This window comes from Exiguobacterium sp. s128, assembly GCF_018618815.1.
Taxonomy (GTDB): domain Bacteria; phylum Bacillota; class Bacilli; order Exiguobacteriales; family Exiguobacteriaceae; genus Exiguobacterium_A; species Exiguobacterium_A antarcticum.
Map to the genome: position 1 here is coordinate 1 of NZ_JACSMT010000019.1, position 52,108 is coordinate 52,108.

The window sequence follows — 52,108 nt, forward strand, 5'->3', positions numbered from 1 at the left end:
GGGAATCCTTGTTTTCAACATCACTTTTTACGACTACATAAGACAAACCCTCATTTCAACGTTGAAATGAGGGTTTGTCTACGATCTGAGAAGCAGTGGACACCGCGTCCACTGCTTCTTTTGATTCACTCGCTGTCGATTGGATTTGTTAATCCTTTTGTCCGTTTTTTTCCTTCCCGACACATGTCGAGTAACGGGCATTCGAGACAGTTGGGACGTTGAGCTTTACAGTGATACCGTCCAAAAAAGATGAACTGGTGGTGTAATTTCGACCACCGTTCCCGTTTAAACCGTCTCATTAACGTCACTTCTACTTGCGTGACATTATCTTTCCAGCGACAAATTCCAAGACGTTTCGATACCCGCTCGACGTGTGTATCAACGGCAAATGCGGGTACGTCAAACGCAACAGACAGAACGACATTCGCTGTTTTTCGTCCGACGCCCGGTAAGGCTTCTAACCCCGCACGATCAGTCGGCACTTCCCCATCATGTAACGTTACGAGTCGTTCCGCTAGCGCCTTGATGTTTTTTGCTTTATTGCGGTACAAACCAAGGCGTTTGATTTTCTCCTCGATTTGTTCGACGGGTGCCGCCGCCAATCGTTCCGGTGTTGGATATGCGGCAAATAAATCGGGCGTCACCTTATTGACTAACACGTCGGTTGCTTGAGCACTCAGTGCGACGGCAACCACCAGTTCGAACGGATTTTGATGAATCAATTCACAAAAAGCGTCCGGAAACATCTCTTCGAGCGTTCGCTCGATCCGGTCCATTTCAGCATTTCGTAACATTGACGTCAGCCTCCTCTCGTCGCCAGATCTTCAAGCGTCTTGATCCCTTCTCGTTCCCACGTCCGTAATATTTGGTTGATGTACGTCATCTTCCGGACGTTATGATAGACGGCTTCACGCAAGGCCGCTAAGACGAGTTCTTCCGCAATGTTCTCAATCGTCAGCCACTGGATGATCTGTTCCATCTGGAAGGGTGACATCATGCCAAGTTCCCGCTCAAAATGTTGGAAGACGGACGGATTGATTGTCTCGAAATTCGGCGCTTCTTGTTCGGGTGGAGCCATTAGTTTTTCATAGAGTGGAACTAACGAATACCGTTCCGCCCCACTAACGTTCTCCATCGCCAGTAGCCCTTTTTGTAGTAGACCTAGTGTCGTCTCGATTGTCTCTGTTTCCGATAATCCCAGTCGATTACTCAGTTCTTCCGGTGAAGGCATCTCCATCCCTTCTGCGCGACAAGCAAACAGTTGTCCAATCAACGTAAACTCGACAAAACTGATGCCAAGACGTTTTGCTTCCGTAAACAATCGTTTGGGGAGCACAACCGTTCCTTCCTCAAAAAGTTGAATTAAATTATGATCCATGACACTTCCTCGATTCTGTAAGATAAGCAAGAAATCGACCCGTCCGAGGGATGGGTCGATTTCGGTCGATATTACGGATACAATCGGTTCAACAAACGTGGGAACGGAATCGTCTCACGGACGTGTTCAACACCTGTGATCCAGGCGACTGTTCGCTCGAGTCCAAGACCAAAACCACTGTGCGGGACTGATCCATATTGACGGGTTTCCAGATACCACTTGTAGGCACCAGTTTCATCTAGATCATGTTCTTTCATGCCGGCACGTAACTTTTCATAATCTTCTTCCCGCTGTGAACCACCAACGATCTCCCCGTACCCTTCCGGAGCAATCAAATCATCGCATAGAACAAAACCAGGATTTTCTGGATCTTCCTTCATGTAGAATGGTTTGATGTCTTTTGGCCAATGTGTGATGAAGACGGGACGCGCAAACGTATTGGCAATCGCCGTCTCGTGTGGCGCTCCAAAATCGTCTCCGAATTCGATATCATCGAATCCCTGTTCCTTCAACATCTCGATTGCTTCTGTATATGTGACGCGTGGGAATGGTGCTTGAATGCTCTCGAGCACCGTCAAATCGCGACCTAATAAATCGAGTTCGGCACGGCAGTTGTTCAGTGCCGATTGTACAAGATGCGTCACGTAGTTTTCTTGCACTTCTAAGTTCATCTCGTGATCATAAAACGCCATCTCCGGCTCCATCATCCAAAACTCGATCAAGTGACGGCGTGTTTTCGATTTTTCAGCCCGGAATGTCGGACCAAACGAAAAGACTTTTCCAAGTGCCATCGCTGCCGCTTCCATATAAAGTTGTCCGGATTGCGACAAGTAAGCATCTTCATCAAAATATTTCGTATGGAACAATTCTGTCGTCCCTTCTGGGGCACTGCCCGTCAGGATTGGCGGATCGACCTTGATGAACCCTTCTTGGTTAAAGAATTCGTAAGTGGCGCGAATTAATTCGTTTCGAACGACCATAACGGCATGTTGACGTTTTGAGCGTAACCACAGATGGCGGTTATCCATCAGGAAGTCGGTTCCATGGGCTTTTGGAGTGATTGGATAATCCACGGCTTCATGAATCACATCAATCGCTGTGATTTCCATTTCGTGACCAATCGCGGTCCGTCCCCCATCCGATTTGATGACGCCCGTCACCCACATCGATGATTCTTGTGTTAAGCCTTTTGCCGTCTTAAATAATTCTTCACCAACAGTTTCTTTGACGACGACACCTTGCATGAAGCCTGAACCATCACGTAATTGAAGAAACGCAATTTTTCCACTTGATCGTTTATTGGCCAACCAACATCCGATCGTGATTTCTTCGCCTACGTGTTTTTCTACATCACGAATCATTGCTTTCAAAAGTCAACATCCTCTCTCTATTAAACGGCTGTATGCGCCGTGATAAATCCTTCGATTCGGTCCAGTGCCTCAAGGACACGTTTTGGATCCGTTGCGTACGATAAACGGACGTACTCCGGTGCGCCAAAGCCAGATCCTGGAATCAAGGCGACTTTTGCTTCTGATAAGACGGCCGTACACCAGTCATCGACGTTTGAGAACCCACACATCTCTGCTGCCCGTAACGCATGAGGGAACAGATAAAAGGCGCCTTCCGGTTTCAGGCACGTGAAGCCTGGAATCTGAATCAACCGGTCATAAATTTGTTCCAAACGTTCTTCAAATACGACCCGCATCGCTTCAACCGGTGCATCGCCTTCTGCATAAGCGGCGACAGATGCTGCTTGCGCAATCGATGTCGGGTTAGACGTCGAATGGCTCGCAAGGTTCGTCATCGCAGCGATGATTTCTTTTGGCCCGATTGCATAACCAATCCGCCATCCTGTCATCGCGTGGGATTTTGAGACGCCATTGATGATGACAGTCCGTTCTCGCATATCTGGTAACGTCGCGATCGATAAATGCGTGACACCATTGTATAACAACTTTTCATAAATCTCGTCACTGATGACCAAAAGATTATGACGAATCGCTACATCCGCTACCATCTCGAGCTCTTCCTTCGTATAGACCATTCCCGTCGGATTCGACGGCGAGTTCAAGACAAGCGCCTTCGTTTTCGGAGTGATATGTTGTTCGAGTAAGTCACGTGTCACCTTGAATCGTGATTGTTCCGTCGTTTCTAAGATGACGGGAACGCCGTCACTTAACTTGATTTGTTCCGGATAGCTGACCCAATATGGAGCAGGAACGATGACTTCATCGCCCGGATCTAAAATCGCTTGAAACAATGTCGACAAGGCATGTTTTGCACCTGAAGCGACCATGACTTCCGACCGTTCATACGAAAGCCATAAATCGCGACGCGTTTTTTCGATGATGGCATCTTTTAAGGCCACTGTCCCACCGGATGGCGTGTATTTCGTATCGCCTGCTTCTGCCGCCGCAAATGCAGCCTGGATAATAAATTCTGGAGTGTTGAAGTCCGGCTCGCCCGCACCGAGTCCGATGATATCTTGTCCTTCTTCACGTAATGCTTTTGCTTTTGCGGTAATCGCTAATGTCGTTGACGGTGCCAACTGTTGTACACGTTTAGATAACATCTTGCACACTCCTTTTTTTAATTGATCCGTAGACGTTTGATGAACGTTCCTTCTTGATAGGTGTAATACGAATAATCATAGCCGGTTTTGGTTTTGGAGACGATCTCAATCAACGCCCGATCCTCAAAACCATATTTGGCGGAAACGATTTCAGCAGGACTACCGGCTTGTCGAATGACTTCGGCAATCTCCATCCCGTCGGAGACCCGTCTCGTCTCGATGCGACCCGTCTTTGGCACAAACGTCCGGACCGCTTCTCCATCTTGTTGAATCGTAAACACACTATACTGGGTTTTGCCATTAAAGACATGATCAAACCGAATCTGTTCCGGTGCCAATTCTTTTTTCAGGCGTGCTTCTGCCTGAAGCACTACTTTTTCTTCGCGCCCTTTAGCTTCCGCCACGGTGAATTGATAAATTCCCGTACCGATGAGCGTAATCAGAAGGATGAAGCAGACAAGACCGATGACGACCTTCCACTTCATGTGCGGTAGATGGTAAAGACCATCTTCTCCTTATCTTTTTCGTCTAATGCCAGACCAAACATCAAATCCTCTGTTTTCAACGTGCGATTCAATAAGTCTACAATCTTGTACGTATCGTCATGCCGATTGACCTTGACGGTTGCGAGCGTCTCGATTTTCGAATCCATCTTATATCCTCCCTCATTTTTCTACATCTATTATAATGCGATAATGCTTATTTTAACAGACTCAATCGATATCATTTAAGAACAATTCCAGTTCTGCCGTCAGTTCGTCAAGTGGCTTTGCCAGAACCGGCACTTGCGGTAGACTCGAAACAAACCGTTTTCCGTAACGTGTCGTCTCAATTCGCCGGTCAAAGACAAAGACGACGCCACGGTCATTTGTCGTCCGGATCAATCGACCAAATCCTTGTTTAAAACGAATGATCGCTTGCGGTAAACTGTATTCGAAGAACGAGGATTTCCCTTGCTGTTCAATCTGTTCCGAGCGGGCTTGGACAATCGGTTGATCCGGTGGCGCAAAAGGCAAGCGGACGATCACAAGACAACTTAAATCGTCCCCTGGTACATCGACCCCTTCCCAAAAGCTTGCCGTCCCGAACAGGATACAGGCGTCAAGTTGTTTAAACTGTTTCATCAGACGTTGACGTGAACCTTGGGTAATCCCTTGAGAAAGTAACGTAAAGCGTTCAGGTAATGCCACCTTCGTTGCATCATGCGTTTGTCGCAACATCTCGTTTGAGGTGAACAAGACAAGCATCCGTCCTTCTGTCACTTCCGCAATCCGAATGATCGCATCCGCGATGACTTCGGAATAGGTCGCTTGTGGTACATCTTGTAATAACGGCAAATCCGTCGGGACCATCAATCGGACTTTTTCCGCATATCCAAACGGCGAGGGGACGATGAACCGTCGTGTCTCAAGTTCTGATAATCCCAGGCGCTGTTCGATGAATTGAAATTTGTTCGACACGGTTAAGGTTGCAGAAGTCAACACACACGTCCGTTTCGAAAAGACATCCCGATGCAGGCGTCCAGAAATATCAATGGGTTGCGTATAAATCCGTGTCAGCTTCCGATTTTTAGCAGTCGTTTCAATCCAGGATACGGTCTCATCGTGTGGAGCAAGCATCGTTTCGAAAATGGCTTGTTCGGCCTCTTCGAGTTGACCGATGACCGTCTTCAAATCTGCGACGACCGACCGTTCCCGATAACTCATATGTTCACGTTGATCATGGAACAATTTATGAATCGCCCGAATCGCCTGACGTAACCGTCTTAAGACCAGTTCGACCCGTTTTGCACTTTCTTGGACGGCACGCATCGAGTGATCGAGTCGTTTAAAGCGGACCGTGACCCGTCCTTCCCGTCGTTCTTTACGTGAGGCAAGCTCTAGTCCGTAGGCCTGGATGATCGTCAACAGACCATCTGCCTCTTCGAGTAGTTCCGTTAATGTCTCATCAATCGTTTCACTATGTGCCTCAACCAATTCCGTCAAATCAAATTGATCGGACAGACTAATCAATTTTGTTAATAATTTTTTATCCGATGAAAAACCAAGCTGTCTGAAAATCCGATCAAACGAATGCCCATCAAATACTAAACCAAAATGATGACTGGCTACTTCTTCGATTTGATGCGCCTCATCTAAAATCAACGGACAGCCTTTCGGCAAGACACCTGCTTCATATTGAATGTCACTAAACAACAGCGCATGGTTCGTGACGATGATTGTTGCCTGTTTTGCTCGACGAACCGCATGATGAAAGAAATCACGGCTATACCAAGGGTCAAATCGTCCTAGTTGTGATTGGCTATCGGACTGAATCAATTGTTTGATCGCAATATTGCCTTGGGCTGCCCCGCCCGGTAAGCTGACTTCCTCTAAATCCCCCGTATCTGTCTGCGTCAACCAGACAAGCAAAATCGCTTTTGCGAGCGTAAAATTATACGGCTCTTCCGTCTCACTGAGGAAAAATTCGAATTTTCGTAAATCCATGTAATTATTCCGACCCTTCAGCAGGGTGATGTCGACGGGTTCGTTGAACAGCTGGCGCAAGAGTGGTAAATCACGTGCAAACAGTTGTTCCTGCAATTGAATCGTATGCGTGCTGACGATGATCGGGGTCTCATGTTCAATCGCATAATGCGCGGCAGGTACAAGATATCCGAGCGACTTCCCTGTCCCTGTCCCCGCCTCGACCAACAAAGGTGTTTCTTGATCAAGCGATTGATAGACATGACGCATCATCTCGAGTTGGCCCATTCGTGGTTCGTATCCTGGGAACAATTGAGGAAAGACCGTTTCATTCAGGCGATCAACAAACGGACTAAACGGTTCAAGGTCCGTCCGTATCGTCAGTTCTTCCGAGTCGACCCGCTTTTTCAGGGCAATCTTTCGGAAACTGTCGAACCGTTCATCCGGCTCGAGACCCACCAGTCGAATCGCCTGATCGATCTCTTCCTCAATCGCACTAAACAATTTCCCGGCTAAGCGACGTAAATGGCGTAATGTATCAAGCGGTAAATTCCGCAACTCACTAAGTAGATAGAGTAACAGCTCTGCCGTCGCTTCCGCGTCACTGCCTGCTCGATGTGCTTCGTGATGCGTCAAGTGTAAGGCGTCGGTCAGATGTGATAACGAATGACTTTCTGCTGTCGGCAATAAAATCCGCGCCAATTCGACGGTATCAATGACAGGCCCTGTATACGGTAAATAACCTTCTTCTTCTAACGCTTCATTTAAGAACGTCAGATCAAACTGGACGTTGTGTGCTACGAATACACCACCGTCTAACAATTGCAAAACACGTGGTGCAATCTGATCAAACGTTTCCGCATCGGCAACATCCTTGTCCGTAATTCCCGTCAGCTGCGAAATAAACGGCGGAATCGGTTTTTGCGGACGGACAAATGCCGATAGACGTTCCGTCATCTGACCGTCTTCGATCACTGCCATACCGATTTCAATCATTTCATCGCCGGATTTAATCGAATGTCCGGTCGTTTCTAGGTCCACTACAACAAACTTTTTTTCCACGGCTTCTCTCCACCTTTAACCATCCACATGTTCACCACATGGCATCTCAAGTTCCATCTTAACAAAAAAAGACCCGGCATGTATCCCGGGTCTCTCAAATTCATAAGATCGTATGTGCGATTTCTTGTGACAACATTTGTTTAATGCTGTTCTCTTGATCGAGTACCGCTACTTTAGGAACATGCTCAGCGATTTCTTCGTTCGTGAGTTGTGCATACGCCATGATGATGACCTCATCACCAATTTGGAAATGACGTGCCGCTGCTCCGTTTAAACAGATGACCCCTGAACCACGTGCCCCTTTGATGGCATACGTCTCAATCCGGGCACCGTTCTGATTATTCGTCACTTGAACTTTCTCGTTTTCAAGAATTCCGACAGCATCCAGTAAGTCCTCATCAATCGTAATCGACCCGACATAATGGAGGTTGGCCTCCGTGACGCGGGCTTTGTGTAATTTTGCGTGCATGAATGTTCGTAACATGGTCATGCTCCTCTCGTATATAATAAGTTATCGATCAAGCGGGCTGATTCGAATTGAACCGCAACCGCTAATAAAATCGTTTCTGTCGTTGCATCGATCGGTCCAAGTGTCGGATAAGCGACGGCTTCGACATAATCGATCGTCGTTCCTTCAAATTGCAAAAGTGTACGTGTTTTTTCGAGAACCGTGTCAAGCGGCTGCCCTTGATCGAGCGCCTGTTTTGCTTCGACTAATGCTTGTTGAATCCCCGGTGCCTGTTCCCGTTCTCGATCAGACAGATAGACATTCCGCGACGATTTCGCCAGCCCATCTGCTTCTCGAATGATTGGACACCGTTTGATTTCGACCGGGACAAAATAATCCGCGACATATCCTTCAATCAAAGCGAGTTGTTGCGCATCTTTTAATCCGAAATAGGCACGCGTCGGCTGGACGATATTAAACAATTTACTGACGACGGTCAGGACACCATCAAAATGTCCCGGACGTGAAGCGCCACATAAGACGTCATCCCCAGAACGAACGGTCACTCGGGCCATATCGAGCGGATACATCACCTCGTTTGTCGGATAAAACAGATAGTCCACTCCGGCAGATTGCGCCAGTTGCTGATCACGTATTTCGTCACGCGGGTACCGGTCCAAATCTTCATTCGGTCCGAATTGTGTCGGATTCACAAAAATACTTAAGACTACGATGTCATTTTCTGCACGGGCCTGCTCGAGTAACGAGGCATGCCCTTCATGCAGGAATCCCATCGTCGGAACAAATCCGATTGATTGTTGTCCGCTTAATTCTTCCCGCAATTGTTCGACGCTCCGCATGATCTTCATTCTGTTGTTCCTCCGTATAAGGCACCAATCAATTCTTCATCCATCATGAACGAGTGCGCGAGTTCTGGAAACGTACCATTTTTTACTTCTTTGACATAATTAGCGATTGCTTCTGTCCCCGACGTATTCCAGTCGGCATACGCCTTGACGAATTTCGGAAGACGTCCAACTCCGTAAGTCAGAATATCATGATAGACCAGCACTTGTCCGGCAACATCCGAACCAGCCCCAATCCCGATCACCGGAATCGTCAACAACTCTTGGACCCGTTTGGCTAACGGATGAGGGACACATTCTAACACAAGCATCTTCGCTCCGGCTTGCTCGGCCGCTAAGCTGTCGGCAATCAACTGTTCAGCTGCCTCAAGTGATTTCCCCTGGACCTTAAATCCTTCTAAAACCCCAACAGATTGTGGCGTCAGTCCTAAATGGGCGACACAAGGCATACCGGCATCTGTCAAACGACGAATCGTCGTTAAGATGTCGCCTGCTCCTTCAAGCTTCAAAGCGTCCGCGTTACTTTCCTGGAAGATACGCGCCGCTGCGTCAAGCGTCCGGTCGAACGAACCGTGGTAACTGGCAAACGGCATATCAACGACCATAAACGTGTTGGGAGCTCCTCGACGTACAGCACGGGCATGATGGACCATGTCATCAACAGTCACGGCAATCGTTGAATCATATCCAAGAATCACATTCCCCAATGAATCGCCGACTAACAATAAATCAACTTGCCCGGCTTCTGCTAGTTTCGCCGAAGGATAATCATAAGCTGTCAGCATGACGAGCTTCTCTCCGGTTTGTTGTTTTTTTAATAAAGGTGTCATCGTATGCATGTGTGTTCTCTCCTTCGTAGTTTAGAGAGGACAAAAGGAAACGCCTTTCCTTCCTAAATAAATCATTAGGAAAGAAGGCGTGGATAAGTGCAATATCGTCCTTCTGTCCCTGTCCGAGTAGGATCAAGGCAGTAAAATAAAACCTATCAATCAAAGCCTTTAACCGGTATGACTCCAAATGGCTATCATCCTTGCACTTAGTATACATGATTCAAAAAGCAGACTGCAAACGTCCGAACTTACATTTCTGTCCAGTAAATCAATTCAGCGGAATGAAACGTTTTGATTCCTTCTTCCGTTTCGATTTGAAGTGTCCCATCAGACTGGATGCCGCGCAGATAACCTGTTACCGTCATTTGCCGCGTACGTAGTGTCACCAATTCGTTTAGTCGATCAGCATACGTTTCCCATTCTGACACAAATGACGCAAAGCCATCGACTAACCAGCGCTGATACATCTGTTCAAATTCATTTAAAAACAACGCGACGATTTTTGCGCGGGAAAATGATTTTCCCGTCGCGAGTTTTAATGACGTCGCCCGGTTCGTCAACACGTCCGGAAAGTTTTCGTGCCGGACGTTTATCCCAATCCCAATGATCACGGAATTGATCCGATCGGCTTCTGTCTGCATTTCCGTTAGGATTCCAGCCACTTTTCGATCGGCAATCAATAAATCGTTTGGCCATTTGATCGTGACCGGTACCTCAAGCGTCCGTAATACTTTTGACAAGGCGATTCCCGCAAGCAACGTCAACTGACCCGCTTGATGCAGCGGTGCCTCCGGACGCAAAATCAGACTCATCGCAATACCGGCTCCTCGCGTCTCATGCCAGACCCGCCCGAGTTGACCACGGCCACTCGTTTGAAAATCACAGACGATGAGCGTTCCTTCGGTTGCTTCTTGTTGCGCTTGTTCATGAGCGATCCGCTGTGTCGTTTCCGTCTCTTCTAAATGAACAATCTGTTGTCCTAACTGTTTTGTTTGGAGATGCTGTTCAATGGCGAGTGCTGTCAGCCGGTCTCCTTGATCAATGAGATGATAGCCTGTTTTTTTGTTTGATTCGATTTGATAGCCCGCTTCTTTTAATGATACAATTTGTTTCCAAATAGCGGTACGTGAAATATTCAGCTGATCAGCCAACTCCTGACCGGATATCCAGTCGGTCTGCATCAAGGTTTGGAGGATCCGGTCCCGTGTTGTTTTTTCCAAGTCATCACTTCCCTTAATAAACTGTCACGTTGATTCTCAAGATGACGGTAGACCACTTGTTTTTCCAAGTGATGAAGCGCCTCTTTAATCTCTTTTTTGTGTAAGCCGAGTGCGATCATGTCACGTCCATTGACGGTCAAGTCTTTTAACTGGCGAATCGGTAACGTGGTCCGTTCGTCATGATGACGACCCGTCATTTCATTTAAGTGCAACAATTCTTCATCTGATAAACGATAACGTTGCCAGTCCGATAACGTTTCCTCGTTAACGAGCACCGCTAATGTCTTCGCACGCGTTTCTTGTTTCTTCGAGCGTTTCCAGGCCCGCAACGCTTCCGGACGTAGACCTGCCACCAATACGAGTGTCCAGACGTCCTCTGTCGACACACCGTTGAAGGGAAGTCTGATCAACTGTTCGATGATCGACCGGTCGAGGTGAGGGAGATACGCATAGACTCCTGTCCGAAGCATCGCTTCTAACGCTGCCGTCCGACCTGGTCCTAACAATAATTTTTCAACCTCATTTGCAATCCGCTCAACCGCAACCGCCTGAAGATGTTCTTGTTTGTCTTTGATCGCTTGTTCCGTCTGAGGATCAAGTGAAAACTCCAACTGACTCATGAATCGAAATGCTCGAATCATGCGGAGCGCATCTTCATCGAACCGGTCTTCTGCTCGTCCGACCGTACGAACGATTTTTGCTGCCAAGTCATCTTGACCCCCGAACAAGTCCACAAGCCCTGTCGGCTTGAGTGCCATCGCATTGATTGTAAAATCGCGTCGAGTCAAATCTTCCTCTAAGCTGACCCCGAGTGTCACTTCGTCCGGTCGACGACGGTCACTGTACGTACTTTCTGAACGAAATGTCGTCACTTCGAACGGGTCATGGTCTAGGACAACCGTGACGGTCCCATGATCGAGACCTGTCGGAATGACGACAGGAAACAAGGGGATCACTTCGTGAGGGAACAAGGATGTCGCCAAATCATAGTCACCCGGCTGCCGTTTCAGTAACATATCACGGACGGCTCCACCGACGATATACGCTTCCCCGCCCGCCTGTTCAATCGTCTGAATGATTTGATTCGCCCGCTCAAGCATTTTCATATCGTGCACACACCCGTTCATAAAGAAGTTCATATGCCCGAACGACTTGATTGGAGTCAAACCGTCGCCGCGTATCCCGAATCCCTTCCTCTGCCAACTCTTCTCGTAGTGACGGGTCGTCTGCCAAACGACCAATCCGGTCGGCTGCCGCTTTGACATCATAGGTCGGAACGATAAATCCGGTTTTCCCGTCTTGAATCACTTCCGGTAATCCACCGGCACTCGAGACGACGCTTGGAACCCCCACCGCCATCGCCTCCAGAACAACAAGACCAAATGCTTCCTTTTCCGATAATAATAAATGGATGTCACTGATCGCTAATAATTGAGCGACATGTTCTTGTTTCCCAGCAAAAATAATCTTGTCGTAGATCCCCAGTTCTTTCGCTCGTCGTCTTGTCTGCCCCATCTCTGGACCGTCACCAACAAGCAGCAGGCGCATCGCCCGACCATTTGACGCAATCGCAAAAGCGGCTAACGTGTCATCAATCCGCTTGACCGGACGGAAGTTCGAAATATGAATGACGACGGTCTCATCCGGCTCAATCCCGTAATGACGTTTCAAACGATCATCTCGCATCGGATAATAAACACTTTCATCAATCGAGTTCGGAATCACATCGATCGAATACTGCCCGTTTAACGTCATATTCGTCTCCAGGGCAAGACTTTCCGAGACGGCTGTGACGGCATCCGAACTTTCAATCCCGTAACGGATGGCAGGCTGCATCTCTAAGTCTTGACCGATGACCGTGATGTCCGTACCGTGTAAGGTCGTTACGACACCCACCCCTTTTTTCTTCGCCATGTTTCGGCCCAGTTCGGCACACACCGCATGGGGGACTGCGTAATGGGCATGGATGATGTCGAGATCAAACAGGTCGATCACTTCCGCCACTTTCGAAGCCAATGTAATATCGTACGGTGGATACTTAAAGACCGAATATTGATTCACTTCGACGAGATGGACAGTGATGTTCGGTCGATACTCCGTCAGGCGGAAGGGAATGCTTGATGTAATGAAATGAACATCATGTCCCCGATCCGCTAATTTCATACCGAGTTCCGTCGCAACGACGCCACTGCCGCCGACTGATGGGTAACAAAGAATCCCAATCGCTTTTTTCATATTCACTCACTCACTCTCCACTGATAATGTCCTCTATCCTGCTCATTGTAATCAAATTAGCGACTAAAAACTACATCGACCACTTTTCGAACGATTTTCGTGAGAAAGACTAGTCTTTTTTGAATTCTGCCGTTACCCTAGAGAAAGAGTCATGTCAGAGAGGAGCAAACAGATGGCACCCCCATTCCAGTTTCCGATTCGAATTCAAAATATCATTTGGATTTTAATCGGATCATTTATTTTTGCCTTTGGTATTTATCATTTTAACGTTCAAAACGAGTTAGCTGAAGGAGGCTTTACCGGAATCACCTTGATTTTAAAAGGGTTGTTCGGATTTTCTCCTTCCATCACCAATCTGGTCTTGAACATTCCGCTTTTCTTCGTCAGCTATAAGCTGCTTGGTCGGACGACGTTCATCTACACGTTGATCGGCACGTTCAGCTTTTCGATTTGGTATGGCTTGATCGCGAAGTATTCACCGCTTGAGATTTTATTGAAGGATGACATGGTACTTGCTGCCTTATTTGCCGGCGTTTTCATCGGTGTTGGTCTCGGTATCATCTTCAACAACGGTGGCACGACCGGTGGCGTCGATATCATCGCCCGCCTGACGAAACGCTATTTTGGTTGGTCGATCGGAAGAACGTTTATGGTCTTCGACTTTTTTGTCATCATTGCCTCTTTAACGTATCTCGACTACAAACAGGCGATGTACACGTTACTCGCCGTTTACGTTGGGGCGCGTGTCATCGATTGGATGCAAGAAGGTACGTATGCCGGAAAAGCGGCGATGATCATCAGCGATCAACGAACGGAGATTGCGGACGGGATTCACGCAACGATGAACCGGGGAACGACCCGCCTGGTCGCAAAAGGTGGTTACTCGGGACGAGACTTGGAAGTGCTCTACGTCGTCGTTGCCCGTAATGAAATCACGCGACTGAAAACACTCGTCAAGTCCGTCGATCAACACGCCTTCATCACCTTACATGACGTTTATGAGGTCACGGGAGAAGGATTTACGTTTGACGAAAACCGAATCCCAATCAAAGAAACGTGACACGTTGTTGTGTCCACAACAAAAAAACGAGGAATCCAAAAGGACTCCTCGTTTTTTTCTATTTAGTCATCACTAGACGGTGCAAAGACGAGCAATGCGAGTCGGACGAATTCAGCTACGGCAACGAGTGTCGCTGCAACATAAGTCCAAGCAGCTGCGTTCAATACGCGACGTGAACCCCGTTCTTCTTCCGCATCAATGATCCCGTGTTCCGTCAACTGGGCCATCGCCCGGTTCGAGGCATCAAACTCGACGGGTAACGTCACGAGTTGGAAGATGACCGCTCCAAGCATCAAGATGACACCAAGAATCGCAAAACCGGTGATACCGGCAAACAAACCAATCAGCAATAACGGAAACGATAGGTTCGACGTGATCGAAGCGACTGGTGCAATCCGGTGACGGACACGCATCATCCCATAATCCGTTGCATCTTGAATGACGTGACCGATTTCGTGTGCGGCAATCGAAACAGCTGATACCGTTGAACCGTAATAGACATCTTCCGAAAGACGAACGACTTTATTCGTCGGATCGTAGTGATCGGACATCGTTCCGCCAATCGGCTCAAGGCGGACATTTGTAATTCCATTTTGTTTCATGATGAAATCAGCGACTTGCGCCCCTGTCACCCCACTATGAATCGGCACTTGTTGATATTTTTTATACGTTTTTCTGACACGCATCTGAGCCCAGATCGGCACGATGATGATGATGGCCAAATAAATCAGATAGTTCGCCATGTGGCATCTGCTCCTTCATAAAAAGATTATATCCTTATTTTATGTTCAAGCGAACTTATTGTCAATCGAATCGCGTACGACAAACCAATATCCCATCAAAAGACATAATCCAGTCAGCCAAAACGATCCGTACCCAATCCACTGGATGTGCTCAGCAAGTGCCGGATAACGTGGCCATTGTCCTAGTACATAATCGACGACATCGTTATGAAGGACCCAAATGGCGACTAACACAAGTTCTCTTGTCCGAAACGTCATCACGGGGGCATATAAAATAGCTTGGAACGCCATCGCCCCATGTGAAACCATCAACATCAAGGCCATCGCCGTTAAGTAGGAATCACCCGTTCCCAGTTCGCGTAACATCAAGGCGTTCATGATGACCGCCCAGACACCATATTTGATGAGCGTCACAAAAGCGAGGGCTTCAAATAACCGCGAACGTCGATTGAAAATCCAAAGGAAAACGATGATTGTAAAAAAGAATGATGCTGTCGGGCTGTCGGGAATAAACGGATAGTAATACCATTTCGACTGCGCCAGTTGCGGTTGATACCAATAATAACCATACAGGGTACCCGCGAGATTGATTAACGCGAGTGGCCACAAAACAGCTTTATGCGTCAAAATGTGTAAAAAGGGCATCTGACTTCACCTCATGATAGACAAAAACCGGAGGAAAATTCCCCCGGTTGTCATCTTATTTATTGTTTTCTCCGCCTTCACCGTATGAAGCGATGAATTTGGCGAGTTCTTTACGGTCTGCATCTGAACCTTTGTACTGTCCAGCAGGCATCGATCCGACCCCTTTGTCTGCAATCTCATAAATTTCTTCTTCTGTCTTTTTCGTACCGACGAGGGCCGGAGCTGCTGCTCCACCTTCAAGGTTTTTCCCGTGACAGTTGACACATGATTGGTTCGAGTAAATCTCAAACCCTTTTGCTGCTGTATCGATTTCAGGCCCTTCGTTCATCGTCAACTCACCTTGTTTATGGATTGTATCCCAGTGCGTTGTTTGAACAGATTCCCAAGTCAAGAAAATGATTGAGACAATTCCGAGTAACATCATGCTGACTGCAACCGGACGTTTCGCTGGGCGACGCTCAATGCCTTGATCTAACCATGGTGCTACGAGTAATGCCGTAAAGGCAAGACCCGGAAGGATGACAGTCCCCATCAAGATGTATGGACCGGCAGCAAATTGATATTTCAAGAGCTGATAGAGGAATAGGAAGTACCAGTCCGGAAGTGGAATGTACGACGTATTCGTCGGGTCAGCAATGTTTTGAAGTGGTGCCGCTTCAACGATTGTCAATGTCATGAAGCCAATCAAGAAGACCGCTCCAACCATCCATTCGCGAAGTAAGAAGTTTGGCCAGAACGCTTCCGTCCGACCTGGATACTCTGAATAATCTTTTGACTTATTCGGCATCCGGTTGTTGATCGACACCCGTGAATCGGTGACGAATTTCATTCCTTTACCACGATGCATCGTGTTCTCCCCCTTTTAGTTGTCTAAAGTAATTGTCGGTTTAAAGTGGTCCAGAGATCCCTTGTTTGCGGATCATCATGAAGTGGGCCCCGAGCAAGACGAACAATGCTGCAGGAAGGAAGAAGACGTGAATCGCAAAGAATCGAGCAATTGTACTCGCTCCGACGATTTCTCCACCCGCAAGGAGTGTTTTCGCGATACCACCGATGACTGGAATACTCTCAGCAATCTGAATGGTAACTTTCGTCGCGAATAAGGCTTTCATGTCCCATGGCAACAGATATCCTGTCAGACCAAGCGCTAAGACAACGAAGAACAACAGAACGCCGACGACCCAGTTCAATTCACGTGGTTTTTTGTAAGAACCTGTGAAGAAGACGCGTAATGTATGTAAGAACAACATTACGATAACAACGGATGCGCCCCAGTGGTGCATACCACGAACGATTTGACCGTGGGCGACTTCATTTTGAAGATAATAAACAGACGCGTGTGCGTTGATGATATCTGGTACATAATACATCGTCAAAAACATTCCCGAAAGAATCTGAATGACAATCGTAAAGAATGTCAGCCCGCCAAAACAATAAACGAATGCTGAAAAGTTATGCGCCGGGTTAACGTGTTCTGGTACTTCATGATCGGCGATATCTCGCCACAGCGGAGTAATATCTACCCGCTCATCGATCCAATCATAGATTTTTTGCATCATCGCTTACGCACCTCTTTCGACTGGTTTACCTAGATAGAGGAAACCATCTTTCTCTTGCATTTCATATCCGTCAAGCGGTTTCGTCGGAGGCGTTCCTGGAACGTTAACGCCATCTTTCGTATACCGACCGAAGTGACATGGGCAATAGAATTGTTCTGGGTGCGTTGGATCAGATCCAAAACTTACTTGACAACCCAAGTGTTTACAAATCGGTGATAATGCTAAAATCTCACCTTTATCGTTTTTAAACACCCAAGCAGACAACGTTTCTTCAAACTCATACCACGCATCCTGTGTTTGTTTCTTAAAGTCGACCCGTTTTGGTTCTGTCGTGATGTCCGACAACTTCATTACTTTTACTTTATCGCCTGCTCCTGATTTTTTCAGGACTGGATCAACTGCGAAGTTGACCATCGGCATGACCATCGTCGCCGCCATAAAGCCGCCGACTCCCGTCAATGTATACGTCAAGAACTGACGACGTGTTACGTTAGACCCGTTTTGAGCCATCTCGATCCCCCCTCGTGATGTACACTGTGCCCCAAGACCACGGTACTTCACACAAATTTCTCACATGGTAATAGTATCTTAATAAAATCATTGCGTCAACCGCTTCATAGCGCGGTCCAACGGTTTCCTAGCTGCTCGAGGACTTGCCTGACAAAATTCCCGACCATCTGACCTTGTTGATCGCGACTCATCGTCTCAAGCGATAAACGCGGGACATAAATCATGTCCTCGACCGATGTCTCTTTCCACCGTAAATCGGCGGTAATGAACGTCACAAATCGAAATTGTTCAGAAGACGCTGCTTGCTCCCAACTGCTGAGCTGTTCAATGGATGGATCACCGATATAGGTCATCGGTGGTACGAGCATCGCCCGACCGGACAATTGTCGTTCAACTTCCGTCGCCACCGTCATCGTCATATCTGCACATTCTGCAAAAGCATGCATCGCTTCGTCAAATCCGACAGGTATCAATGGGACAATCAACGTATCGATATACGCTTGTTCGTTTCTCGTCCTTTGAACATCGGATGGTTTGAAACGCAAGTCATTTCCCCCTTTCCTGTTCACTTACAATTCGTCACATTTAATGTATCATATCCGCTTTTGTTACTGCTTCCTTAATGTGAACGTTTTATGAAATTACCTACGATTTTTCTTCATATTTTGCCCTTACTTTCACTTTCCGAAAAAAAGCCCCCTCCTGTTGAACAGGAGGGGCACTGCCATCATGGTTCCACTTTTAGACTTACAACTGGCTACGAATCACTCGCAACTCGTCCGAAAGAGATTGGAAACGATTTTTATCCCGCGCATCCAGTGCTTCATCAATCAGTCGGACAAGACGTTCTTCCTCTTGGCGATTGACGGTCGCAGCAATAAAATTCATCGCCGCGTCTGCCAATTTGGGTTCAACGGCCACTTCTGGTCGAAATGGATTTTCTTCTAACAACGAAAGATACTCATCATCCATCATCATGCCTTGAAAGTTCAATTCGATATAAAGCGGTTCATTCGTTAACCGGATATCATGATACGCTTTTTCGGGGTCCGTTGTTTTGACTTCCCCTTTTTTAAACAGAAAAGGGTCCGCGTCAAATCCATATGTCGTAATGATCATCGCCTTCGGGGCAAACATGGCATTTTGAACAAAATGAACTTGATCAAGCTTCTCTTCATTACGAAGCCAATAATCAATGATCCATTTTGATTCCCGACGTTTCAACGTATAATAGGTCAAGATGCGGCGCAAGAAACGCTGCTTTCTCTCTGTCATCTTAATCCTACTCCCTTCTCCAGTGAAGTCATCCATCCATTCGTTCGACATAGTCGACTAAGTCTGCGTCTTCCGGCGTTAGACTTGCCGCACGTCGTAATAAGGAGTTCCCCTCTTCACGACGGCCTTCCTCGACTAATGCATAACCATACTCCTTTAAGAATAAAGCATCATCCGCAAAAGCAGACTCGACTTGTGCATATTTTTCCATCGCTCGTGTATACTCTTCTAACGCATACAAGGAACGGGCACGGTACCATGTCAGGATCGGGGCTGTGACATGTTCTTCGATCGCCGAGATCGTCTCGAGCGTCGCCTCGTGATCTTCATCTTCAGCAAGCAGGGCAAGTAGCCGTTCTGCTGCCACAAGCGACTCTGGATTGAGGGCAAGTGCTTCACGTAAGGCTTTGACACTCCCTTCCCGGTCACCGAGTTTCAGTAGGAATAGTGCTTCCATCGTCCGTAATTCATCATTGTAGTCATCCCGTTCGATGCCTTGTTTGATGACATTCAAGGCTTCTTTCGTCAAACCAAGTTCCGACTGGCTTTCTGCATAAGGGACATACGCAGATGTATAATCCGGATCTTGGGCAATCAGCTGTTGGAACGTTTCGACTGCTTTTTGATGTTGACCGACTCGGTGGGCCGTCATCGCAAGACCAAATAACGTATGCAAGTCCGAGCGCTCCGCGACGGCCCGTTCATATAACGGGATCGCTTCTTCAAATTCACCAATCATCGCCAGTGACTCCGCATATAATGCATCTAATGGTAATTCTTCACGTAGGACGGGATCTGCCGCAATCTCAGCAAATAAGGGCACGGCCTGATCAAACGCACCGAGTGTCATATACAATTCGGCTAAACCATAGGCAAGCAATGGTTCGTCCGGCGCAAGCGTCCGGGCTTCCTTAAGTTTAGCAAGTGCCACTTCGTCTAACCCTTGCGACTGGTACAAATCAGCTAACAAGACCAATGTCCGTGGTCCGTTTTCGATGTCGCTCGTATCCACTTGCTCAAGGACCGTGATGGCCTCTTCCTCACGGTCGAGATCGATGTAACATTCAGCGAGCAGTAACGCAACCCCTGCATTTCCCGAATAATCGACATAGAGTGGTGCTAATAAATCAACTGCACGATCTGATAGACCAAGCTCGATATAGAGATCGGCTACTGCCAAACGGTCTTCATCCGTACCCGTTTTTTCAAGTTGTTCGAGCGCCGCTAACGCTTCTGACGTGTGACCATGTTCAAGGCTTTCGACTATCTGTTTTAATAGGTCTTCGTTCAAGGCAAACACCTCACTTTCTTCTATTTCACTGTTCCTGTCGAACTTATCGGTTCGCCTGCTGTAGTGTCTTTAAATCATCATAGAACGTTGGGTAACTGACTTCAACTACTTCATTTCCGAGCACTTGAATTTCCGGTTGTAACGTCGAGGCAATCGTCAACATCATCGCCAACCGGTGGTCACCGGCGCTGTCGACCGTCGCACCGATCAGAGGCGTCGGTCCATCAATGATCATCCCGTCTGCCGTCGCTTCGATTCGGGCCCCGATTTTTTTTAAGGCCGACACGACCGTCTCGATCCGATCCGTTTCCTTGACTCGTAATTCCGCCGCATCCCGGATGATCGTTTTTCCATCCGCTTGTGTCGCGAGTAAGGCGAGCAACGGAATTTCGTCGATCAATGACGGAATCTGTTCCCCTTCAATTGAAATGGCTTGTAGCGATGTTGTCGTCAGTGTCACGTCTGCCGTCTCTTCTCCCGTCGACTCTTGACGATTCGTGATTTCAACACTTGCCCCCATTTGACGTAAGACTTGTAAAAAACCGATTCGGGTCGGATTCATTAACACGTGTTCAGTCGTGATGGCACTGTCTTGTCCAAGGACTGCCGCTGTCCACCAGAACGCTGCCGATGATGGGTCGCCTGGAATGTCAATCGTCGTTGCCTGCAGACGAATCGGTCCCTGCAAGCGAATCCGTCGTCCTCGTTCCTGCTCTTGAATCGTCACCTCAGCACCAAACTTCGGCAACATCCGCTCCGTATGATCACGCGAGAGAACCGGTTCAATGACCGTCGTCTCGCCCGTCGCAAACAAACCGGCGAGCAGCACCGCACTTTTCACTTGTGCACTAGCGACCGGTAAAGTGTACGTCGTCCCAACAAGGCGACGTCCCTCTATCGTTAACGGGGCGTACGTTCCGTCAATCTTTGCTCCAAGTGTCGTGAGCGGGACGGTGACGCGGTCCATCGGTCGTTTTTGCAGGGAGTCATCCCCCGTCAAGATATAACTTTCCTGTCCACCAGCTAAGATGCCGCTTAATAACCGTATCGTCGTTCCTGAATTTCCGCAATCAATCGCCGCGGCATGTAAATGGTCCGTTCCAGTGATGTGAATTCCATCACTCGTCCGCTCGACCTGAGCACCTAGCGCCTCGACCGCAGCAAGTGATGCTAGGCAATCGGCGCCAAGCAGTGCATTGGAAATCACTGTCGTGCCGTCCGCAATTCCTCCCATCAAAAAAGCGCGATGGGTCATCGATTTATCTCCGGGTACTCGTACTGTTCCTCTTAATCCCACTGTAAACACCTCACCGTTTGATCATATGCCTTACGTAGACGGTCTTCATCAACCTCTTCTAATTTGAATTCACCTTGTCGTTGTACTACAAAACGGATCGACGCATTGTTTTTTTTATCCCGTCTCATCAAATCCAAGTAGACCTGAAAGGCCTGGCGTTCTGGCAATGTCACGCCTAATCGTTTAATCAAGCTAACAACCCGCTTCGCTTGGTCCAGATTTCCTTCTACAAAAGAAACGAACACCAAACCGATCCCGACGGCTTCCCCATGTGATAAACCAGGACTCACGTACTCGACGGCGTGACCAAACGTATGTCCATAATTCAAAAAAGCCCGGACACCACTTTCCCATTCGTCCTGTTCGACGATCCGTTGTTTAACCGCAATCCCCGCTGCAATCGAGTCAGCTAACGGCAATTGTTTTACACCTGCCAAATCAAGTTCCAATAAATCGTGAGCAAACGTCGGCCGTGCGAGTAGACCGTGTTTTAGCAATTCAAAAAAACCGCTTCTCCATTCGCGGTCAGATAAGGTACGTAAAAAAGTTATATCATATAAGACGGCAGATGGTTGATAAAACGCTCCTACTAGGTTCTTACCCCAACGTAAGTTTAATCCAACCTTTCCGCCGACACTTGAATCGTGGGCAAGCAACGTCGTCGGGATTTGGATGAACGGTACCCCTCGCAAAAACGTCGCGGCGACAAAACCGGCTAAATCACCAATCATCCCTCCTCCGACAGCAAGCACCACCGTTTTCCGCGTCGCGCCTTTCTCAATGCCGTCTTCTAATACCCTTTGATAGACGGCGAGTGACTTACTCGCTTCTCCTGGTTCTACTCGACTGATCAGCTGCTTCTTGTTGAAACAGTGATCGAGTTGTGCACATACCGTCGCTAAATGGAGCGCAGCGACCGTCTGATCAGTAATGATCCAAAACTGGTCCGCTTGTTGTGCTTCCGGTACTTCTACAAGCCGTTTCACTGCGTCCGGTTCAATGTAGACGGTATAGGGACGACTCGCCTGAATCTGGAGTTGCGTCAAAAGAGACGCACCTCCTCCTTGTACGCAGCAACACTATCTTTCAGACGATCGAGCGTCGAACTCCCGAACATCTCTAGAATCGACGCCGCCACTTCAAAGGCGACGACCGCCTCGATGACGACGGAAGCGGCTGGAACCGCACAGGCATCGCTTCGTTCAATCTGTGCGACGAACGGTTCTTTTGTTTCAATGTCGACGGACTGTAACGGACGATACAAGGTCGGAATCGGTTTCATCGCCACTTGAACGCGGATCGGCATTCCGGTCGACATGCCCCCTTCGATCCCACCGAGGTGATTCGTTTTACGGTAGTAACCGGTCTCATCATGTAAGATTTCGTCTTGTACCGTACTGCCTTTCCGGCGCGCAAGATCAAATCCATCTCCAAAGCCAACTGCCTTCATCGCGTTGACACTGATGACCGCACGCGCAATCCGGCTATCTAACTTCGTCTCATTTTGTGTAAAGGAACCAATCCCGGGAACAAGCCCCGTCACGACGGCTTCGATTTCCCCCCCCAGTGTATCCCCATCTTGTTTCGCTTGATCGATGGCCCGCATCATTTTTTCTGACGCCACTTCATCTGCACAACGCACAAGAGAGGTTTCGATCGTCTCGCGGTGTTCCATCGGATTCACACGAGCGGCATCTACACCACCGATTGAGCGGACATGTGAGAAGATATCCACACCGAGTTGCGCGAGCAATTGTTTCGCGATCGCACCCACGGCAACGCGGGCCGCCGTCTCTCGAGCAGACGACCGTTCCAGGACGTCACGCAAGTCCCGGTGACCATACTTCAACCCCCCAACTAAATCGGCATGCCCCGGTCGTGGACGGGTCAGTGTACGAGGGCGTTCTAGTTCTTCTTCCAACGGTTCAGCCTGCATGACTTGCGTCCAGTGCGTATGATCCTTGTTTTCGATGAACAGGCTGATCGGTGCGCCTGTCGTATAGCCATGACGAATTCCACCGCGGACATCGACCGCATCTTGTTCGATCTGCATCCGTCGTCCGCGCCCGTATCCACCTTGGCGCCGTTTCATCTCTTGTTGTATTTGTTCGAAATCGATTGTTAAACCAGAAGGGACACCTTCGATGATGACGGATAAGCCTTTACCATGTGATTCTCCTGCAGTCATATAACGCATATGTTCCATCCCTTCGTCCTGTTAAATTTTTTCGTAGAAAAAGCTTTGTTTCATTTTAAGACCAAATCGTTCCGGTTGAAAGATTTGTTCTGTTCCACCAACAAACAAAATCCCGCCCGGCTTCAACGCTTGGACAAAGGAGCGGTATACATGGGCTTTCGCTTCTTCCGTAAAATAAATCAAGACATTCCGGCAAATGATCAAATCAAAGCCACTATCATAACGATCACCTAACAAGTTATGTTTACTAAAACGCACGAGTCGTTTGATCTCAGGAACAACTTCGAATTGTTGTTCTTGTTCGATGAAGTAGCGTTTTTTTCTGGCTTCTTCGACTTCGTTTAAAGCAGATGCCCCGTACCGTCCTTGTTTCGCTTTTTCCAGTACAAGATCGTCCAAGTCCGTCGCCTGGATCGTAAACTGCGCCGGATCCATCTTTTCATTTAAAATCATCGCGAGCGAATACGGTTCTTCACCTGTCGAGCAGGCGGCACTCCACGTTCGAATCCGACCGTGTGCGCGTGCTTGCAGGACAGGTAAGATATCTTGCTCTAACTGTTGCCAACGAATCGGATTCCGGAAAAACTCACTGACGTTGATGGTCATCCGATCCAAAAACTCTTCGTACAAGTTCGTATCTTTCTCCATCGCTTGCATGTAAGAAGCAAATGTACTATGTCCTTTTTTATCGCGTAATGCTGTTAATCGTCGTTTCATCTGTGCTTCTTTATATTGTCCTAAATCAATTCCCGATTTTTTTAAGAAACGTTGGATAAAAAGCTCATAGTCCTGCATAATCCACCTCACAAATCCTCTCTCTGTTTAGGGCGACTTCACAGTAGACCCCAATCTTATTTTCTATTTTAGCATAAAGCCATTTCCTTTCCAAAAAACAAAAAAAACGATTGAGCAACTGCTCAATCGTCTTGCCGGTATCATACGTTTAAAGGTTGTCCTTGAAACCAGAGGCTCAGTTCGCGCTCCGCACTTTCGACGCTATCTGAACCATGAATGACGTTTTCACTCATCGTGTTTGCAAAATCACCCCGAATGGTTCCAGGTAACGCTTCCGTTGGTTTCGTTTTGCCAATCATCATCCGTGAAACCGTCACAACATCCGTTCCTTCGACACGAAGGGCGACGACTGGACCAGATGTCAAGAAAGTGACCAACTCTCCGAAAAATGGTTTTTCTGCATGTTCCGCATAATGCGCTTGTGCTAATTCTTCTGTCGCCTGCATCATTTTCATCTCACGAATCACAAATCCCTTTCGTTCGATCCGAGCGATGATTTCCCCGATTAATCCCCGTTCGACGCCATCTGGTTTTACCATTAAAAACGTTTGCTCCATTACTAGTTCCCCCTATGAAATACGAATAAAAAAGCGCTTACATAATGAGTTTACTGTGTAATTGAAGTGGCGGCAAGAAATTTTTTACAATTTTCAGCCTTTTCGTTTCCCGACATAACGGGCAACCTCTTCTAGCGACCGTTTGGCTGAAGATTTCGGAAGGTGATTCAACCGTTGAATCGCGCGTCGGATATACAAGTCAACGGTTTGTTGCGTCCGTTCCAGCGCATCTGAATGTTGCAGCCGCTCCAGTAATGGAGCAACTTCTTGATGGGTTGGCATCGAACGAATTTTTTGTAGTTCTTGAAAAAACGCCGGATCTTCTGATGCATAAAAAACAGGTAACGTTTTGTGACCGTGCCGTAAATCTTCTGCAACCGGCTTTCCTAGTTCGGTCCGCTTGGCTGTAAAATCCAGTAAGTCATCTGCAATTTGAAAAGCTAGACCGATGTCTCGCCCGAATTGCCGCAACGCCTTTGTATCTTCCGCAGAACAGTTGGCTACAATCGCCCCAAGATGACAGCTTGCTTCAATCAGAATCGCCGTTTTCCGCTCAATTCGTTTGATGTATCGTTTGATGGATTGTTCCCAATCATACTGATCATAAATCTGTTCGATTTCGCCTTCACAGATTTCACGCATCGCATGGACCATTACTTGAACGAGTTCCGGTTTCCCGACTTCTCCAATCAATTTGACAGCCTCACCAAACAAAAAGTTTCCAGAATAAAGGGCTACTTCTTCATCAAAGTGTTGCATGACGGTTGGTTTGCCGCGTCTAAGTTCTGCATCATCGATCACATCATCATGCACGAGCGATGCCATATGAATCAACTCTAGGCTTGCTGCGACTCGAACGAGTTCATCTCGATCCGCCTGCCCGAACTTCGAAGCCAATAAGACGAATGCTGGTCGAATCCGTTTCCCACCGGCTTGAAGTAATTGCTGGCCTGCCGCATCGATCGTCGGATCATCCGACGCAATATGACTGACTAAAAATTGATCGACTAGATTCACTTCTTTTGTTACATCTCGGTAAATTGAGTGCAGTGACATGTCACCACTTCTTTCCGAGGTGCATCGCAGCCGCCCCACCTGCAAATGCTTTGACTTCAACCTGCATAAAACCGGCCTGTTCAAACAGCTGTTTTAATTCGACACGGTCTAAGAAAACTTCCGTCGACTCTTGAAGCCAGTTGTATTGATCGTAAGACTTCGCAAACAGACGACCGACTTGCGGCATGATTTTACCGAAATAAAGCGAATAGGCTTCTTTGAACAACGGTGCCGTCGGCTGACTTGTCTCCAAGCAAACAACGGTTCCACCTGGTTTTAACACCCGGTGCATTTCTTGAATGACTTGAAGATAATCAGGCACGTTCCGTAAACCAAACCCGATTGTCACGTAATCAAAGGAATGATCTCCAAAAGGAAGCTCCATCGCATTCCCATGTAACAATTCGACGTTTTTCATGCCTAACGCTTCTACTTTTTCGACGCCTACCTTTAACATATTCTCGGAGAAATCAAGTCCTTTGATGACACCAGTCGGTCCTGCTGCTTTAGCGAGTTGGATTGTCCAATCGGCAGTTCCGCAACATAGATCAAGACACTTCGCACCTGGGAACACATTCATCCGGCGCATCGTCTCTTTTCTCCATACTTTATGCAGGCGAAAACTGATGATCGAGTTCATTTGATCATAATTCGTTGAAATCGACTGAAATACTTCGTATACTTTTTTCTCTTTTTCTTGTGTCTGCACGCAGTTCACCCTTTCAAAGATATTACGCTACTGCCATCTGTTCTAAATGTGATAATAGTAGTTGTTGAGCCCTTGGTTTTAATGCTAATGCCCGCTGGCGAATCAATCGTTGGCCGTGTTCCGTTAACCAGTCTCTCCCGCTGATCGTCGCCAAACCTTGAACAAGTCCAAATTCTGCCGTCAACCAAAGCAAGACATATTCTTCGGTCGAGGCATAGTTTTCCTCATGAAGGGCACATTTCGCTTCATTGACACGCTGGACCGTCCGTCCGAGTGAAACCAGTGCAGTTTGAGGAAGGGATGCTAACTCCTCAAAAAAGTAACTCGAGAACAGATCACCTGCTAGGACAAGCAATTGTCGTTCTTTGGAGCCTCTTTTCGTTTCCCCTACACGTTCATGTAACAACAAGGCGACTTGCGCATGGTGGACGCCTTTGACAAGCGCTTGCCAGGCCAACGTCTCATTCTGGGCTACATCGATCAACCAACTGATCTGTTCACGATTGATGGAAGGGAAATCCACATGTTGAGCCAGTTGTGTTGTTTGTTTCGTAGTGAGTGCAGTGATCATTTCTTCCACGAGCAGCTCTTGATGATTCATGCTTTTACCCCCCGATCTCCAGTGCCATCTCGTTGATGGATGTTCTTCTTTTTTAATATACCATAATCAATGCGTTTTCTCGTCTCTCAATGTCCACAAAAAAAGCCGTCCGAGGAATTCCCCGAACGACTATGTAACCGAATTACTTCACCGCATCTTTCAATGCTTTACCTGGTTTGAAAGCAGGTACTTTGCTTGCTGGAATTTCGATATCTTCTTTTGTACGTGGGTTGCGACCTTTACGAGCTGCGCGTTCACGGACTTCGAAGTTACCAAAGCCAATCAATTGGACTTTTTCTCCAGACTGAAGTGTCTCAGTAATCGATTCGAATGTTGATTCGACAACTTTCGTCACGTCTTTTTTAGTTAGACCTGATTTTTCGACGACTGCTTGAATGAGTTCAGTTTTGTTCATTACGTTCACCCCCTCCCAATCACTTCTTCGAGGCTAATCATACCTTATAAACGTTGATATTACAACATTTTCATAAGAATCCCCATCAATTTTCTGATTCTTCGATCGATTCTTCAGAAAACACAGGTTCGCCTTTTTCGTTAATGGTATAACTTTGAGAGTATGCAGGAACAAAAGGTTGCTCATCATAAAGTAAATGACGAATATCTTGACCTACTTTCGGCTTTTTCTTCGCAGTTTCAACCGCTTTTTCTAATTCAGGCAAATAGTTGATGAACAGTTGGCCTTGCCCATCGACGTAAATCGATAGTTGCTCATCAGAATACGGGCTTGGTATTTTGGGTTCTTCTTTGATGAACAATTTTTTATAATCAAGTGTAAACTGATTTTTTCCAATTGATCCTTTAAATGGATATTTTTCGTTTTTCTTACGGTACGTGTCAATCCGGACCTGCAGTTTTTGAAGTTCTTCAGCTACAAGCAAATCCATGAGTTTGACAGTCGGTTTTGTATCGACATCCACTAATAAATAAATGAACGTTCCGCCTCCTTCAAAACTGTTTGGTGGCGGATCACTCATATAGCGAGGAATGAGTCGACCGAGTTCGATCTGATATCGTTCCATCAAAGGGGTATTTGCCTCTCGTGTTTTGATCGGCAACACACCTGTATCTTTTTGGTACGCTTCCACCACTTCTTGGACCGTCCGGATTTGTTCCGGATACGGGACACGATTGGACGGTTTTTGGCTATCTGGAAATAAACAACCAGACAGTAACATCACCGGGATGAGCATCAAGACAATCGCTATTTTTTTCATGCGCTTGGTCCTGCCATAACGATAAAGACCATGATGATTGATGCGATGATAAAACATAGGACCGCGACCGTCGACATCAGAAACTGCCAAAAACCAGTCAACTTCGTCCGGCTGATCGTGACCAGTAAGACACTGATCGCAAATAGACCGATACCGGCAAATGAAATCCACATTTTTAATAAACCTGGACTCAAGGTTTCCACCCCACTCCGTTAATCTTTCATCGTAAACAGATGTTCAATCTCATTTTTTTGTGGACGACGCATCAATTTCTGTACTTCTTCTGCCGGAGTATGTCCGTCAAACAAGACATGATAAAGTGCTGTCGTAATCGGTAGCTCACACTGTTTCGTTTCTGCTAAGTCATAGGCTGCCTGTGTCGCACGGACACCTTCAACGACCATCCCCATGTTTTCAAGGACGGTTTCGAGTTTTTCCCCACGACCAATCGCATTTCCCGCCCGCCAGTTTCGACTATGGACAGAGGTACACGTGACAATCAAGTCACCCATTCCAGTCAGACCGGTGAACGTCATCGGATTGGCACCAAATAATGTGCCCAGTCGGGCGATTTCCACCATACCACGTGTAATCAACGCGGCTTTCGCATTATCACCGTATCCAAGACCATCTGCCATTCCTGCCGCTAAGGCAATGATGTTTTTAAAGGCACCACCGAGTTCTGCTCCGATGATATCCGCATTCAAATACACACGGAAATTTTCATTCATGAACAATTCCTGTACACGTCCGGCTTCTTCCATGTCCGTCGAAGCAACAGTGACAGTCGTCGGTTTTCGTAATGCCACTTCCTCCGCATGCGAAGGACCGGTCAACACACAGATTGCCGAACGTTTTGATGGATCAATTTCTTGTTCCATCAACTCAGACAACCGTAAATGGGTTTTCGGTTCAATTCCTTTTGAGGCATGGATCAGTACGACGGGATCCGTCAATAAGGCGTTTAACTGACGTGATACAGAACGGATCGCAGAAGACGGTGTCACAACTAAAATATGCGAGACACCTGTCACTGCTTCTTTTAAAACCGTTGTTGCCCGAAGTGATTGTGGCAATGTCACACCCGGTAAGAACTGCGTATTTTCATGATTTTGATTAATGGCATCAACATTTTTTTGATCCCGGCCATACAGGACGACCTCATGACCGTTATCTGCTAAAACGAGCGAAAGAGCAGTTCCCCAACTCCCGGCTCCAATGACTGCGATTTTTTTCATCATGATTCACCTTGTCCTTATTGTTTTTGACGTGCCAGAATCCGAATCGGTGTTCCTGTAAAATCAAAGGCTTCGCGAATTCGGTTATCTAGATACCGTTTATACGAGAAGTGTAACAATTCAGGATCATTGACGAACAAGACGAACGTCGGCGGACGTGAAGCTACTTGCGTCACATAGTTGATGCGAAGACGAACCCCTTTATCGGTTGGTGCTGGGTTCATCGCGACAGCATCGACGATGACATCGTTTAAGACGCTTGTCTGAATGCGCTGCGCATGACTTTTGGCTGCTTGTTTGATGACGGGAAGTAATGTTTGCAAGCGACGTTTTGTTTTCGCTGAAACAAAAACGATTGGTGCATAATCAAGGAAACGAAACTCTTCGCGAATTTCCTCTTCCATTTTTTTCATCGTCTTGTCATCTTTTTCGACGGCATCCCATTTATTAACGACGATCACGATGGCACGACCCGCTTCATGGGCATAACCGGCAACTTTCTTATCTTGCTCGATGATTCCTTCTTCACCATCTAAGACGACACAAACGACGTCTGCCCGTTCGATGGCTTTTTGCGCACGCATCACGCTGAATCGTTCTGTTGATTCATAGACTTTTCCGCGTTTACGCATACCTGCCGTATCAATGATGACGTATTCTTGCTCATCACGTGAGAACGGTGTATCAATCGCATCACGTGTCGTACCTGCGACACTTGAGACGATGACGCGCTCTTCACCGAGGATGGAATTCGTCATACTCGATTTCCCGACGTTCGGGCGTCCGACCAACGCGAACTTGATCGTATTTTCATCGTATTCGATTTCTTCTTTATCCGGTGCAAGCTCAAGTACACGATCGAGCATATCGCCGAGTCCTAGACCATGTGTCCCGGAAATCGGATATAAATCGCCGAATCCTAATGAGTAGAACTCATACATTAAATCACGCATCTCAAAGTTATCGACTTTGTTGACCGCGATGACGACTGGTTTATTCGAACGGAATAACATGTTAGCGACTTCTTCATCAGCTGATGTAATCCCTTCGCGTCCATTCACCATAAAAATAATCACATCTGCTTCATCAATGGCGAGCTCCGCCTGATGACGCATCATTTGAAGTAGGGGCTCATCCCCGACTTCGATTCCACCTGTATCAATCAAATGAAAATGACGATTCAGCCATTCTCCAGTTCCGTATATACGGTCGCGGGTAACGCCTGGCTTGTCTTCTACGATCGAAACCCGATCTCCAATCACCCGGTTAAAAATCGTCGACTTTCCGATATTTGGGCGACCTACGATCGCCACTACTGGAATTGCCATCCCAACACCTTCTTTCTCTTCTCTCGCTTCATAGCCGTTCTATTGTATCAAATCAAGCGGTTTTATACCATATCAATCCGTAACATAAAAAAAGTGGACACAATTTGTGTCCACTTCCATTCACTTATTCTTTTGAATCCGACTCTTTGTCCGACAGATCCGCTACCGAAAATCCTTCATTTTGATCCGTGTACTGCGAATAATCATCCTCTTCCGATTCTTCTTGCTCCAAAACACGTGTCGAAAGAGAAATCTTATGTTCTGCTAAGTGCACTTCGAGAACCTTCGCCTCAATTTCTTGACCTTCTTCGAGTACTTCTGACGGCGAGCCGATATGCCGATTCGCGATTTGAGAAATGTGCAATAACCCTTCAACTTGTGGTGCTAATTCGACAAAAGCTCCGAATTGTACGATTCGCCGGACGCGTCCTTTGACGATATCACCGGCTTCGATCTTCCCTTCCATTTGTTTCCACGGACCGGGTTGTGTTTCCTTGATCGATAACTTGACTTTTTCTGTATCTCGATCGACACCTAATACTTTCACGTCGATCTTTTGCCCTTCTGTCACGATGTCAGACGGACGTTCGACCCGATGATGCGCCATTTCCGAAATATGAACCAGTCCATCGACACCGCCGATGTCAACGAAAGCACCAAAATCAGTTAAACGCTGGACTGTTCCCTCTAAGATTTGACCCACTTCAAGCTGTTCGAGTGTTTCTTTTTTCTTCGCATTCAGTTCACCTTCAACTACGGCTTTATGCGAAAGGATCACACGGTTTTTTTCTTGGTCCAACTCGACGACTTTCACCTCAATCGAACGACCGATATAATCAGAGAAATCTTCGACGTAATGCCGTTCAACCAGTGATGCAGGAATGAATCCACGAACGCCGATATCGACGACGAGTCCACCTTTGACGATGTCTTTGACGACAACTTCAAAGATTTCACCCGATTCGTACTTCGCTTCGACTTTCCCCCATGCCTGTAAGGCATCGACTTCACGTTTTGAGACTACGACTTCCTCATCTGTAATTTTCTTCACTTTTACTTGTAGTTCATCACCGACTTTTAAAACCCCTCGAATGTCATCCAAATGGAGACTCGAAACTTCGCTAATCGGCAGGATTGCTTCTGTCTTATATCCGATATCAATGAGTGCTTGCTTGTCTTCAATCTTCACGACCATTCCGGTTACTACCTGGTCCCGATGAATTTCAAAATCAGGCATATCTTTCATTTCTTCGACCATTCCAACACAACCTCCTCACGATGAGTACAAGAAACGTATTAATATACGTTTATCCTTCTTCTAACTTCTTACAATTCTGACTATTTGTCAAGGCATTACGCATGATTGAAGTAGACGGTTTTGATTTCGTCCAAAATCCGCTCCGAAATCGCCTTCGCCGCGCCACGCTGATCTCTTAAATCCGAAATATCGACAGGTTTTCCGACAACAACTCGCATCTGCCGAAACAGGCGATAATCTCCGATGATCGCAATCGGTAAAATCTGTGCCGGTGAACGTAAAGCAAAAAAGCCAACACCTGGTTGTGCAGATGTAAATTCACCAGGCGCAGAACGTGTTCCTTCCGGGAAGATTCCGACCGTCTCATCCGTATTCAACAATTCAATCGTCCGTTTTAACGCTTGTCGGTCGCCTTGTCCACGTCCGACTGGATACGTCCCGGCGGAAATCATGATTTGTTTAAGGACGGGCACACGAAATAACTCCTCTTTCGCCATGTAACGAACCGACCGACTTGTCGGAATCGCACTGACTAAAAAAACCGGGTCCCAGTTCGAACTGTGATTGGCACAGACAAGTAACGATCCTTCTGTCGGAATGTTTTCTTTTCCCGTAACCTTTAAACGAAAAACAGTTTTGGCGATGATCAAGACGATAAACCGTGCTAAACGATAAACAAACTCGTTCCGTTTCATTTGAGGACACCTTCTGCGAGTTCCGTCAGGCGCGCTACGACTTGATCGATGTTCAATTCTGTCGTATCAAGATAAATCGCGTCATCCGCTTGCTTAAGGGGAGAAACCGTTCGTTCACTATCCCGTTTATCGCGTAAGGCGATTTCCGCCTGAAGCGAACTCAAATCGCTGTCGATTCCGCGAGACATGTTTTCTCGATGTCGTCGACTCGCCCGTTCTTCAACCGATGCTGTCAAAAAGACTTTTAATTCTGCATCCGGCAAGACAACTGTTCCGATGTCACGACCGTCCATGACGATACCACCATGTTCTGCGAGTTTACGTTGCGCAATGACGAGTGCAGAACGCACTTCTGCTTGACGCGCAACGAACGACACATTATTCGTCACTTCATTTGTTCGAATCGCTTCTGTGACTTCACGGTCGCCGATGAATACACGTTGTCCCTGATCGCCAGGCGTCAGACGGATATCAAGTGATTGCATCAATTCCCCAAGCACCTGTCCATCTTCTAAATTAAGACCTTGTTCTAATGCAGCGAGCGTGACTGCACGATACATCGCCCCTGTATCGATATAGACATAATCAAGATGTGCCGCCAATTGTTTTGCGATCGTGCTTTTCCCGGCACCCGCAGGTCCGTCTAAGGCAATTTGAATGTTATTCATGAATGATTTCGTTCCTTCCGTGTTCACCATCTCATATGGTGTATAGTATCGACCGTTATCATAGCAAAAATTTGTACTCACGTGAATGGATTCGTTCCCCGTCGAGAATTTTTCATCTGGGTTTGATAACAATGCCGTAAGACAAGTTCACGACTCCGATCATTAATCCGTGTGAATTGAAACGCGAGTTCATAACGCGTTTCTCTCGGGTCGACTCGCACTAACTCGGCTAAGACATCCACCGTATGCGTCGTTCCATCACCCGTCGGCAATAAAAATGTTAGTTCCAGTTCCTCTTTAACCTTAATCGGAATCTGACTCGCGAGTACTAAGATTCCCCCTGCTGATAAATCGAGTGTCACAGAAGTGAACGGTTCAAAGTTGTTTTTATGTGGATGTACGGCTACATCCAGCAATTGTGGTACGCGGACGAACTGCCGCCGCTGAACACGTTGAACCAATTCTTCTTTTGGACGCCTCAACGCATACCGTTGACCACGTAAAGGATCATTTTGACGTTCGACGACTTCCGTCTCAAATCCATAGAGCTTTCCTTTTTCTTTAAAAAAGTAAAAGCCAACTTGTTCGTGATCTGATAGAATGAACGTTTTTAACGTCGCCACTTCACTTGGTGCTTCGATCCAGATCAGTCGATTTGTCACTGCCGTCACTTTCGTCCGCCCTTGACGATCTTCTTGATTCGTTAACATTACTAAGTCCCCAGTTTGTATCATGTCACTCTCTCCCAGTCCGTTCTATTCAATTACTTTTTCTGTTATAACGTTGATTCAAACGGTTAGCACTTCGAATTTGATACAGGCCGACAATCCACAAGATGATCATAAACAAAATCGGCACGAACGAAATACCACCATTTTCCAATATTAACAAATTAAAGATCGTGTGCGCAATCATCGGGACGATGATCGATAAACTCAACCAGCGATATGGATGCGTTGAAAATTTAGCCTTCCCCATAAAAAAACCCATGATGACAGCAAATAAAGCGTGTCCTGAGACCGGCAATAACGCACGGAAAATCATATGTTCCACCGTTCCATTGACCATCAAATATAAAATATTTTCGAGTGTCGCAAATCCTAACGAACAGGCTACCGCATAAATAATCCCATCATAATAATCATTAAAGCGTTGATGGATATAAACCGTATAAAAAACAACAAACCATTTCGCGAACTCTTCAGTCACGGCCGAACGAATCAATTGGATAGACTCCGGTCCTCCGAATTCACTTTGAATGATGTAATCGACGAACATTAAAGGAAATACAAGCAGTATCCCGAAAATAAAACTACGTAGGATGTAACCAACGGGTTCTGATTCATGTTCATGTCGTAAGTAAAAGTATGTCAATAACGCAATTCCTGGGGCAATTCCTGAGAAAACGATTGGCAACACGTCTCCTCCCCCCTTCCTATTCTTTTAGAATAAAGGTTTCTGCAGAAAAAGAAAACCGCACCCGTTGTATCTCTTCAAAAAAAGGATACAATGTTAATGAAAAAGACAGGAAAGAAGGTGAACGTTGTCTGTTACTCAACGACAACACGTATATGAAAAAACTACTTTTGATTCATACCGGAGGAACCATTGCGATGGCTCAAAATCACTCCGGCCATGTTTTACCAAACGATATTAATCCACTTGATGCCTCATTACCACGTGCGACGGATATCGCCGACATCACGACACGCCACTTTGCCAATCTACCGTCTCCGCACATCACACCGGATATCATGTTACGACTTGCTCACTTCATCAAGGAAGAACTCCAGTCCGGGTATGACGGTGTCGTCATTACACACGGAACGGATACCTTGGAGGAAACGGCGTATTTTCTTCAGCTGACGATCGGTGCACCGATTCCGATTGTTCTGACCGGAGCGATGCGGTCGTCGAACGAAGTCGGCTCAGATGGTGAATTCAACTTGATTACGGCTTTGCGCGTTGCTGTCAGTGATGCCGCCAAGGGCAAAGGTGTACTCGTTGTCTTCAACGGAGAAATCCACTCTGCTTTCAACGTCACGAAAACCCATACGTCTTCTGTCGACACCTTTAAATCCGTCCACTTCGGAAACTTAGGCATGGTCACAAAAGACCACGTGTACTTATTTAATACACCACTTCTAAAACCAACGCATATGGTCAGAGAATTAAGCAAACGAGTCGCTGTCTTAAAGGTATATGCGGGAATGGAGCCTGATTTACTGCTCGCTGTTGGTGAACTCGGGTACGATGGTCTTGTCTTAGAAGTACTGGGTCAAGGAAATGTCCCACCTGGGTTAGTCGAAGCGATTCGGACACTGACCGAACAAATGCCAATTGTCATTGTCAGCCGCTGCTTTAATGGAATCGTCCAAGATGTCTATGGTTATGTAGGGGGCGGACAACAACTTAAAGAACTTGGATTAATTTTCTCAAACGGACTAAACTCACAAAAAGCACGCCTCAAGTTAATGATCGAGTTAGAAATCGAAGCCACCCATCAAGATCTCGAACACTCTTTTCAAGTAGAATAAATCTCGTTCGTTATCCTATCCACATGAAAAAGGAGCAACATCCGGATCGACTGGATGTTGCTCCTTTTTTGTAGTTACGGACGTGCCGTCATGCGTTCAAGGCGACCGACTAAATTCGTCGCGATCAGCTCTCCGTGGAACCGACCATTTTCGATAAAGATTTTGTTGGCATCGTATCCTGCTGCAACGACTCCCGCAATATAGATACCTGTAACATTCGACTCCATCGTCTCTTCGTCATAGGTCGGAATCCCGGTCTCCGGATCAAGGGCGACCCCTGCATCGGCAAACAATCCGATATCTGGTGTATAGCCTGTCATCGCAAATACGAAATCTGCGGGTACAGCTACAGATTTTCCATCGACCGAATAAACGACATCTGTCGGTGTAATCTCTTTGATCGTCGCATCAAAAATCATCTTTACTTTTTCTGCCCGCACGAGTGATTCGAAGTTCGGAAGCACCCATGGCTTAATCGAAGGACTATAATTCGCGCCTCGATAAAGCATCGTCACACGGGCACCGGCTTTTTCTAGCTCGATCGCTGCATCGACGCTGGAATTTTTCCCACCGATCACAACGACGTCCTGTCCATAAAATGGATGTCCTTCTTTGAAGTAATGGAAGACGTGTGGCAAGTCTTCCCCTGGGACATCCATCTTATTCGGTAGCCCATAGTAGCCGGTCGCAAGAACAACTGCGTGTGCCGTTCGCGCCATCGTTTGTTCGCCACGTAACGAAATCACTTCGAAGCCCTCTTCGATTCGGTGAATCTGTTGAACCGTCTCAAATGGTCGAATGGTAATCCCTTTACGCCGGACGACTTCACGGTAATAGACGAGCGCATCTTGACGTCTTGGCTTTAATTCTTTATTGATAAAAGGAACTCCACCGATTTCTAGTTTTTCACTACTCGAAAAAAAGGTTTGATGGGTCGGGTATTGATAGATGGCCTCTACGATGTTTCCTTTTTCGATCACTTCAACGGATAGGCCACGATCTTGCATTTCGATCGCAGCCGATAACCCACAAGGGCCTGCACCGATAATGATACAATCCAACATATTTCTTTCGCCTCTTCCACTTGCTTTTTTACCATCTTAGCAAATCTTTCTAGTCGAAGAAAGAAATAACCCATAAAAAAAGCCCACTCCTAAACGAAGTGAGCTGCGATGAAGTTAGACCCAACCACGGAAACGTGACGCTTCCGCCATTTTGCGAACACCTACCATATAAGCAGCTAGTCGCATATCTACATTGCGGGTCTGAGCGGTTTGATAGACTTGATTAAAGGAATTCACGAGTACTTTTTCTAACTTTTCATGGACTTCTTCCTCGGTCCAATAGTACCCTTGATTATTTTGTACCCATTCGAAGTATGAAACGGTCACGCCACCACTCGATGCGAGCACGTCTGGGACAATCAAGATGTCCCGTTCCGCTAGAATCTTTGTCGCTTCATTGGTCGTAGGTCCGTTCGCCGCTTCAACGACGATACTTGCTTTGATGTCATGGGCATTGTCTTCTGTAATTTGATTTTCGATGGCAGCCGGGACAAGAATATCACATTCGAGTTCTAACAATTCTTTATTCGAAATCGTATTCTTAAAGAGCGTCGTAACCGTCCCAAATGAGTCACGGCGATCGAGTAGATATGGAATGTCTAAACCATTCGGATCATGTAACGCTCCATACGCATCACTGATGCCAATGACTTTTGCACCTAGATCATGCATGAACTTTGATAAGAAGCTACCCGCGTTCCCGAATCCTTGCACGACGACGCGTGCCCCTTCTAGCGTGATTCCTTTTTTCGCTGCTGCTTCTCGGATCATGATTGCGACACCTTTTGCTGTCGCTGTCTCTCGACCATGTGAACCCCCAAGGACAAGTGGTTTCCCTGTGATGAAGCCTGGCGAATTGAATTCATCAATGCGGCTATATTCATCCATCATCCAAGCCATGATTTGTGAGTTCGTAAAGACATCTGGTGCCGGAATATCTTTTGTTGGACCAACGATTTGACTGATTGCCCGGACGTATCCACGACTCAATCGTTCAATCTCACGGAAACTCATCTCACGTGGATCACAAATGATACCACCCTTACCACCACCATACGGTAAATCGACGATTCCTGCTTTTAAACTCATCCAGACAGACAATGCTTTGACTTCGACTTCTGTTACGTTTGGATGAAAACGGATTCCACCCTTTGTTGGACCGACGGCATCATTGTGTTGCGCCCGGTAACCCGTAAAGATTTTAGTCGATCCGTCATCCATCCGAACCGGAATCCGAACCGTCAACATCCGAAGTGGTTCTTTTAATAGTTCGTACATCTCGTCTGGATAACCAAGTTTTTCAAGTGCTTCCTTGACGATTTCCTGTGTTGCCTCGAGTACATTCTTGCGATGATTTGCGTGTTGTTGGTCAGTGATCATTCCAACGTTCCTCCCCATAAGTGGCATCCCCTATGCCGTTTCCTTGTTCGGATAAAGTATACCTTTTTCCGAGCCGTAATGAAAGGGGTTCTCACTATATTTGTAAGCGCTTTCTATCATCTACTTCATTTCTATTATTTTTTGTTCTCAGTCCCGCTCTGGTGCCGAGAAATTGCCAGTTCAATAAACGTCTCCACGAGTTCTGGATAGTCGATCCCAACAGCACGTGCACCGTCTGGGAATAAACTTGTTGCCGTCATGCCGGGCAACGTATTCGTTTCTAAAATCACAGGTTGTCCTGATTCCGGCACAAGGAAGTCCGTCCGCGAATAGCCTGCACAACCGAGTACTTGATGCGCAAGAACCGCCCAGTCTTGTAACGTCTGCGTCGTCGCTTCGTCAAATTGTGCCGGACAAATATGTTCCGATCCACCGATTGCATATTTCGATTCATAATCATAAAATTCATTTTTCGGAATGATTTCGATGACCGGCAAGGCTTTTTCTTCCCCCTTAGTACCGAGCACAGGGACGGTCACTTCACGACCCTTGATGAATTGTTCAATCAAAACTGCTTCATCCGCCGTAAATGCAAGGTCAATTCCTTGACGAAGCATCTGTTCATCCATGGCGATCGTCAAGCCATTTGAGGATCCTTCTTGTGCTGGTTTGACGACACATGGGAACTGACCGTTCCACGAAGCGATTTTCTGCTCAATATCGTCACCACGCTCAATCAATACATCACGTGCGATCCGGATGCCCGCTTTTTCGAAATGAACTTTCGAACGTGCTTTGTCCATCGCTAGTGCTGAAGCCAACACACCAGATCCTGTATACGGAATTCCCGCCATCTCAAGTAACGCTTGAACACGACCGTCCTCACCAAACTTACCATGAAGTGCGATGACAGCCACTTCTACTCTTAGATTCAAGATGTCTTCCGCACGCTCTGGGTGAAAATCGACGGCTATGACATCGTGCCCTTTGCTTTCTAGTGCCTCAATTACGGACTTCCCGCTATTTAATGAAACTTCACGTTCACCAGAGATCCCGCCAAACAATACTGCCACTTTCATTATGTTCACTCCTTCATCTTACGTTCAATGCTTATCATACCACCACTTTTTATTCGAAAAAACACAAAATGGTCGCAATGGTCGTCCAGGCACATAAAAAGTCACTTCCCGAATCCATTCGGTGAAGTGACTTTTTATATACACAATGACGGTATCACGATTAAAATCAGTGCCAGACGTCAAGGTGTAAATGTTGTTGTTATAGTCGTGATTGCGTCTTCTGACATAATCACCTTCCCGTATTCTGCCATGATAAGGGGACTTTTCGGACTTGGTGTTCCATATTCTGATAAAATCGTCGTCATGGTTTGCTCGACCTTTTGTTTCATTTGTTCCTGGAAGTACAGATAATAACGTCCTTCAAAGAAATAGAGTGCTCCACCCGTTTCTGTTTGCTTGATATGACGAACCAGACCATGGCTAGCCTGGATGACGTCTTCGAACTTGTCAAGTTGATACAAGACATGATGGACGATATCAACCGTCATCCGAATCTCCACTTGATCAAATTCTTCAAATGTTTCTTCCGGCATGACGCCATCGCGCCGGACATCCACCAACATTCCATCGTTTGGGAAAAACGTCACAAAAAAGTCAAGCGTCCCGACAGCATGAAAGCCGTAATTAGACTCTGCTTCTTCTAATAAGTTTCGTAGTAAGGCCTGCCCTTTTCCGACAGCTAACGTTTCTGGTCGCACGTCATGCACCGCTAATTCTTGTTTTGACACGAAGACCCGCAAATGCCCTTGTTTAAATTGTTCAAACCTCATCTTAGACTCCTCCAGTCACTCGGCAGAGTACAGAAGCTCTCCGTTCGATATGTCACACACTATACACCAGTTGTCGGGGTGAGTCGACTTAACCAACTTTTCCAGGCACTATCATCCGATCCAAGTAACAGATCCCCGTATTTTTCTGGATGTTGGTCGACAGCGTAGCCACCTAAACCAATCTCCGTTTGCGGGACGTTGATTTGAATTTCAGCGATTGCTTCATCCAAATCGTCTAAATGGTCCGAAACCGTACAGGATAGGACAACTGCCCGAGGTGTCAATTGTTTGGTCACTGTCACGAGATCCGGCACCGGAATTCCTGCGCCAAGAAAAATGACATCAAATCCGGACTGCCGTAAAAAGAGTGTAAAAAAGAGCAAGCCGAGTTCGTGTTCCTCCTCCGGTGCGCATACACATAAGATTCGCGGCAAAAAAGGATTGATCGGCATTTGAAGGGATAAGGTAGAGAGACGAGCCCGTAAGAAAGCTGTCGCAAAATGTTCATGAGCAATCGTAATCGTCCCTTGTTCCCACTTCGTCCCGATTTCATGTAACAAAGGACCCACGATGTCTTGAATCACTTTATCAAAGCTAAACATGGAAAAGGCTTTGTTCATGATATCATGGGCATGCCGTTCTTCGAAATTCGTCAGCGCCTCGAACAGTTGATCACGTAGTTCGATTCCGTAATCCATTGGGACTTCCGTTCGGTTTACTGGCATTTCATATAATTGAATGGCTTTTGAAACGGACAGCCCCTCTTTTTGTTTATCGACGATCCAGCGCAACTTGGCGACATCATTATCACTATAAATACGATGACCCGATTCACTCCGATCTGGATCTAGAACTTGATACCGCCGTTCCCAAGCACGAATGGTCGTCGGATTGAGTCCCACCAATGCAGCAACTGCTTTGATATTGTATTTCCCACGATCCATGCACCGTGCCTCCTTTCTTCTTCCTTTTAGTATACCCGTAAAGGAAAAAAAACTCCGTTCACAATGTGCACTTACATCATGAAACCGATGGAGACAAAGGCGATGATGATCGTAATCATCAGAACCGTCAGTGTGATTGCAAGTCGATTTTTAGCAAATGGTTGTTTGAAGCGTTCGTTACGAACATGCTCGATTCTTGATGAACGGGGAGGGAAGGTCGTCCGTTGTTCTTCTTGCCGATTTTTTCGTTGATCGTGTTTACTCAATTTCATCACCTTTTCTAAAAAATAAGGAATACTGTTAGTTTACACTGAATGGTGGGATGAAAAAAAGACTTCTTCTAATCGGCGTCTCCAGTTCAGTTGGTCTTGCTCGACATGACTGATGGGTCCGACTAGCGTAAGCGTACCGCAGTTGTCACAACACCGGTCCTGAATAATGGGGTCTTCACCAAAATGGTTTAAGATGAAGCTTCGGCGACACAACGTATTTTGAATATAATTTATCATTTGCATAAGTTCACGTAAACGTATTTTTTTTCGGTTTTCTTGCCAGTCGATGATCTCGGCACGCGTTTTCCCGTCCATCAGTTGCGTTTTTAGCAAACGATACGCCGGATCATCCGCATTTAAACCAAAACGTCGTTCGATTATTTCAAATGACTCATTCTGGACACGTCCCCGTGCCACTTGATCAATCCATAAAGACGGTGCATACTGTTTTTCTACTAAAAACTGTTGCAGACGCTGGTCACCCGGTGCGTACAACAAGATGGCTGTCGATGGTTGACCATCTCGACCAGCTCGTCCGATTTCTTGCATGTAAGCTTCAATCGTCGCCGGCATCGTATAATGAATGACCGTCCGGACATTCGCTTTATTGACCCCCATTCCGAAGGCACTTGTACAAACGAGGCAGTCAATTTCATCATGTAGAAATTGTTGTTGAATCAATTGGCGATCTTCCGCTTCAAGACCCGCATGGTAATAAACAGCATTCGTAACGAGTTTTGCGATGCGTTCTGCCTCTTTACGTGTCGTCGTATAGATGACGCAAGGTCGCTCGACCATTTTTAACTGTTCTTCTAATACAAGATCTTTATCCGCTTGTTCAGTCTGTTTGACAATCAGCTGAATTTCCGGACGATTGACCGAATGACGGATTCGTGTCGGCTGACGCAACGCCAGTCCTTCTATGATGTCTTGTTCCACTTGATGTGTGGCCGTTGCCGTCAAGGCCAAACACGGCGGATTCCCCAGTTGCTGCCGGACATGGCCTAATTTCGCATAGTCCGTCCTGAACTCATGTCCCCACTGCGAGATACAATGTGCTTCATCGACGACGAATAGATTGATCTTAACTTCAGCCAAACGCCGTTTGATTTGTGGAACCACTAACTGTTCAGGTGACAAGTATAAATAACGTAACCGGTCGAGATGGTGCAGGATGTGTTCTTTTTGTTCCCGAGTCTCAAGCGACGTCAACTTGGCGACAGCTCGTTCGCCACGACTTTTGATTTGCATGACTTGATCCTCAATCAATGAAAGAAGGGGCGACAAAATCAATGTCAAACCATCCGGCTGCAGATACGACGGTAACTGATAACACACTGATTTCCCCCCGCCAGTCGGCAAAATCGCAACCGTATCCTGGCCCGCAAGAACGGCCTCAATGATGGGTTGTTGACCAGCACGAAAATGATCGTATCGAAAAACCTTTTTTAATATTTTTTCCATCATCGATTGACCACCTTCCTTGCTAATGCGACGCGGATTTGAAAATAATCGATTTCCTGTGTCAATTCTTGTTTGATGCGCTTCAAAGAGAATGTTTCCAAACGATCGGATACTATCACTACTTCTTCGTATGCCTCAACGGATAAAAACTGATCGATCGGGAAAATCGGAGCATACATCGCCATTTCCACTAAATGATCTTCCATCGTACTTTTTTTCAACCGACGTCGTTCCGCAATTTCTTGAACCGTATACCCTTGTTTAAGCATTTCCCACGTTTTTTTTGCTGACTGGGTCATCCTTGACTGATCGATATCCGCACCTAAGGATAAAATCAGACCGGCCTCTGGTAATACACGTAAACATTTTCGCCACGCCATCACGAATTCCAATTGGAGTGAAAGCAGATCCGTCCCTAACCGTTCACTGAGTTGAGGAAACGATAATCCTGTTTTTTGTCCGGACAGGCGATAACTGATGAGGGTCGCTTCCCGTTCCGTCAGCTGACTGAAGGCTACTTCTAGCTCCTGATGAATTCCCCTCATCCAGATCGCTCGTTTTGGTAATTGCTTCACTTGTTTTCGAACCCATTCCTTTACGCCACTATCCTGTTGGACGGGGACAAAAAAAGTCTGTTGCTCCAGGCAAATGATTGTTTGGATCAACAAACTGACTCGTTTCCATAATAAAATCGGATATCCGCGCAGTTCCCCCCCCAACTCGTCTAATAAAAACGGGTTGCTGACTTGACGTTTCCCAGATTCAGTTACGATTAACAACTGTTCCTGCCTAATCCAGCCAGCCTGTTCCAGTTCTCGTAATACTTGTTCAAACCGTTCTTTTTTTAGAGGGAGCATTCCAAAAACGGACTCTAATCCATAAAAATGAGCATCCTGTAAAGAAGTCGCTGATCGTTTTCCTTGAAAAACATGAAATAGACTCCGATCCGTCCGTTCGTTTCGTAACCGAATGATTGCTTCCATCACAACTTGTCGTAACACCGTCTGCTCCATATGAAGCCTCCCTTCTTAGAGTCAGTAACAGCTCTTCCGACCTTGTTTCTACTTGATCGAAATACATTTCGTGCATTCACTTTTATTTTACAGTTCTACTTACAAATTCGCCATTTTGAATAAAAATGAACAAGAACTAATCCTACAATTTCCTTTCACCAAATCAGTTCTCCACATACTTCTACCTCTTCTTCATTGAAAAGCGTGCATGAGTCCGATACAATAACTTATAGATGAGAACAGTAGTTGGTTTCCAATGTTTTCGAATAGAGAGGAGAATGACTAATGGCTAAATTTACAATTGTTGATAAAGACACATGTATCGCATGTGGTGCTTGCGGCGCAGCTGCCCCTGATATTTACGATTATGACGATGAGGGATTGGCATACGTTATTTTAGATGATAACAAGGGAACTGCTGAAATTCCAGAAGCATTGTTTGATGATATGATTGATGCTTTTGAAGGATGCCCAACGGATTCGATTAAAGTAGCAGATGAATCATTTGAAGGCGATGCCCTCAAATACGAATAAACGTCTACTCTGACGATACGACCTGTACAGGTTGTATCGTTTTTTCGTTTAAATGAAAAAGATCATCAAGCCACAAAAAAACTGTGGCTTGATGATCTTGTAAAACTAACTTTAACGTTTCCCTTTGATGTAGGGTACACCGACAGCTTTTGGTGCATCGGCTCGTCCAACAACACCAGCAAGTGCGAGAATCGTCAGCAAGTATGGTGCAATCAACAAATAGACTTGTGGAATTTGATCGAGTAGTGGTAACTGTTGTCCGATAATCGAAATCGCCTGCGCGAAACCGAAGAATAGGGCAGCTCCCATCGCTCCGAGTGGATTCCATTTCCCAAAGATCATCGCGGCAATCGCTAAGAATCCTTGTCCAAGAATCGTCGTCACACTAAAGTTCAATGAAATGGACGTCGCATAAACTGCACCGGCGAGTCCACCGAATCCACCGGAAATCATGACACCGATGAAACGCATTTTCGTGACATTGATTCCCATCGTATCCGCCGCCATCGGGTGCTCCCCGACTGAACGAAGACGAAGGCCAAACGGTGTCTTAAAGATGACATACCAAGCGACGAACGCTAACGCGATCGCAATATACGATGTGTAATAAACGTTTGCAAAAAACATTTTAAGGACTGGAATATCCGATAAGAATGGCACGTTTTCTTTCGAAATCCGGTTTGGAATCGAATCCGTTTGTCCTTTACCATAAAAGGCACGGACAAGGAAAATCGCCAGACCGACCGCTAACATGTTGATCGCTACTCCAAGAACCGTCTGATCGGCACGGAAAAGAATCGCTGGAATCGCAAGGAACAAGGAGAAGACTGCTCCGATGACGATCGCAATTAACATCGCAAGCCAAGGACTTGCTGCACCTAATCCCATTTTTGACAACGTCAAAGCGGAAACGATTCCTGAGAACGCACCCATGACCATCAATCCTTCAAGGGCAATGTTGACGACACCTGAACGTTCACTGAAGATTCCACCAAGTGCTGCAATAATTAATGGAGCCGAATAGGCAAGCGCAATTGGTACGACAATATAAAGTACTTCTAGAAAGCCCATTATTTATCGGCTCCTTTCACTTTTTTGTCTTCTGTTTTTTTGACCGTAAACTTCTCAATTAAGAGACGGATGGCATAACCAGAAGCGACAAAGATGATGATAAACGCAATGATGATTTTAATTAACTCAGGTGGTATGCCAATCTGTTGCATTGAAAGACCACCGATATTCAGACCAGCAAACAGTAAGGCGGCAAGAACGACACCGATTGGATTGTTCGCACCCAGTAAGGCAACCGCAATCCCGTCAAATCCTACGCCCGTGAACGAGGCATTCAACGTCATGTTCTGGAACGTCCCTAATCCTTCCATCGCACCAGCAAGACCTGCGAACACACCTGAGATGACGAATGAGAGGACGATGTTCTTGTTGACACCCATACCGGCATACTCTGCTGCACTCTTGTTAAATCCAACAGCACGTAATTCGTAGCCGAGTGTCGTTTTCCAAAGGATGAACCAGAAGACGAGCGCTGCTAGTACGGCAATGAAAATCCCATTATGAAGACGTGAGAAGTCCGTCAGTTCTTGTAAGAAAGGTGACGCCAAAGAAGCCGTCTCTTTCACTGACTCTGTCCGCTCGTTTTCAATTCCGATGACATGACGTAAGATATCATTGGTTACATAAAGGGCGATATAGTTCATCATGATCGACGTAATGACTTCGTGAACATGAAAACGTGCTTTTAAAATACCCGGAATCGAGGCCCAAAGTGCCCCGGCGAGTCCTGCTCCGATTAGAGCGAGCGGCAGATGAATCGCGGTCGGGAGATCAAACTCGATCCCGATCCAAACCGCAACCATCCAACCGACCAAAACTTGTCCTTCAACCCCGATGTTAAATAAACCTGTCCGGAAGGCAAACGCAACGGCAAGTCCGGCAAAGATCAACGGAGCAGCAGCACGCAAGGTTTCACCGATGCTATATGGTTCACCAAAAATACCGTAAAATAATTGATCAAATCCGTCAATCGGATTGTACCCACCAGCCAGCATGACGATCGCACCTACGACCATCCCTAAAATGATGGAAAGAATCGGAATCAAGATTCCGTAAAAACGTTCGAGTTTCATGAACGACCGACCTCCTCTTTCTTACCGCCAGCCATCAAGAATCCTAGTTCGATCTCGTTTGTCTCTTTTGGATCGAGGAAGGCAACCGTTCGACCTTCATAAAGAACCGCAATTCGATCTGAAACTTGAAGAATTTCTTCTAGTTCAAACGAAATCAACAGAACAGCCCGGCCTTTTTCCCGTTCAAGAACCAATTGTTCATGAATGAATTCAATCGCTCCGACATCTAGTCCACGCGTTGGCTGTGCTGCAATCAGTAAGTCAGGTGAACGGTCAACCTCTCGGGCAATGATCGCTTTTTGCTGATTTCCACCCGATAAGGCACGAGCAAATGTTTCCGGACTTGGAGTTCGGACGTCGAACTTCTCGATTAAGGTTTTTGCTTTTTCCATGACCTGACCGTAGTTCATGATACCTGCTTTCGAATACGGTTGTTTGTAGTACGTTTGTAACACCATGTTATGCCCGATTGAATAATCCAACACAAGACCATGTTTATGTCGATCCTGTGGAATGTGTCCCACACCGGATTCTGTTACTTTTCGTGGTTTCAAGTTTTTGATTGACTTGTTATTGAGGAAAATTTCACCGCTGTCTGCTTTACGAAGTCCTGTAATAGCTTCAATCAGCTCTGTTTGTCCATTTCCATCAATTCCAGCGATTCCGACGATTTCACCAGCACGAATATCTAGGTTCAATCCATCGACTGACTTGATGCCTCGGCTGTCTTTTACGACCAAATTCTTAATATCGAGCACAAGTTCTTGTGGATTTGCCTTGGAATACTCCGCATTAAAGTTTACTTCACGCCCTACCATCATCTCAGCTAATCTTGATTGGGTCATCGTTTCATCGATATCCACTGTGCCGATATATTTTCCGCGACGAATCGTCGTACAACGATCAGCTACTTCCATGATTTCTTTCAGCTTGTGGGTAATCAAGATGATCGATTTCCCTTCCGCAATCAGTCGATTCATGATTTGAATCAATTCTTTGATTTCTTGTGGTGTCAAAACAGCTGACGGCTCATCGAAGATTAGAATATCAGCGCCACGGTAAAGGGTTTTCAAAATTTCGACACGCTGTTGCATACCAACGGAAATATCTTCAATTTTTGCATCCGGATCGACGGCAAGGCCGTATTGTTCCGAGATTTGACGTACTTTTTCCCGAGCCTTTGCTCGGTCGATCTTAATACCGACTTTGGGTTCCGCACCCAAGATGATGTTTTCCGTCACCGTGAAATTTTGAACGAGCATGAAGTGTTGGTGCACCATGCCGATTCCAAGATCATTCGCGACGTTCGGACTCGTAATATTCACTTTTTCACCACGTACACGAATCTCTCCAGCCTCAGGCTGATACAAACCAAATAAGACGTTCATCAGCGTCGATTTTCCGGCACCGTTTTCACCAAGTAAAGCGTGAATCTCACCTTTCCGAAGCTGGAGCGTGATGTTATCATTTGCGACGAAAGTGCCAAACTCTTTTCGTATGTTTAGCATCTCAATGACGTATTCCAAGAAAATCCACTCCCATGTTTAGTTTAAAAGGGGAGGTCGCAGTACTAGCGACCCCCGCTTCCAGTTTATTTCAGTGATGCTTCGTATTCTTTAAATTCATCGTCAGTTCCTGGAACTGTGATCTTGCCATCGATGATTTGTTTTTTGTAGTCTTCAACTTTTGTCAAGACGTCTTTCGCAATGTTGTCTTGTGAAGGAGCGATATCGACACCGCCATCTTTCAAGCCAAACTCTACGACTTCACCTGCTGGGAAGTTGCCGTCCTTCGTATCTTTTGACACTTGCTCAACTGCTGTATCAACACGTTTGACCATCGACGTCAACGTGACGTTTTCTGGCATACCTTCTTCGACTTGGTCACGGTCAACACCGATTACCCAAACATCTTCACCGTTTTTCTTACGGTTTTTCGCTTCTGTGAAGACACCTTGACCTGTTCCACCAGCAGCGTGATAGATGACGTCAACTTTTTTGCCGTACATGCCTGAAGCGATTGCTTGTCCTTTTTCAGCAGCATTGAAATCTTCTGCATATTGAATTTCGATGTCTGCGTCCGGGTTAACCGCCTTGACACCGGCTTTAAATCCGTTTTCGAACTTTTTGATCAAGTCAGAGTTCACGCCACCAACGAATCCGACTTTATCTGATTTCGTCGTCAGACCGGCGACGACACCAACGAGGAATGATCCTTCGTTTTCTTTGAAGACGATTGAAGCGACATTTGGTTTGTCGACAACCATATCGACAAGCGCAAAGTTGTTATCTTTGAACTGATCCGCTACTTTACCGATATCTTCAGCCATCAAGAATCCGATACCGAGGATCAAATCATATTTTGCACGTGCCAATTGTTGAAGGTTTGGTTGATAATCCGATTGTTTCGCTGACTGGAGGTACTTGTAGCCTGTACCTTCTTTTAAGTCATTGTCTTTACCGAATTTTTGAATCCCTTCCCACGCTGATTGGTTAAACGATTTATCATCAACACCGCCTGTATCTGTAACCATACCTACTTTGAAGCCCTCTTTTTCGTTACCGCCGCTTGAATCTTTTGAATCGTCGTTACCACCACATGCTGCGAGTACCGAACTCATTGCTAAACCTGTTGCTGCTAGTGCGAGAAGTGACTTCTTTTTCATCTGAAATAATCCCCTTTCGAATATGGTCATACAAAGTTCCTGACTACGTCAAGCACCTGAGGCTGGTGATGAGGAGCGTTACGTAGGTAGGTGGAAAGCGCTTTCAGTAAAACTCCTAAAACGAGTGGTTAGACACGTTTACGGATGACATGGAAATCAAACTTATCCGCACGGAAATAGTTCGCTGAATAAAGAACGGATCGATCGAGTTCATCATAATGCGTTTGCCGCAATACGAGTAGCGGTTGGTCCGTATGTAATTGTTCAGCGATTTTCGGATCAATCCGCGGCTCGATATGCGTAACCGCATGAGTGACACGACGTCCTAGTTCTTTTTCTAATGCGTCAAACAGTGACGTCGAGGACGTGAACTGTTCTTCATTTTTAATATAATGGCTTGGAATCTTATCGACGCAATAGACGACAGGAACATCTCCTGCAAGTCGGATTCGTTCGATTCGATATACCAGTTCATCCGGACCCAGTTGAAAACGTTCCCGGTCCCGTTCGGTTGGTGGCACCATTTCTGATGACAATACTTCGGACGTCGGAATCATACCAGCGCGTGCAATCATCTCCGTGAAACTGTAGAGTTCTTCGATTCCGGAAGTAAATGGTGGTCTTGCATTGATAAACGTACCGACACCGTGTTTACGGATGACGATGTTCTCATCTTCAAGAATTCGTAAAGCCTCTCGAAGAGTCGCTCGACTAACGCCAAGTTGCTTTGAAAGTTCAAACTCTGAAGGTAGTTTCTCGCCTTCCTTGTAAACGCCGTCATCGATGTCGGACTTGATTTTTTCAATCACACGTAAATAAAGCAAACGATGATCTAATTTAATCGACATGACGCATCTCCATCCTCTATCTAGTTGTAACCAGTGCTCAGACTTCTGACGTATGAGAACTCCAGCCAAGATAAGTATATGATGCCGGACTCAATCCTGCAATCATTTTGTAACAGGTTAGAAGTCTGACTTCTGGCGCTTTTGTAACCCTTTTCATAACGCACTTTCGTTTGGAAGAAAATAGGGCATTCTACCTAAGAATGCCCCACTCTGTTCCATCGCTTATTGTTCAGGAACGACTGTTTTCCCTTCAATGACCGCTTTTTTTGCTTGTTCGAGCTTTTCTACTGTTTGTTTCGACAATTTATCTGACTCGACCAAGTCAACCCCTTGCTCTTTTAAACCGTAACGAATCGTTTCTCCACCTTTAAGTTTTCCATCTTTCGCCGCGTTTGCTGTATCTTGAACGGCACGATCCACGCGTTTGATGACAGAAGTTAACGTCACGTCTTCAGGCATCCCTTCTTCTTTTTGATCACGATCGACACCAATCACTGATACATCTTCTCCATTTTTCTTTCGGTTTTTCGCTTCGGTGAAGACACCGTTCCCGGTACCCCCTGCTGCCGGGAAAATGATGTCAGCACCTTTTCCAAACATTCCAGCGGCGATCGCTTGTCCTTTTTCAGGTGCTGCAAAGTCTTCTGCATACTGAACATCGACTTTAATTTTTGGATTCACTGATTTTGCACCGGCTTCAAACCCCGCCCGGAAACGTTCGATGACATCCATCTTCATCCCACCAACAAAACCGATATGGTCCGTTTTTGTTTCCATCGCTGCAACGATCCCTGCCAAATAGGCACCTTCATTTTCTTTAAATGTGATGGAAGTGACATTTTTCCCGGAAACAACATTGTCAATAATCGCAAATTGAGTATCTTTGAATTGATCGGCAACCGTCTTGATGTCTTCATTAAACGTATTACCGATTCCGAACACGAGATTTTCTCCCCCACGTGCGAGACGTGACAGATTTGGTTGATAATCCTGCTGTGATTTAGACTGGAGATACGAGTATCCGTCATTTTGTGTCAGCTTATTTTCTTTTCCGTACGCTTGAAGACCTTCCCATGCCGATTGGTTAAACGACTTATCATCGATTCCCCCTTTATCCGCAACCATTGCGACGGAAAACTGTTCTTTTTTCGTTGAAGTATTCTCTTCAGAACCTCCACATGCTACTAAACTGACTGTTGCGACTGTCATCGCGGATACAAAGGCATACTGCTTTTTCATCATAGCCATCTCCTCTTCCTTTTTATGTGAGCGCTTTCATTATCTATTTGTGAAAAAGTCGCTCACGTACCTTCATGGGGTACGCCAACTCATATGACTGAGTATGACAAAGATTTTTCATAAAATCAACAGACGTCTGACAACTATTTTTGTGAAAACGGTTTACATTTTGATTTTTTCTTCAAACGCCACAAAAATGACAAAGTAGTGGTTTTTCTCTTAATCGGGAAGAACCGCTTTTTTTGTTCGCTTCGAATCGTTTTCCTGGGACAAGCATCGCGCCGCATCGCTTCGCTGCTGGGTCGCTCCTGCTTGTTTTTCCCTAGGAAGCGATTTCGAGCGAACAAACGCTTTTTCTTTCA

General features: G+C 46.3%; 56 protein-coding genes. 3 read left to right on the top strand and 53 right to left on the bottom strand.

Annotated features, from left to right (window positions below; translation table 11 throughout):
* Positions 1–125: 125 nt before the first annotated feature.
* The 13 genes from nth to bshA form a co-directional block, all read right to left on the bottom strand.
* A complete protein-coding gene (gene nth / locus KNQ13_RS08835) occupies positions 126–794 on the bottom strand; it encodes an endonuclease III (protein WP_014970585.1) in 669 nt (222 codons plus the stop codon).
* Positions 795–799: 5 nt separating this feature from the next.
* Complete coding sequence (locus KNQ13_RS08840) at positions 800–1,378, bottom strand: DnaD domain-containing protein (RefSeq protein WP_014970586.1); 579 nt, start codon at positions 1,376–1,378, stop codon at positions 800–802.
* 71 nt (positions 1,379–1,449) lie between these two features.
* Positions 1,450–2,739 carry an asparagine--tRNA ligase gene (gene asnS / locus KNQ13_RS08845; RefSeq protein WP_110418135.1) on the bottom strand — a complete coding sequence of 430 codons (1,290 nt, stop codon included), beginning with the start codon at positions 2,737–2,739 and terminating at the stop codon, positions 1,450–1,452.
* A 29-nt stretch (positions 2,740–2,768) separates the two neighbouring features.
* Complete coding sequence (locus tag KNQ13_RS08850) at positions 2,769–3,950, bottom strand: pyridoxal phosphate-dependent aminotransferase (protein ID WP_014970588.1); 1,182 nt, start codon at positions 3,948–3,950, stop codon at positions 2,769–2,771.
* Positions 3,951–3,967: 17 nt separating this feature from the next.
* Positions 3,968–4,435, bottom strand: coding sequence for a hypothetical protein (locus tag KNQ13_RS08855; RefSeq protein ID WP_014970589.1), 468 nt, complete (start codon positions 4,433–4,435; stop codon positions 3,968–3,970).
* The gene (locus tag KNQ13_RS08860; protein WP_014970590.1) at positions 4,432–4,602 is read right to left on the bottom strand and encodes a YpmA family protein; all 171 of its coding nucleotides are present in this window, start codon (positions 4,600–4,602) and stop codon (positions 4,432–4,434) included. Before KNQ13_RS08860 ends, KNQ13_RS08855 begins: the two co-directional genes overlap by 4 nt.
* Positions 4,603–4,663: 61 nt before the next feature.
* Positions 4,664–7,477 (bottom strand): ATP-dependent DNA helicase DinG, encoded by a 2,814-nt coding sequence (gene dinG, locus KNQ13_RS08865; RefSeq protein WP_014970591.1) that lies wholly within the window; start codon positions 7,475–7,477, stop codon positions 4,664–4,666.
* A 100-nt stretch (positions 7,478–7,577) separates the two neighbouring features.
* Positions 7,578–7,961 (bottom strand): aspartate 1-decarboxylase, encoded by a 384-nt coding sequence (gene panD / locus KNQ13_RS08870; RefSeq protein WP_026829829.1) that lies wholly within the window; start codon positions 7,959–7,961, stop codon positions 7,578–7,580.
* Between the two features lie 2 nt (positions 7,962–7,963).
* Positions 7,964–8,794 (bottom strand): pantoate--beta-alanine ligase, encoded by an 831-nt coding sequence (gene panC / locus KNQ13_RS08875; RefSeq protein WP_026829830.1) that lies wholly within the window; start codon positions 8,792–8,794, stop codon positions 7,964–7,966.
* Complete coding sequence (gene panB, locus KNQ13_RS08880) at positions 8,791–9,630, bottom strand: 3-methyl-2-oxobutanoate hydroxymethyltransferase (RefSeq protein ID WP_014970594.1); 840 nt, start codon at positions 9,628–9,630, stop codon at positions 8,791–8,793. Before panB ends, panC begins: the two co-directional genes overlap by 4 nt.
* 239 nt (positions 9,631–9,869) lie before the next feature.
* Positions 9,870–10,841 (bottom strand): biotin--[acetyl-CoA-carboxylase] ligase, encoded by a 972-nt coding sequence (locus KNQ13_RS08885; RefSeq protein ID WP_026829831.1) that lies wholly within the window; start codon positions 10,839–10,841, stop codon positions 9,870–9,872.
* Positions 10,802–11,947, bottom strand: a complete 1,146-nt coding sequence (locus KNQ13_RS08890) for a CCA tRNA nucleotidyltransferase (protein ID WP_034773929.1) — start codon at positions 11,945–11,947, stop codon at positions 10,802–10,804. The genes KNQ13_RS08885 and KNQ13_RS08890 overlap by 40 nt, the downstream gene beginning before the upstream one ends.
* Positions 11,934–13,076 (bottom strand): N-acetyl-alpha-D-glucosaminyl L-malate synthase BshA, encoded by a 1,143-nt coding sequence (gene bshA, locus KNQ13_RS08895; RefSeq protein ID WP_026829833.1) that lies wholly within the window; start codon positions 13,074–13,076, stop codon positions 11,934–11,936. The genes KNQ13_RS08890 and bshA overlap by 14 nt, the downstream gene beginning before the upstream one ends.
* 172 nt (positions 13,077–13,248) lie before the next feature.
* On the opposite strand from bshA, the gene KNQ13_RS08900 reads away from it, so the two are divergent.
* Entirely contained in the window at positions 13,249–14,136 is an 888-nt protein-coding gene (locus KNQ13_RS08900; RefSeq protein ID WP_026829834.1) for a YitT family protein, read from the top strand.
* Positions 14,137–14,198: 62 nt separating this feature from the next.
* On the opposite strand, the gene KNQ13_RS08905 is transcribed toward KNQ13_RS08900, so the two are convergent.
* The 26 genes from KNQ13_RS08905 to prsW all read right to left on the bottom strand — a co-directional run bounded on the left by KNQ13_RS08905 (position 14,199) and on the right by prsW (position 35,212).
* Positions 14,199–14,879, bottom strand: a complete 681-nt coding sequence (locus tag KNQ13_RS08905; protein WP_026829835.1) for a zinc metallopeptidase — start codon at positions 14,877–14,879, stop codon at positions 14,199–14,201.
* Positions 14,880–14,924: 45 nt separating this feature from the next.
* A complete protein-coding gene (locus KNQ13_RS08910) occupies positions 14,925–15,524 on the bottom strand; it encodes a DUF1405 domain-containing protein (RefSeq protein WP_014970600.1) in 600 nt (199 codons plus the stop codon).
* Between the two features lie 55 nt (positions 15,525–15,579).
* The gene (locus KNQ13_RS08915) at positions 15,580–16,371 is read right to left on the bottom strand and encodes a menaquinol-cytochrome c reductase cytochrome b/c subunit (RefSeq protein ID WP_014970601.1); all 792 of its coding nucleotides are present in this window, start codon (positions 16,369–16,371) and stop codon (positions 15,580–15,582) included.
* 40 nt (positions 16,372–16,411) lie between these two features.
* Entirely contained in the window at positions 16,412–17,083 is a 672-nt protein-coding gene (gene qcrB, locus KNQ13_RS08920; RefSeq protein WP_012370658.1) for a menaquinol-cytochrome c reductase cytochrome b subunit, read from the bottom strand.
* Between the two features lie 3 nt (positions 17,084–17,086).
* Entirely contained in the window at positions 17,087–17,593 is a 507-nt protein-coding gene (locus tag KNQ13_RS08925) for a ubiquinol-cytochrome c reductase iron-sulfur subunit (RefSeq protein ID WP_012370659.1), read from the bottom strand.
* A 104-nt stretch (positions 17,594–17,697) separates the two neighbouring features.
* A complete protein-coding gene (locus tag KNQ13_RS08930; protein WP_026829836.1) occupies positions 17,698–18,138 on the bottom strand; it encodes a DUF2487 family protein in 441 nt (146 codons plus the stop codon).
* Positions 18,139–18,340: 202 nt separating this feature from the next.
* A complete protein-coding gene (locus KNQ13_RS08935; RefSeq protein ID WP_014970603.1) occupies positions 18,341–18,868 on the bottom strand; it encodes a ReoY family proteolytic degradation factor in 528 nt (175 codons plus the stop codon).
* 28 nt (positions 18,869–18,896) lie between these two features.
* On the bottom strand, positions 18,897–20,159 hold the full coding sequence (locus KNQ13_RS08940) for a tetratricopeptide repeat protein (RefSeq protein ID WP_014970604.1): 1,263 nt from the start codon (positions 20,157–20,159) through the stop codon (positions 18,897–18,899).
* 43 nt (positions 20,160–20,202) lie between these two features.
* A complete protein-coding gene (aroA, locus tag KNQ13_RS08945) occupies positions 20,203–21,456 on the bottom strand; it encodes a 3-phosphoshikimate 1-carboxyvinyltransferase (protein ID WP_026829837.1) in 1,254 nt (417 codons plus the stop codon).
* On the bottom strand, positions 21,447–22,502 hold the full coding sequence (locus KNQ13_RS08950) for a 3-dehydroquinate synthase (RefSeq protein WP_026829838.1): 1,056 nt from the start codon (positions 22,500–22,502) through the stop codon (positions 21,447–21,449). The genes aroA and KNQ13_RS08950 overlap by 10 nt, the downstream gene beginning before the upstream one ends.
* Entirely contained in the window at positions 22,499–23,653 is a 1,155-nt protein-coding gene (gene aroC / locus KNQ13_RS08955; protein WP_026829839.1) for a chorismate synthase, read from the bottom strand. The genes KNQ13_RS08950 and aroC overlap by 4 nt, the downstream gene beginning before the upstream one ends.
* 21 nt (positions 23,654–23,674) lie before the next feature.
* Positions 23,675–24,448, bottom strand: coding sequence for a CheR family methyltransferase (locus tag KNQ13_RS08960; protein ID WP_014970608.1), 774 nt, complete (start codon positions 24,446–24,448; stop codon positions 23,675–23,677).
* A gap of 140 nt (positions 24,449–24,588) precedes the next feature.
* Positions 24,589–25,005 (bottom strand): nucleoside-diphosphate kinase, encoded by a 417-nt coding sequence (gene ndk / locus KNQ13_RS08965; RefSeq protein WP_026829840.1) that lies wholly within the window; start codon positions 25,003–25,005, stop codon positions 24,589–24,591.
* Positions 25,006–25,098: 93 nt separating this feature from the next.
* On the bottom strand, positions 25,099–26,061 hold the full coding sequence (locus tag KNQ13_RS08970; protein ID WP_034773934.1) for a polyprenyl synthetase family protein: 963 nt from the start codon (positions 26,059–26,061) through the stop codon (positions 25,099–25,101).
* Between the two features lies 1 nt (position 26,062).
* Complete coding sequence (locus KNQ13_RS08975) at positions 26,063–26,770, bottom strand: demethylmenaquinone methyltransferase (protein ID WP_014970611.1); 708 nt, start codon at positions 26,768–26,770, stop codon at positions 26,063–26,065.
* A gap of 22 nt (positions 26,771–26,792) precedes the next feature.
* On the bottom strand, positions 26,793–27,371 hold the full coding sequence (locus KNQ13_RS08980; RefSeq protein ID WP_014970612.1) for a heptaprenyl diphosphate synthase component 1: 579 nt from the start codon (positions 27,369–27,371) through the stop codon (positions 26,793–26,795).
* A 142-nt stretch (positions 27,372–27,513) separates the two neighbouring features.
* Positions 27,514–27,786, bottom strand: coding sequence for an HU family DNA-binding protein (locus KNQ13_RS08985; protein WP_012370671.1), 273 nt, complete (start codon positions 27,784–27,786; stop codon positions 27,514–27,516).
* Positions 27,787–27,871: 85 nt separating this feature from the next.
* The gene (locus KNQ13_RS08990) at positions 27,872–28,606 is read right to left on the bottom strand and encodes a hypothetical protein (protein ID WP_026829842.1); all 735 of its coding nucleotides are present in this window, start codon (positions 28,604–28,606) and stop codon (positions 27,872–27,874) included.
* Positions 28,603–28,800, bottom strand: coding sequence for a DUF2768 domain-containing protein (locus KNQ13_RS08995; RefSeq protein WP_026829843.1), 198 nt, complete (start codon positions 28,798–28,800; stop codon positions 28,603–28,605). Before KNQ13_RS08995 ends, KNQ13_RS08990 begins: the two co-directional genes overlap by 4 nt.
* A gap of 18 nt (positions 28,801–28,818) precedes the next feature.
* Complete coding sequence (locus tag KNQ13_RS09000; protein WP_026829844.1) at positions 28,819–29,844, bottom strand: NAD(P)H-dependent glycerol-3-phosphate dehydrogenase; 1,026 nt, start codon at positions 29,842–29,844, stop codon at positions 28,819–28,821.
* 17 nt (positions 29,845–29,861) lie between these two features.
* The gene (gene der, locus KNQ13_RS09005; RefSeq protein ID WP_014970616.1) at positions 29,862–31,172 is read right to left on the bottom strand and encodes a ribosome biogenesis GTPase Der; all 1,311 of its coding nucleotides are present in this window, start codon (positions 31,170–31,172) and stop codon (positions 29,862–29,864) included.
* Positions 31,173–31,296: 124 nt separating this feature from the next.
* Positions 31,297–32,430: a 30S ribosomal protein S1 gene (rpsA, locus tag KNQ13_RS09010; RefSeq protein ID WP_014970617.1), complete on the bottom strand. Its 1,134-nt coding sequence runs from the start codon at positions 32,428–32,430 to the stop codon at positions 31,297–31,299.
* Between the two features lie 95 nt (positions 32,431–32,525).
* Positions 32,526–33,125, bottom strand: coding sequence for a lysophospholipid acyltransferase family protein (locus tag KNQ13_RS09015; RefSeq protein ID WP_014970618.1), 600 nt, complete (start codon positions 33,123–33,125; stop codon positions 32,526–32,528).
* Positions 33,122–33,793 carry a (d)CMP kinase gene (cmk, locus tag KNQ13_RS09020; RefSeq protein ID WP_014970619.1) on the bottom strand — a complete coding sequence of 224 codons (672 nt, stop codon included), beginning with the start codon at positions 33,791–33,793 and terminating at the stop codon, positions 33,122–33,124. Before cmk ends, KNQ13_RS09015 begins: the two co-directional genes overlap by 4 nt.
* 77 nt (positions 33,794–33,870) lie before the next feature.
* Positions 33,871–34,503: a flagellar brake protein gene (locus tag KNQ13_RS09025; RefSeq protein WP_026829845.1), complete on the bottom strand. Its 633-nt coding sequence runs from the start codon at positions 34,501–34,503 to the stop codon at positions 33,871–33,873.
* A gap of 49 nt (positions 34,504–34,552) precedes the next feature.
* Positions 34,553–35,212, bottom strand: coding sequence for a glutamic-type intramembrane protease PrsW (gene prsW, locus KNQ13_RS09030; protein ID WP_041256125.1), 660 nt, complete (start codon positions 35,210–35,212; stop codon positions 34,553–34,555).
* Between the two features lie 152 nt (positions 35,213–35,364).
* On the opposite strand from prsW, the gene KNQ13_RS09035 reads away from it, so the two are divergent.
* Positions 35,365–36,330 (top strand): asparaginase, encoded by a 966-nt coding sequence (locus KNQ13_RS09035; protein WP_014970622.1) that lies wholly within the window; start codon positions 35,365–35,367, stop codon positions 36,328–36,330.
* 74 nt (positions 36,331–36,404) lie between these two features.
* Here KNQ13_RS09035 and KNQ13_RS09040 read toward each other — a convergent pair whose 3' ends face one another.
* The 8 genes from KNQ13_RS09040 to KNQ13_RS09075 all read right to left on the bottom strand — a co-directional run bounded on the left by KNQ13_RS09040 (position 36,405) and on the right by KNQ13_RS09075 (position 44,316).
* The gene (locus KNQ13_RS09040; protein ID WP_026829847.1) at positions 36,405–37,394 is read right to left on the bottom strand and encodes a YpdA family putative bacillithiol disulfide reductase; all 990 of its coding nucleotides are present in this window, start codon (positions 37,392–37,394) and stop codon (positions 36,405–36,407) included.
* Between the two features lie 114 nt (positions 37,395–37,508).
* Positions 37,509–38,774, bottom strand: a complete 1,266-nt coding sequence (locus KNQ13_RS09045; protein ID WP_014970624.1) for a Glu/Leu/Phe/Val family dehydrogenase — start codon at positions 38,772–38,774, stop codon at positions 37,509–37,511.
* 134 nt (positions 38,775–38,908) lie between these two features.
* Positions 38,909–39,853, bottom strand: coding sequence for a D-alanine--D-alanine ligase (locus tag KNQ13_RS09050; protein WP_014970625.1), 945 nt, complete (start codon positions 39,851–39,853; stop codon positions 38,909–38,911).
* A gap of 179 nt (positions 39,854–40,032) precedes the next feature.
* Positions 40,033–40,623 carry an adaptor protein MecA gene (locus tag KNQ13_RS09055; RefSeq protein WP_014970626.1) on the bottom strand — a complete coding sequence of 197 codons (591 nt, stop codon included), beginning with the start codon at positions 40,621–40,623 and terminating at the stop codon, positions 40,033–40,035.
* 59 nt (positions 40,624–40,682) lie between these two features.
* Entirely contained in the window at positions 40,683–41,567 is an 885-nt protein-coding gene (locus KNQ13_RS09060; protein ID WP_014970627.1) for a MerR family transcriptional regulator, read from the bottom strand.
* Between the two features lie 71 nt (positions 41,568–41,638).
* On the bottom strand, positions 41,639–41,833 hold the full coding sequence (locus KNQ13_RS09065; protein WP_014970628.1) for a hypothetical protein: 195 nt from the start codon (positions 41,831–41,833) through the stop codon (positions 41,639–41,641).
* A gap of 39 nt (positions 41,834–41,872) precedes the next feature.
* Entirely contained in the window at positions 41,873–43,306 is a 1,434-nt protein-coding gene (locus tag KNQ13_RS09070) for a RecQ family ATP-dependent DNA helicase (RefSeq protein WP_026829848.1), read from the bottom strand.
* Positions 43,303–44,316: a YpbB family protein gene (locus KNQ13_RS09075; protein WP_026829849.1), complete on the bottom strand. Its 1,014-nt coding sequence runs from the start codon at positions 44,314–44,316 to the stop codon at positions 43,303–43,305. The genes KNQ13_RS09070 and KNQ13_RS09075 overlap by 4 nt, the downstream gene beginning before the upstream one ends.
* Before the next feature lie 285 nt (positions 44,317–44,601).
* Here KNQ13_RS09075 and KNQ13_RS09080 point away from each other — a divergent pair, with 285 nt between their 5' ends.
* Positions 44,602–44,850, top strand: coding sequence for a ferredoxin (locus KNQ13_RS09080; protein WP_012370689.1), 249 nt, complete (start codon positions 44,602–44,604; stop codon positions 44,848–44,850).
* Positions 44,851–44,961: 111 nt separating this feature from the next.
* Here the strand turns inward: KNQ13_RS09080 and KNQ13_RS09085 are convergent, their stop codons facing one another.
* The 6 genes from KNQ13_RS09085 to KNQ13_RS09110 all read right to left on the bottom strand — a co-directional run bounded on the left by KNQ13_RS09085 (position 44,962) and on the right by KNQ13_RS09110 (position 51,746).
* Complete coding sequence (locus KNQ13_RS09085; protein WP_014970632.1) at positions 44,962–45,921, bottom strand: ABC transporter permease; 960 nt, start codon at positions 45,919–45,921, stop codon at positions 44,962–44,964.
* On the bottom strand, positions 45,921–46,994 hold the full coding sequence (locus KNQ13_RS09090; RefSeq protein ID WP_014970633.1) for an ABC transporter permease: 1,074 nt from the start codon (positions 46,992–46,994) through the stop codon (positions 45,921–45,923). The genes KNQ13_RS09085 and KNQ13_RS09090 overlap by 1 nt, the downstream gene beginning before the upstream one ends.
* Positions 46,991–48,520 carry an ABC transporter ATP-binding protein gene (locus KNQ13_RS09095; RefSeq protein ID WP_014970634.1) on the bottom strand — a complete coding sequence of 510 codons (1,530 nt, stop codon included), beginning with the start codon at positions 48,518–48,520 and terminating at the stop codon, positions 46,991–46,993. The genes KNQ13_RS09090 and KNQ13_RS09095 overlap by 4 nt, the downstream gene beginning before the upstream one ends.
* 65 nt (positions 48,521–48,585) lie before the next feature.
* Entirely contained in the window at positions 48,586–49,659 is a 1,074-nt protein-coding gene (locus tag KNQ13_RS09100; protein WP_014970635.1) for a BMP family lipoprotein, read from the bottom strand.
* A 128-nt stretch (positions 49,660–49,787) separates the two neighbouring features.
* Entirely contained in the window at positions 49,788–50,507 is a 720-nt protein-coding gene (locus KNQ13_RS09105) for a GntR family transcriptional regulator (protein WP_209548318.1), read from the bottom strand.
* Between the two features lie 222 nt (positions 50,508–50,729).
* Positions 50,730–51,746 carry a BMP family lipoprotein gene (locus KNQ13_RS09110; RefSeq protein WP_026829850.1) on the bottom strand — a complete coding sequence of 339 codons (1,017 nt, stop codon included), beginning with the start codon at positions 51,744–51,746 and terminating at the stop codon, positions 50,730–50,732.
* Positions 51,747–52,108: the final 362 nt, after the last annotated feature.

Coding starts and splice junctions, on each gene's coding strand:
- KNQ13_RS08905 (WP_026829835.1), bottom strand. CDS start 14,879: ATGGCGAACTATCTGATTTATTTGGCCATCATCATCATCGTGCCGATC.
- KNQ13_RS09090 (WP_014970633.1), bottom strand. CDS start 46,994: ATGAAACTCGAACGTTTTTACGGAATCTTGATTCCGATTCTTTCCATC.
- bshA (WP_026829833.1), bottom strand. CDS start 13,076: ATGAAAAAAGCGATTGGGATTCTTTGTTACCCATCAGTCGGCGGCAGT.
- KNQ13_RS09045 (WP_014970624.1), bottom strand. CDS start 38,774: ATGATCACTGACCAACAACACGCAAATCATCGCAAGAATGTACTCGAG.
- KNQ13_RS08855 (WP_014970589.1), bottom strand. CDS start 4,435: ATGAAGTGGAAGGTCGTCATCGGTCTTGTCTGCTTCATCCTTCTGATT.
- KNQ13_RS09000 (WP_026829844.1), bottom strand. CDS start 29,844: ATGAAAAAAATCGCAGTCATTGGAGCCGGGAGTTGGGGAACTGCTCTT.
- KNQ13_RS08910 (WP_014970600.1), bottom strand. CDS start 15,524: ATGCCCTTTTTACACATTTTGACGCATAAAGCTGTTTTGTGGCCACTC.
- KNQ13_RS08915 (WP_014970601.1), bottom strand. CDS start 16,371: ATGCATCGTGGTAAAGGAATGAAATTCGTCACCGATTCACGGGTGTCG.
- cmk (WP_014970619.1), bottom strand. CDS start 33,793: ATGAATAACATTCAAATTGCCTTAGACGGACCTGCGGGTGCCGGGAAA.
- KNQ13_RS08980 (WP_014970612.1), bottom strand. CDS start 27,371: ATGAATCATCAAGAGCTGCTCGTGGAAGAAATGATCACTGCACTCACT.
- KNQ13_RS09110 (WP_026829850.1), bottom strand. CDS start 51,746: ATGAAAAAGCAGTATGCCTTTGTATCCGCGATGACAGTCGCAACAGTC.
- KNQ13_RS09060 (WP_014970627.1), bottom strand. CDS start 41,567: ATGGATCGTGGGAAATACAATATCAAAGCAGTTGCTGCATTGGTGGGA.
- KNQ13_RS09040 (WP_026829847.1), bottom strand. CDS start 37,394: ATGTTGGATTGTATCATTATCGGTGCAGGCCCTTGTGGGTTATCGGCT.
- KNQ13_RS08860 (WP_014970590.1), bottom strand. CDS start 4,602: ATGGATTCGAAAATCGAGACGCTCGCAACCGTCAAGGTCAATCGGCAT.
- KNQ13_RS08985 (WP_012370671.1), bottom strand. CDS start 27,786: ATGAACAAAACTGAACTCATTCAAGCAGTCGTCGAAAAATCAGGTCTA.
- KNQ13_RS09100 (WP_014970635.1), bottom strand. CDS start 49,659: ATGAAAAAGAAGTCACTTCTCGCACTAGCAGCAACAGGTTTAGCAATG.
- panB (WP_014970594.1), bottom strand. CDS start 9,630: ATGCATACGATGACACCTTTATTAAAAAAACAACAAACCGGAGAGAAG.
- KNQ13_RS08970 (WP_034773934.1), bottom strand. CDS start 26,061: ATGTCACTGCACTCAATTTACCGAGATGTAACAAAAGAAGTGAATCTA.
- asnS (WP_110418135.1), bottom strand. CDS start 2,739: ATGATTCGTGATGTAGAAAAACACGTAGGCGAAGAAATCACGATCGGA.
- KNQ13_RS09070 (WP_026829848.1), bottom strand. CDS start 43,306: ATGATGGAAAAAATATTAAAAAAGGTTTTTCGATACGATCATTTTCGT.
- KNQ13_RS08840 (WP_014970586.1), bottom strand. CDS start 1,378: ATGGATCATAATTTAATTCAACTTTTTGAGGAAGGAACGGTTGTGCTC.
- aroC (WP_026829839.1), bottom strand. CDS start 23,653: ATGCGTTATATGACTGCAGGAGAATCACATGGTAAAGGCTTATCCGTC.
- KNQ13_RS09105 (WP_209548318.1), bottom strand. CDS start 50,507: ATGTCGATTAAATTAGATCATCGTTTGCTTTATTTACGTGTGATTGAA.
- KNQ13_RS08935 (WP_014970603.1), bottom strand. CDS start 18,868: ATGACAGAGAGAAAGCAGCGTTTCTTGCGCCGCATCTTGACCTATTAT.
- KNQ13_RS08900 (WP_026829834.1), top strand. CDS start 13,249: ATGGCACCCCCATTCCAGTTTCCGATTCGAATTCAAAATATCATTTGG.
- KNQ13_RS09015 (WP_014970618.1), bottom strand. CDS start 33,125: ATGAAACGGAACGAGTTTGTTTATCGTTTAGCACGGTTTATCGTCTTG.
- KNQ13_RS08890 (WP_034773929.1), bottom strand. CDS start 11,947: ATGAAAATGCTTGAGCGGGCGAATCAAATCATTCAGACGATTGAACAG.
- KNQ13_RS08990 (WP_026829842.1), bottom strand. CDS start 28,606: ATGAAAAAAATAGCGATTGTCTTGATGCTCATCCCGGTGATGTTACTG.
- KNQ13_RS09080 (WP_012370689.1), top strand. CDS start 44,602: ATGGCTAAATTTACAATTGTTGATAAAGACACATGTATCGCATGTGGT.
- KNQ13_RS09055 (WP_014970626.1), bottom strand. CDS start 40,623: ATGAGGTTTGAACAATTTAAACAAGGGCATTTGCGGGTCTTCGTGTCA.
- KNQ13_RS09085 (WP_014970632.1), bottom strand. CDS start 45,921: ATGGGCTTTCTAGAAGTACTTTATATTGTCGTACCAATTGCGCTTGCC.
- KNQ13_RS09075 (WP_026829849.1), bottom strand. CDS start 44,316: ATGGAGCAGACGGTGTTACGACAAGTTGTGATGGAAGCAATCATTCGG.
- ndk (WP_026829840.1), bottom strand. CDS start 25,005: ATGGAGCAAACGTTTTTAATGGTAAAACCAGATGGCGTCGAACGGGGA.
- nth (WP_014970585.1), bottom strand. CDS start 794: ATGTTACGAAATGCTGAAATGGACCGGATCGAGCGAACGCTCGAAGAG.
- panC (WP_026829830.1), bottom strand. CDS start 8,794: ATGAAGATCATGCGGAGCGTCGAACAATTGCGGGAAGAATTAAGCGGA.
- KNQ13_RS08925 (WP_012370659.1), bottom strand. CDS start 17,593: ATGGCTCAAAACGGGTCTAACGTAACACGTCGTCAGTTCTTGACGTAT.
- KNQ13_RS09025 (WP_026829845.1), bottom strand. CDS start 34,503: ATGTTAACGAATCAAGAAGATCGTCAAGGGCGGACGAAAGTGACGGCA.
- KNQ13_RS09035 (WP_014970622.1), top strand. CDS start 35,365: ATGAAAAAACTACTTTTGATTCATACCGGAGGAACCATTGCGATGGCT.
- panD (WP_026829829.1), bottom strand. CDS start 7,961: ATGTTACGAACATTCATGCACGCAAAATTACACAAAGCCCGCGTCACG.
- KNQ13_RS08960 (WP_014970608.1), bottom strand. CDS start 24,448: ATGCAGGACTATGAGCTTTTTATCCAACGTTTCTTAAAAAAATCGGGA.
- der (WP_014970616.1), bottom strand. CDS start 31,172: ATGGCAATTCCAGTAGTGGCGATCGTAGGTCGCCCAAATATCGGAAAG.
- rpsA (WP_014970617.1), bottom strand. CDS start 32,430: ATGGTCGAAGAAATGAAAGATATGCCTGATTTTGAAATTCATCGGGAC.
- KNQ13_RS09050 (WP_014970625.1), bottom strand. CDS start 39,853: ATGAAAGTGGCAGTATTGTTTGGCGGGATCTCTGGTGAACGTGAAGTT.
- qcrB (WP_012370658.1), bottom strand. CDS start 17,083: ATGATGCAAAAAATCTATGATTGGATCGATGAGCGGGTAGATATTACT.
- KNQ13_RS08850 (WP_014970588.1), bottom strand. CDS start 3,950: ATGTTATCTAAACGTGTACAACAGTTGGCACCGTCAACGACATTAGCG.